This window comes from Plantactinospora sonchi (assembly GCF_036422035.1).
Taxonomy (GTDB): domain Bacteria; phylum Actinomycetota; class Actinomycetes; order Mycobacteriales; family Micromonosporaceae; genus Plantactinospora; species Plantactinospora sonchi.
In genome coordinates this window covers 516,527-572,248 of sequence record NZ_JAZGQK010000006.1, presented here as the reverse complement: position 1 = coordinate 572,248, position 55,722 = coordinate 516,527, and the positions used below count along the sequence as shown (strand labels likewise).

56 protein-coding genes, 4 tRNA genes, 1 pseudogene and 1 riboswitch (2 of these 62 only partly in view) are annotated in these 55,722 nt (G+C 71.2%); of the genes and pseudogenes, 32 read left to right on the top strand and 29 right to left on the bottom strand.

The window, feature by feature from the left end; translation table 11 throughout:
* Positions 1–342, top strand: partial view of a YdeI/OmpD-associated family protein gene (locus V1633_RS09065; protein WP_331213727.1) — the 3' portion only. Its footprint begins 279 nt before the window's first position; only the last 342 of its 621 coding nucleotides appear in the window; its start codon lies off the left edge, out of view; it ends in the stop codon at positions 340–342.
* 65 nt (positions 343–407) lie between these two features.
* On the opposite strand, the gene V1633_RS09060 is transcribed toward V1633_RS09065, so the two are convergent.
* From V1633_RS09060 to V1633_RS09045, 4 genes are all read right to left on the bottom strand, one after another.
* Entirely contained in the window at positions 408–1,691 is a 1,284-nt protein-coding gene (locus V1633_RS09060; RefSeq protein WP_331213726.1) for an FAD-dependent oxidoreductase, read from the bottom strand.
* Positions 1,688–2,239, bottom strand: coding sequence for a TetR/AcrR family transcriptional regulator (locus V1633_RS09055; RefSeq protein WP_331213725.1), 552 nt, complete (start codon positions 2,237–2,239; stop codon positions 1,688–1,690). The genes V1633_RS09060 and V1633_RS09055 overlap by 4 nt, the downstream gene beginning before the upstream one ends.
* A 254-nt stretch (positions 2,240–2,493) precedes the next feature.
* Positions 2,494–2,566: transfer RNA gene (locus V1633_RS09050), tRNA-Arg, on the bottom strand.
* A 35-nt stretch (positions 2,567–2,601) separates the two neighbouring features.
* A tRNA-Ser gene (locus V1633_RS09045) sits at positions 2,602–2,692 on the bottom strand.
* 574 nt (positions 2,693–3,266) lie between these two features.
* On the opposite strand from V1633_RS09045, the gene V1633_RS09040 reads away from it, so the two are divergent.
* Complete coding sequence (locus V1633_RS09040; protein ID WP_331213724.1) at positions 3,267–4,304, top strand: hypothetical protein; 1,038 nt, start codon at positions 3,267–3,269, stop codon at positions 4,302–4,304.
* Positions 4,305–4,438: 134 nt separating this feature from the next.
* Here V1633_RS09040 and V1633_RS09035 read toward each other — a convergent pair whose 3' ends face one another.
* A complete protein-coding gene (locus tag V1633_RS09035; RefSeq protein ID WP_331213723.1) occupies positions 4,439–5,299 on the bottom strand; it encodes a CPBP family intramembrane glutamic endopeptidase in 861 nt (286 codons plus the stop codon).
* Positions 5,300–5,446: 147 nt separating this feature from the next.
* Between V1633_RS09035 and V1633_RS09030 the strand changes: the two genes are divergently transcribed.
* The gene (locus V1633_RS09030) at positions 5,447–6,562 is read left to right on the top strand and encodes a globin domain-containing protein (RefSeq protein ID WP_331213722.1); all 1,116 of its coding nucleotides are present in this window, start codon (positions 5,447–5,449) and stop codon (positions 6,560–6,562) included.
* A gap of 100 nt (positions 6,563–6,662) precedes the next feature.
* On the opposite strand, the gene V1633_RS09025 is transcribed toward V1633_RS09030, so the two are convergent.
* The gene (locus V1633_RS09025; RefSeq protein ID WP_331213721.1) at positions 6,663–8,189 is read right to left on the bottom strand and encodes a peptide deformylase; all 1,527 of its coding nucleotides are present in this window, start codon (positions 8,187–8,189) and stop codon (positions 6,663–6,665) included.
* 412 nt (positions 8,190–8,601) lie between these two features.
* Between V1633_RS09025 and V1633_RS09020 the strand changes: the two genes are divergently transcribed.
* Positions 8,602–9,381 carry an IucA/IucC family C-terminal-domain containing protein gene (locus V1633_RS09020; RefSeq protein ID WP_331213829.1) on the top strand — a complete coding sequence of 260 codons (780 nt, stop codon included), beginning with the start codon at positions 8,602–8,604 and terminating at the stop codon, positions 9,379–9,381.
* Between the two features lie 241 nt (positions 9,382–9,622).
* Positions 9,623–10,333, top strand: coding sequence for a class I SAM-dependent methyltransferase (locus V1633_RS09015; RefSeq protein WP_331213720.1), 711 nt, complete (start codon positions 9,623–9,625; stop codon positions 10,331–10,333).
* 69 nt (positions 10,334–10,402) lie between these two features.
* Here V1633_RS09015 and V1633_RS09010 read toward each other — a convergent pair whose 3' ends face one another.
* From V1633_RS09010 to V1633_RS09000, 3 genes are all read right to left on the bottom strand, one after another.
* The gene (locus V1633_RS09010; protein ID WP_331213719.1) at positions 10,403–10,945 is read right to left on the bottom strand and encodes a YbhB/YbcL family Raf kinase inhibitor-like protein; all 543 of its coding nucleotides are present in this window, start codon (positions 10,943–10,945) and stop codon (positions 10,403–10,405) included.
* Positions 10,946–11,062: 117 nt separating this feature from the next.
* Positions 11,063–11,401 carry a hypothetical protein gene (locus V1633_RS09005; RefSeq protein ID WP_331213718.1) on the bottom strand — a complete coding sequence of 113 codons (339 nt, stop codon included), beginning with the start codon at positions 11,399–11,401 and terminating at the stop codon, positions 11,063–11,065.
* 213 nt (positions 11,402–11,614) lie between these two features.
* A tRNA-Ser gene (locus tag V1633_RS09000) sits at positions 11,615–11,703 on the bottom strand.
* Between the two features lie 181 nt (positions 11,704–11,884).
* Here V1633_RS09000 and V1633_RS08995 point away from each other — a divergent pair.
* The gene (locus V1633_RS08995; RefSeq protein ID WP_331213717.1) at positions 11,885–12,862 is read left to right on the top strand and encodes an NAD(P)H-quinone oxidoreductase; all 978 of its coding nucleotides are present in this window, start codon (positions 11,885–11,887) and stop codon (positions 12,860–12,862) included.
* On the opposite strand, the gene soxR is transcribed toward V1633_RS08995, so the two are convergent.
* On the bottom strand, positions 12,829–13,314 hold the full coding sequence (gene soxR, locus V1633_RS08990; protein ID WP_331213716.1) for a redox-sensitive transcriptional activator SoxR: 486 nt from the start codon (positions 13,312–13,314) through the stop codon (positions 12,829–12,831). The genes V1633_RS08995 and soxR overlap by 34 nt on opposite strands.
* Positions 13,315–13,391: 77 nt before the next feature.
* On the opposite strand from soxR, the gene V1633_RS08985 reads away from it, so the two are divergent.
* Together V1633_RS08985 and V1633_RS08980 are read left to right on the top strand one after the other, a co-directional pair.
* Complete coding sequence (locus tag V1633_RS08985; RefSeq protein ID WP_331213715.1) at positions 13,392–14,090, top strand: transketolase; 699 nt, start codon at positions 13,392–13,394, stop codon at positions 14,088–14,090.
* A gap of 1 nt (position 14,091) precedes the next feature.
* Entirely contained in the window at positions 14,092–14,991 is a 900-nt protein-coding gene (locus V1633_RS08980) for a transketolase family protein (RefSeq protein WP_331213714.1), read from the top strand.
* Positions 14,992–15,040: 49 nt separating this feature from the next.
* Here V1633_RS08980 and V1633_RS08975 read toward each other — a convergent pair whose 3' ends face one another.
* From V1633_RS08975 to V1633_RS08965, 3 genes and pseudogenes are all read right to left on the bottom strand, one after another.
* Positions 15,041–15,745, bottom strand: coding sequence for a glycosyltransferase family 2 protein (locus tag V1633_RS08975; RefSeq protein ID WP_331213713.1), 705 nt, complete (start codon positions 15,743–15,745; stop codon positions 15,041–15,043).
* Positions 15,746–16,143: 398 nt separating this feature from the next.
* Positions 16,144–16,555: pseudogene (locus V1633_RS08970) on the bottom strand (hypothetical protein); the annotation flags it as partial.
* A gap of 58 nt (positions 16,556–16,613) precedes the next feature.
* Positions 16,614–17,810, bottom strand: a complete 1,197-nt coding sequence (locus V1633_RS08965; RefSeq protein WP_331213712.1) for a thiolase family protein — start codon at positions 17,808–17,810, stop codon at positions 16,614–16,616.
* A 140-nt stretch (positions 17,811–17,950) separates the two neighbouring features.
* Between V1633_RS08965 and V1633_RS08960 the strand changes: the two genes are divergently transcribed.
* Positions 17,951–18,400 carry a PH domain-containing protein gene (locus V1633_RS08960; protein WP_331213828.1) on the top strand — a complete coding sequence of 150 codons (450 nt, stop codon included), beginning with the start codon at positions 17,951–17,953 and terminating at the stop codon, positions 18,398–18,400.
* Between the two features lie 105 nt (positions 18,401–18,505).
* On the opposite strand, the gene V1633_RS08955 is transcribed toward V1633_RS08960, so the two are convergent.
* Both V1633_RS08955 and V1633_RS08950 read right to left on the bottom strand, forming a co-directional pair.
* Complete coding sequence (locus V1633_RS08955; RefSeq protein ID WP_331213711.1) at positions 18,506–19,420, bottom strand: rhomboid family intramembrane serine protease; 915 nt, start codon at positions 19,418–19,420, stop codon at positions 18,506–18,508.
* A gap of 180 nt (positions 19,421–19,600) precedes the next feature.
* Entirely contained in the window at positions 19,601–20,131 is a 531-nt protein-coding gene (locus tag V1633_RS08950; protein WP_331213710.1) for a peptidylprolyl isomerase, read from the bottom strand.
* Between the two features lie 504 nt (positions 20,132–20,635).
* On the opposite strand from V1633_RS08950, the gene V1633_RS08945 reads away from it, so the two are divergent.
* On the top strand, positions 20,636–21,025 hold the full coding sequence (locus tag V1633_RS08945) for a hypothetical protein (protein ID WP_331213709.1): 390 nt from the start codon (positions 20,636–20,638) through the stop codon (positions 21,023–21,025).
* Between the two features lie 101 nt (positions 21,026–21,126).
* On the opposite strand, the gene corA is transcribed toward V1633_RS08945, so the two are convergent.
* The gene (gene corA / locus V1633_RS08940; protein ID WP_331213708.1) at positions 21,127–22,278 is read right to left on the bottom strand and encodes a magnesium/cobalt transporter CorA; all 1,152 of its coding nucleotides are present in this window, start codon (positions 22,276–22,278) and stop codon (positions 21,127–21,129) included.
* Positions 22,279–22,670: 392 nt separating this feature from the next.
* Positions 22,671–23,765 carry an aminotransferase-like domain-containing protein gene (locus tag V1633_RS08935; protein ID WP_331213707.1) on the bottom strand — a complete coding sequence of 365 codons (1,095 nt, stop codon included), beginning with the start codon at positions 23,763–23,765 and terminating at the stop codon, positions 22,671–22,673.
* A gap of 182 nt (positions 23,766–23,947) precedes the next feature.
* Here V1633_RS08935 and V1633_RS08930 point away from each other — a divergent pair, with 182 nt between their 5' ends.
* From V1633_RS08930 to V1633_RS08910, 5 genes are all read left to right on the top strand, one after another.
* Positions 23,948–24,403: an NUDIX hydrolase gene (locus tag V1633_RS08930; RefSeq protein WP_331213706.1), complete on the top strand. Its 456-nt coding sequence runs from the start codon at positions 23,948–23,950 to the stop codon at positions 24,401–24,403.
* Positions 24,400–25,341 carry a hypothetical protein gene (locus V1633_RS08925; RefSeq protein WP_331213705.1) on the top strand — a complete coding sequence of 314 codons (942 nt, stop codon included), beginning with the start codon at positions 24,400–24,402 and terminating at the stop codon, positions 25,339–25,341. The genes V1633_RS08930 and V1633_RS08925 overlap by 4 nt, the downstream gene beginning before the upstream one ends.
* Before the next feature lie 145 nt (positions 25,342–25,486).
* Entirely contained in the window at positions 25,487–26,218 is a 732-nt protein-coding gene (locus V1633_RS08920; protein ID WP_331213827.1) for a phosphocholine cytidylyltransferase family protein, read from the top strand.
* Positions 26,206–27,273 carry an iron-containing alcohol dehydrogenase family protein gene (locus V1633_RS08915; protein ID WP_331213704.1) on the top strand — a complete coding sequence of 356 codons (1,068 nt, stop codon included), beginning with the start codon at positions 26,206–26,208 and terminating at the stop codon, positions 27,271–27,273. Before V1633_RS08920 ends, V1633_RS08915 begins: the two co-directional genes overlap by 13 nt.
* A complete protein-coding gene (locus tag V1633_RS08910) occupies positions 27,257–27,982 on the top strand; it encodes a CDP-alcohol phosphatidyltransferase family protein (protein WP_331213826.1) in 726 nt (241 codons plus the stop codon). Before V1633_RS08915 ends, V1633_RS08910 begins: the two co-directional genes overlap by 17 nt.
* 107 nt (positions 27,983–28,089) lie before the next feature.
* Here V1633_RS08910 and V1633_RS08905 read toward each other — a convergent pair whose 3' ends face one another.
* Positions 28,090–29,280, bottom strand: coding sequence for a glycosyltransferase (locus V1633_RS08905; protein ID WP_331213703.1), 1,191 nt, complete (start codon positions 29,278–29,280; stop codon positions 28,090–28,092).
* An 89-nt stretch (positions 29,281–29,369) separates the two neighbouring features.
* On the opposite strand from V1633_RS08905, the gene V1633_RS08900 reads away from it, so the two are divergent.
* From V1633_RS08900 to V1633_RS08885, 4 genes are all read left to right on the top strand, one after another.
* The gene (locus tag V1633_RS08900; protein WP_331213702.1) at positions 29,370–30,242 is read left to right on the top strand and encodes an Fpg/Nei family DNA glycosylase; all 873 of its coding nucleotides are present in this window, start codon (positions 29,370–29,372) and stop codon (positions 30,240–30,242) included.
* 383 nt (positions 30,243–30,625) lie between these two features.
* A complete protein-coding gene (locus V1633_RS08895) occupies positions 30,626–32,137 on the top strand; it encodes a sugar transferase (RefSeq protein WP_331213825.1) in 1,512 nt (503 codons plus the stop codon).
* A gap of 73 nt (positions 32,138–32,210) precedes the next feature.
* A complete protein-coding gene (locus V1633_RS08890; RefSeq protein ID WP_331213701.1) occupies positions 32,211–33,428 on the top strand; it encodes a sensor histidine kinase in 1,218 nt (405 codons plus the stop codon).
* Positions 33,429–33,618: 190 nt separating this feature from the next.
* Positions 33,619–34,374: a LytR/AlgR family response regulator transcription factor gene (locus V1633_RS08885; RefSeq protein WP_331213700.1), complete on the top strand. Its 756-nt coding sequence runs from the start codon at positions 33,619–33,621 to the stop codon at positions 34,372–34,374.
* Positions 34,375–34,511: 137 nt separating this feature from the next.
* Here the strand turns inward: V1633_RS08885 and V1633_RS08880 are convergent, their stop codons facing one another.
* On the bottom strand, positions 34,512–35,561 hold the full coding sequence (locus tag V1633_RS08880) for an aldo/keto reductase (RefSeq protein ID WP_331213699.1): 1,050 nt from the start codon (positions 35,559–35,561) through the stop codon (positions 34,512–34,514).
* Between the two features lie 131 nt (positions 35,562–35,692).
* Here V1633_RS08880 and V1633_RS08875 point away from each other — a divergent pair, with 131 nt between their 5' ends.
* The gene (locus V1633_RS08875) at positions 35,693–36,103 is read left to right on the top strand and encodes a MerR family transcriptional regulator (protein ID WP_331213698.1); all 411 of its coding nucleotides are present in this window, start codon (positions 35,693–35,695) and stop codon (positions 36,101–36,103) included.
* Positions 36,104–36,122: 19 nt separating this feature from the next.
* Here the strand turns inward: V1633_RS08875 and V1633_RS08870 are convergent, their stop codons facing one another.
* On the bottom strand, positions 36,123–36,620 hold the full coding sequence (locus tag V1633_RS08870) for an ArsI/CadI family heavy metal resistance metalloenzyme (protein WP_331213697.1): 498 nt from the start codon (positions 36,618–36,620) through the stop codon (positions 36,123–36,125).
* 269 nt (positions 36,621–36,889) lie between these two features.
* Here V1633_RS08870 and V1633_RS08865 point away from each other — a divergent pair, with 269 nt between their 5' ends.
* The 9 genes from V1633_RS08865 (at position 36,890) to V1633_RS08825 (ending at position 44,256) form a co-directional block, all read left to right on the top strand.
* Positions 36,890–37,681, top strand: coding sequence for an aminoglycoside N(3)-acetyltransferase (locus V1633_RS08865; RefSeq protein WP_331213696.1), 792 nt, complete (start codon positions 36,890–36,892; stop codon positions 37,679–37,681).
* A 124-nt stretch (positions 37,682–37,805) separates the two neighbouring features.
* Positions 37,806–38,393, top strand: coding sequence for a GNAT family N-acetyltransferase (locus V1633_RS08860; protein WP_331213695.1), 588 nt, complete (start codon positions 37,806–37,808; stop codon positions 38,391–38,393).
* A 37-nt stretch (positions 38,394–38,430) separates the two neighbouring features.
* The gene (locus V1633_RS08855; protein ID WP_331213694.1) at positions 38,431–38,994 is read left to right on the top strand and encodes a hypothetical protein; all 564 of its coding nucleotides are present in this window, start codon (positions 38,431–38,433) and stop codon (positions 38,992–38,994) included.
* A 293-nt stretch (positions 38,995–39,287) separates the two neighbouring features.
* Positions 39,288–39,830, top strand: a complete 543-nt coding sequence (locus V1633_RS08850) for an SRPBCC family protein (protein ID WP_331213693.1) — start codon at positions 39,288–39,290, stop codon at positions 39,828–39,830.
* Positions 39,827–41,002 (top strand): zinc-dependent alcohol dehydrogenase, encoded by a 1,176-nt coding sequence (locus V1633_RS08845; protein WP_331213692.1) that lies wholly within the window; start codon positions 39,827–39,829, stop codon positions 41,000–41,002. The genes V1633_RS08850 and V1633_RS08845 overlap by 4 nt, the downstream gene beginning before the upstream one ends.
* A 257-nt stretch (positions 41,003–41,259) precedes the next feature.
* A complete protein-coding gene (locus tag V1633_RS08840; protein WP_331213691.1) occupies positions 41,260–41,568 on the top strand; it encodes a putative quinol monooxygenase in 309 nt (102 codons plus the stop codon).
* A 108-nt stretch (positions 41,569–41,676) separates the two neighbouring features.
* Positions 41,677–42,702 carry an alpha/beta hydrolase gene (locus tag V1633_RS08835; protein ID WP_331213690.1) on the top strand — a complete coding sequence of 342 codons (1,026 nt, stop codon included), beginning with the start codon at positions 41,677–41,679 and terminating at the stop codon, positions 42,700–42,702.
* Positions 42,703–42,977: 275 nt separating this feature from the next.
* Positions 42,978–43,574: a maleylpyruvate isomerase N-terminal domain-containing protein gene (locus tag V1633_RS08830; RefSeq protein ID WP_331213689.1), complete on the top strand. Its 597-nt coding sequence runs from the start codon at positions 42,978–42,980 to the stop codon at positions 43,572–43,574.
* A gap of 220 nt (positions 43,575–43,794) precedes the next feature.
* A complete protein-coding gene (locus tag V1633_RS08825; protein ID WP_331213688.1) occupies positions 43,795–44,256 on the top strand; it encodes a tetratricopeptide repeat protein in 462 nt (153 codons plus the stop codon).
* 177 nt (positions 44,257–44,433) lie between these two features.
* Here the strand turns inward: V1633_RS08825 and V1633_RS08820 are convergent, their stop codons facing one another.
* The gene (locus tag V1633_RS08820) at positions 44,434–44,826 is read right to left on the bottom strand and encodes a hypothetical protein (protein WP_331213687.1); all 393 of its coding nucleotides are present in this window, start codon (positions 44,824–44,826) and stop codon (positions 44,434–44,436) included.
* A gap of 811 nt (positions 44,827–45,637) precedes the next feature.
* Positions 45,638–45,711: transfer RNA gene (locus tag V1633_RS08815), tRNA-Gly, on the bottom strand.
* Between the two features lie 217 nt (positions 45,712–45,928).
* On the opposite strand from V1633_RS08815, the gene V1633_RS08810 reads away from it, so the two are divergent.
* Positions 45,929–46,951 carry a zinc metalloprotease gene (locus V1633_RS08810; protein WP_407951983.1) on the top strand — a complete coding sequence of 341 codons (1,023 nt, stop codon included), beginning with the start codon at positions 45,929–45,931 and terminating at the stop codon, positions 46,949–46,951.
* Positions 46,952–46,984: 33 nt separating this feature from the next.
* On the opposite strand, the gene V1633_RS08805 is transcribed toward V1633_RS08810, so the two are convergent.
* Complete coding sequence (locus tag V1633_RS08805) at positions 46,985–47,554, bottom strand: pyridoxamine 5'-phosphate oxidase family protein (protein ID WP_331213685.1); 570 nt, start codon at positions 47,552–47,554, stop codon at positions 46,985–46,987.
* Positions 47,555–47,665: 111 nt separating this feature from the next.
* Here V1633_RS08805 and dcd point away from each other — a divergent pair, with 111 nt between their 5' ends.
* Positions 47,666–48,244, top strand: a complete 579-nt coding sequence (gene dcd, locus V1633_RS08800) for a dCTP deaminase (protein ID WP_331213684.1) — start codon at positions 47,666–47,668, stop codon at positions 48,242–48,244.
* 197 nt (positions 48,245–48,441) lie between these two features.
* Here the strand turns inward: dcd and V1633_RS08795 are convergent, their stop codons facing one another.
* The 4 genes from V1633_RS08795 to V1633_RS08780 form a co-directional block, all read right to left on the bottom strand.
* Positions 48,442–49,407 (bottom strand): C40 family peptidase, encoded by a 966-nt coding sequence (locus V1633_RS08795; protein ID WP_331213683.1) that lies wholly within the window; start codon positions 49,405–49,407, stop codon positions 48,442–48,444.
* Positions 49,408–49,493: 86 nt separating this feature from the next.
* Positions 49,494–49,642: riboswitch (cyclic di-AMP (ydaO/yuaA leader) on the bottom strand.
* A 250-nt stretch (positions 49,643–49,892) separates the two neighbouring features.
* Positions 49,893–50,993, bottom strand: a complete 1,101-nt coding sequence (locus V1633_RS08790) for a hemolysin family protein (RefSeq protein WP_331213682.1) — start codon at positions 50,991–50,993, stop codon at positions 49,893–49,895.
* Positions 50,990–52,399 (bottom strand): hemolysin family protein, encoded by a 1,410-nt coding sequence (locus V1633_RS08785; RefSeq protein WP_331213824.1) that lies wholly within the window; start codon positions 52,397–52,399, stop codon positions 50,990–50,992. Before V1633_RS08785 ends, V1633_RS08790 begins: the two co-directional genes overlap by 4 nt.
* 268 nt (positions 52,400–52,667) lie before the next feature.
* Positions 52,668–53,441: a hypothetical protein gene (locus V1633_RS08780; protein ID WP_331213681.1), complete on the bottom strand. Its 774-nt coding sequence runs from the start codon at positions 53,439–53,441 to the stop codon at positions 52,668–52,670.
* Between the two features lie 252 nt (positions 53,442–53,693).
* Here V1633_RS08780 and V1633_RS08775 point away from each other — a divergent pair, with 252 nt between their 5' ends.
* Positions 53,694–54,323, top strand: coding sequence for a DedA family protein (locus V1633_RS08775; RefSeq protein WP_407951994.1), 630 nt, complete (start codon positions 53,694–53,696; stop codon positions 54,321–54,323).
* A gap of 31 nt (positions 54,324–54,354) precedes the next feature.
* Here V1633_RS08775 and V1633_RS08770 read toward each other — a convergent pair whose 3' ends face one another.
* Together V1633_RS08770 and V1633_RS08765 are read right to left on the bottom strand one after the other, a co-directional pair.
* Positions 54,355–54,999, bottom strand: coding sequence for a response regulator transcription factor (locus V1633_RS08770; protein ID WP_331213680.1), 645 nt, complete (start codon positions 54,997–54,999; stop codon positions 54,355–54,357).
* A protein-coding gene (locus tag V1633_RS08765) for a sensor histidine kinase (protein WP_331213679.1) crosses the window boundary here: on the bottom strand, positions 54,990–55,722 show its 3' portion. Its footprint extends 488 nt past the window's final position; 733 of the gene's 1,221 nt are visible here — the last part of the coding sequence; its start codon lies beyond the right edge, outside the window; the stop codon is at positions 54,990–54,992. Before V1633_RS08765 ends, V1633_RS08770 begins: the two co-directional genes overlap by 10 nt.

Genomic DNA, 55,722 nt, shown 5'->3' with positions numbered 1-55,722 from the left:
GCCCGGCTGGAGGAGCAGGGGCGGATGCTGCCCCCGGGCCGCGCTGCCATAGAGGCCGCGAAGGCGGACGGGCGGTGGGCAGCCGCCTACGCTCCGCCGTCGGAAGCCGAGGTGCCGGCCGACCTCCTCGCCGCCATCGCCGCCGACCCCGCCGCCCAGGCCATGTTCGACGTACTCACCAGCACCAACCGGTTCGCTCTCATCCATCGCGTCAATGCCGTGAAACGGGCGGAGACCCGTGAGCGGAAGATCCGCGAGTTCGTCGCCATGCTGGCCCGCCACGAGACGCTCTATCCGCAGAAGCGGCTCCCGGTCCCCGCCGAACCTGAGGATCGCCCGTAGCGCTGACACACCTGGGTACCGTTCGCTTCGCGGCCGTTTCCGCCGGATCGACGGCGAGCGGTCGCCTACGGTGTGTGGATCGGAGCGGTGATCTCCCATTCGCGCGGGGCGCTGACCTTCGCCCAGCTGTCGCCGAACGTCTTTCGGCGGAGCGGCGCCGAGAGGTTGCAGAACCGGAACCACGTGCGGCTGAGGAACATGTCGACCGGGCTGCTTGTCAGTCCCTGTCGCAGGGTCTCCATGGCCACGTCGACGGCCTCGAAGCCGTACTCGCGCATCTCGGCCTCGTAGGCGCCGATCGCGTCGAGTAGGGGCAGCTGGCCCCGGGCGACCTGCGACAGTTGGCGGGTGAGGAGGGCGGCGTCGCGCAGGGCGGTGTTGGCGCCGTTGCCGCCGGTCGGGGGCATGCCGTGCATCGCGTCGCCGAGAACGGTGACCCGGGAGGGTGACCAGGGAGCCGGCCGGTCGGACGCCCGGAACGGGAACGCGCTCACGTCGTCGGGTGGGCACCGGTCGACGAGCTGGCGTAGTGCCGGATGCCAGTCGGTGACGAGGTTGGCGATGTGGGCCTTGAGTTGGACGCCGTCGAGGCGTTCCGGATGTGCGGGGAGCTGGTCGTCGCGGGCGACAAACGCGCACAGGAGATAGTCGTCCCCGGCCGGCTGTTGACGTTCGAACGCCGAGGTGAACAGGAAGTACGGTGCAGCCGCCATGATCAGGTTCATGCCCTGACCGAGCCGGCTGGGCAGCCAGGTCCGGGTGTCATGGTCGAGCGGCAACTTGAGTCCGACACCGAGCGCGTGGGTGTCGCGGCGGGTGGCGGCGGGCAGGTATTGGGCGCGCAGGCGGGAGTTGATCCCGTCGGCGCCGACAAGGACGTCGCCCGTTACCGAGGTGCCGTCGGCGAAGTGGGCGGTGGGGCGGCCGTCGGCGGCGTGCTCGTAGCGGTCGAAGGTCTTGCCGTAGTGGACGGTGTCGCCGAGCCCGTCGAGGAGGATGCCGCGCAACGTGTGGCGGTCGACGGGGTAGGACCGTTCGGCGGGGTCGGGAACATCCGGGTACATGATCGTGTCCTCGACGACCACCAGCTCGCGGAGGTCGCTCTGGAGGAAGCCGAAGCCGCCACCAGGGCGGCCCGCGGTGTCCAGGAACGCCTGCCACTGCCGGTCGGGCAGGCAGGCACGCAACGACCGGCTGCCTGCCGGGTTGATCGCGAGCCGGTAGCGGTCCAGGCGGTCGTCGCGATGCGCGTCGCGCTCGTACACCGCGGCCTCGACCCCGTGTCCGCGCAGGCCGTGTGCGAGCGCGAGACCGCCGATGCCGCCACCGATGATGACTACGTTGATCATTCTGGGGCTCCCCGTGAGTAGAGGTCGCACAGCTGCTTGACGACGACCTCGGCCGTGTCCGGACGTAGGCGTAGGCCCTTGAGGGTGGCGATCACCAGCTCCACACTGGCGTCGACGTCGACCGACCAGGTCCCGCGTTCGATGCCTTCCTCGAAGAGCGCCACGAGTGCGGCTCGCCAGCCCTGCTCGTCCTGTCTGATGTTGGCCGCCATCGTCGCGTCGCGGCGGGCACGCAGATCAAGCTCGTCGAGCACGATGAAGAGTTCAGGCCGTTCCACGATCGCCGTGGCGACCGCACCCAGGTGGCGACGCAACCGCCTGGCGGGTTCCAGGTCGGCCTGCATGGTCCCCTCGAGCTGGCTGGTGACGTGCTCGAGCACCGCGGCGATCAGGTCCTCCTTGGTCCGGAAGTAGTGGTGCAGCGTGGAGTGGTCGATGCCGGCGGCGGCAGCGATGGGCCGCAACCGGAAACCCTCGAAACCCTGGTCGGCGATCGCCGCGAACGCCGCACGGATCAGTGCCTGTCGACGGTCGACCTGCTCAGCCATTCCACACCTCAAAGCTTCAACCAACTGGTTGGTGGACGGTAGCACATCGACAGAAGATCGATCAACCAACTGGTTGGTAGGGCGATTTCCAGCGCACACGACGTTCAGCGAGGGCTCGCCCAACCGGCTGGATCGCGCGCCCCGGTCGCTGTCGACGAGCGCGCACCGAGCACCCAACCGTCCACAGGGGACGGGACGGGAAAACGAAAGGCGCCTGACCCATGTTGCCACGGGTCAGGCGCCTAACGATCTTGTGCGCCCGAAGGGATTCGAACCCCTAACCTTCTGATCCGTAGTCAGATGCTCTATCCGTTGAGCTACGGGCGCAGGTGCCGAGTCAGTCTACACACCCCATCTCAGCGCGGAGACTCCGGGATTCGAACCCGGGAGGGGCTTTAAGACCCCAACCGCATTAGCAGTGCGGCGCCATAGACCAGACTAGGCGAAGTCTCCCCGTGGCCAGCAGACCACGTTGACCGAGGATACAGGGCAGGCGGCCACCGGAGCAAAACGGCTTTTCCGGAGCGGTCCTGGCCGGCCAGCGGACCTCGAAGGTGACGGCCCCCACCGGCACGTCGGCAATCTCCGTCGATTCCCGCCGGGTGCGCGGGGCGCAGCGCGACTAGGCTCGGTTGACATGGAGGAACAGCCGCCCGCCGAGTCTCCACGCCGCCGTTCCCAGCCGCAGTCGCCACGTCGTTCCGAGGCGACCCGGGCTGCCTTCGCCCCGCCCGCCGAGCCGGATCAGGAGCAGGTCCCCGCGCCCGCGCCCCGGCCCCGGAGCCGGAAGGCGGCGCCGGCCGTACTCTTCAAACCGCCGACCGACCCGGAGCCGCCGACCGACCGGGAACAACCCCCGGCCGCCGGGCGGGAAGAGCCGGCAGCGCCGGCAGAGCAGCCAGCCCCGGCACCGACTTCTCCCAACGGGCCGCCCCCCGGACCGGCGGACGGCGCGAAAGCCGGACAACCGGAATCCTCCGCTCCGGACGGGCCGCCGGCCGACCCGACGACCGCACCGGGCAGTTCCGTGCCCCGGAAGAGGGCAAAAAAGGCGGCCAGCAAGGCGGCGAAGAAGGCGGCCGGAACAGTGGTCGACGCGTCCGGAACGGAGACCACCTCGGCGCGGACAACCACCGCGGCCGGGCTCACCGCCGGCAGCACCGCCAAGAAGGCCACAGCCGCCAGGAAAGCCACAGCCGCCAAGAAGGCCACAGCTGTCAAAAGAACCACAGGGACCACAGCGACCACCGCCGCCGCCACGGGGGCGACGGTCGCCGCGACCGGGGACTCGCCCGGGACGTCCGACGCCGCCGGCAAGGCCCCGGCCAGGAAGATCACCGTCCCGGGACAGCCCGTGCCGGCCGCCGAGGTGGTGCTCGAGGCGGAAACGTCCGGGCGTACACCGGGATCCGGTCCCCGGCCGTCGGCGGCGCGCTGGATCATCGACCACCCCGGGTACGCGCCCGAACTGCTCGCCCTGGCCGCCGTGCAGGCGCTCGGGCCGGAGGCGGCCGCCTGGGCGGCGCGGCTCCGGACGGCCTACCCGACCGCGACCCCGGCCGGGCTGGCTCGGCTGGCCACCCGGCGGTACGTCCGGATCTCCGGCATCGGGGCCGCCCTCTCCATCGGCACCGGGGTCCTCGCCCCGGTCGCCGAGCTGGCCACGCTCGTCTGGTCCCAGGCCGAACTGGCGCTCCGGCTCGCCGCCGCGTACGGTCTCGACCCGACCGAGCCCGAGCGTGCCGCCGACCTGCTGGTGCTGACCCGGATCCATCCGGATCACCAGAGCGCCCGGGCCGCCCTGGCCGCCGCCGAAGGGGTGGTCAACGGCGACGGCCCGGACTGGGACAGCGAGCCGGCCGACCGAATCACCCAGGCCGCATGGCGGCTCGGCGCGCCGACGCTGGCCCGTACCACGGGGTGGCTGGCGCTGCGGTTGACCACCCGGCTGCTGCCCGGGGCGACGGTGCTGGCCGCCGGCCTGGCCGGCGCGTCCGCCACCGAACGGCTCGCCGCCCGGGCCACCACCCTCTACCGGTCCGCCGCCGGAAGGCCGTCGGCCTGACAGCCCGCCGCCCGGGCAGTGGGTCCTGTACCGGGCGGGGCCCAGGGGGCTGACCCGGTCGCCGCGACGCCGGACCGTGCCGGGTCACCCGGGGCACCCCCACGCCCACTCTGCTCTTCGCGCACCCCTCCGGCTCAGAGCCAGTCGAACCAGTCGCGGGGCAGCAGCGCGTAGCCGACGAAGGCGACCACGTCGAGCAGGGTGTGCGCCACGACCAGCGGCAGCACCCGCCGGGTACGCAGGAAGAACAGCGCGAAGATCACGCCCATCACCACGTTGCCGAGGAACGCGCCGAAGCCCTGGTAGAGGTGGTACGAGCCGCGCAGCAGGGCGCTGGTCGCGATCACCGCGCCGATCCGCCACCCCATCCGCCGCAGTCGGGTCATCAGGTAGCCGACCACGACGACCTCTTCGAGGATCGCGTTCTGGGCCGCGGAGAGGATCAGCACCGGGACCGTCCACCAGGTCGGCGGCAGGCTCGCCGGCACCACGCTGGCGTTGATGCCGAGCTGGGCCGCCACCCAGAACAGGCCGAGCCCGGGCAGGCCGATCACGGCGGCCAGCCCCGCTCCCCAGGCGAGGTCGTGACCGGGGCGACGGGCGTCCAGCCCGAGCGCCGCCCGCGCCCCGACGGGTTCGGGCTGGTCGGCGACCGGGTTGGCGAGGACGTCGGCCAGGCCGGGTACCCGTTCCGGGTCGAGCAGCCCGGCCCGGTCCAGGAGCCGGTCCCGGTTCAACAGGTGTACGGCGAGCAGCACCGGCACCAGCGCGAAGAAGATGCCCAGCAGCTGGTAGGTGAGGTCGAGCCAGGGGCGGGGCGACTGGGAGGCGTTCAGGGTCGCGGTCTGCTGGGACAGCGGCCGGTCGGCGGTCAGCCGGGCGATGATCGTCACCGCCGAGTAGATCGCGGACTGTCCCAGCGACACACCGAGGACCAGTAGCACCTCGGTACCCAGAACCCGGCGGGTGAGTGGCCGGGCGAGATCAACCGTCACCCGACAACTGTGCCCGATCGCCCCGGCGACCGGGGTCCGCCGACCGGTTCGCCACCCCGGTACGACCCGATCGCACACTCTGTGCGACCTGAATCAACGCTGAGTGTTCATTCTTGTTCGCGCAGGGCCCTCGACCGGGAAGGCGTCATGGACAACCTCGCGCAGCTGTTGAAGGAGAGCTGGACCCTCGTCGAGGGGCAGCGGGACAAGCTCGCCGGATACTTCTACGCCCGGTTGTTCCTGTCCGACCCCGCACTGCGCGCCCTGTTCCCGATCCAGATGGACGGGCAGCGGGACCGGCTGCTGGAGGCGATCGTGACCGCCGTCCAGACGATCGACGATCCGGAGAACTTCGACGAGTACCTCCGCGCGCTGGGTCGGGACCACCGGAAGTACCACGTCCGGTCCACGCACTACGACACCATGGGGGCCGCGCTGCTGGACGCGCTCCGGCAGGCCACCGGCGACCAGTGGACCGTCGAGTACGACCAGGCGTGGCGGGACGCGTACCGGGCGATCGCGGAGAAGATGCAGGCCGGGGCCGCCGCCGACGGCAATCCGCCGTTCTGGCACGCCGAGGTGATCGGCCACGAGCGCCGGGGCAGCGACATCGCCGTACTGACCTGCCGACCGTTGACGGAACCGCTGCCGTACCGGGCCGGCCAGTACGTCAGCGTCGAGGTGCCGCTGCACCGGCCGAGGATGTGGCGGACGTACTCGGTCGCGAACGCGCCCCGCGAGGACAACACCCTGGAGTTCCACGTCCGGGCGGTCGGCGCCGGTTGGGTCTCCAGCGCGCTGGTCCGCCGGGTCAAGGTGGGTGACCTGCTGCGGCTGGCCGCCCCGATGGGTTCGATGACGCTGGACCCGCACTCGACCCGGGATCTGCTCTGCGTGGCCGGCGGCGTCGGGCTGGCCCCGATCAAGGCGCTCGCCGAGGAGCTGGCCGGCCACAACCGCACCCGGTGGATGCACGTCTTCGCCGGTGCGACCACCCGTGACGAGCTGTACGGCCTCGCCGAACTGTACGAGCTGGCGGCGAACCACCCCTGGCTGTCGATCATCCCGGCCTGCAGTGCCGATCCGGGGTTCGTCGGCGAGCAGGGCGAGGTCGCCGAGGTCTTCGCCCGGTACGGCCCGTGGACCACCCACGACTGTTACGTCTCCGGTTCGGCGACGCTGGTCCGCGCCGCGCTCCGGACGCTCGCCGCCGACGACGTACCGCCGGAGAACATCCGGTACGACGCCTTCGGCGACCTCTAGACCCCCCTCTCCCCCCAAGCCGGGTCTCGTGCCCTGCCGGCAGGGCACGAGACCCGGCTCCCCCTCGTTGTGGGACCGGGTCTCTGTCGGGACGGGACGCTCAGTAGCGCCAGGGGTTGCCGGTGTCCCGGTATTCCTCGATCGGCACCAGCGGCACGTCGGGGTCCATCCGATCGACGTAGAGCCGCCCTTCGAGGTGGTCGACCTCGTGCGCGACCAGCCGCGCCATGGCGAGCTCGAACGAGGTGATCACCCGGGCGCCGTCCCAGCGGGCGTGTTCGACGTCGAGCCGCAGCGGCCGGGAGACCAGGCCGCGGAGGTCGAACAGGGAGAGGCAGCCCTCGTACTGCTCGTCGGTCTCCAACGCGGCGTCGACCACCCGCGGGTTGAGCAGTACCACCGGTTCGGCCTCCCGGTCCGGCGGCCGGACCAGGGCGGCGGCCCAGGGCAGCCCGAGCTGCGGCGCGGCGAGCCCGACCCCCTTGTTGAACGGGTGCAGCTCGTCGAGCCGTTCCAGGGCGGCGCGGAGCCGGGCGACCACGTCCCGGGCGTTGACCTCGTCGCGGGGCAGGTCGAACTGCCGGGCCGGCTGCCGGAGCAGGTCGGCACCGAGCTGCACGATGCCGGCCGCGCGCATCCGGTCGCTGGCCCGGGTCGGCGGTTCGGCGGGCGCCGGGGCCGGGGGTGCCGGCTGGGCACGGTACCGCCACTCGAGCCGGTAGCGGGCGTTCAGCGGCGGCTCGTCGGTGGACCACTCGAACAGCGCCCGGCCGTCGTCGTCGTGACGGACCAGCGGGGTACGCAGTGGTCCCTCCTCGGCCGACAGCGAGATCTCCACCCCCCAGACCTGGGGGTCGAACTCCAGCGGCAGGTCGAGTCGGAGGGCGAGCCGCCGGGTGGGCAGCCGTACCGCCCGCTGGAACCACTGGCCCCACTTGTCCTGGCTGACCCGGTAGGAGTACTCGGTGGTGACCCGTTCGCCGGGGTAGAGCGGGAACCGGCCGTCGCCGTTCTCGAAGAGCAGCCAGACTTCCTTGAACGCGTCCCGGTCGTGCTTCTTGCGCCACTCCATCGGCTCGCGGGTGCCCTGGTCGTCGCAGAACGCCTGCAGGTCCAGTTCGGCGAAGGTGAGCGGATTCTCCCGGTGGTGCCGGTTGGACCGGGCCGGGTCGTTGGGGTACCGGTCGACGGCGATCCGGACCAGGTAGCGGGTCACCGGCTCGGTGCCGGCGTTGTAGAGCGCCCGTCGGATCACGCAGCGGTACGCGTCGTCGTGGAAGGCGAGGGTGGCGGTCTCCTGCTCCACTATCAGTCCGGTGCCGGGCGGCATCCACTGCTCGGGTACCGGCGGGTCCCGGTGGGCGACGGCGGTGGTCCGGGCCTGGCGGAGTTCGTCGTACTCCTGGAAGCGCTGCCAGATCGCGCCGGACGCACCGAGCACCGCCTCCGCCCGCCTGGCGAAGTCCTCGGTGGGGCGGTGGCGGCGGCCCTCGACGTGGCTGACGTACGACGGGTCGAAGCCCATTCGGGCCGCGAGCTGTTTTTTTGTCATGCCCCGCTCGACCCGTCGGCGGGACAGCTCGGCCGCGAACGAGTCGGCAGCCCGTTCGATAGGCGAGGTCGTCATCACATTCCTCTGGCCGGGAATCTCAGTCTGCCGGCCAAGCCGCCCAGTCTGACAGAACTGCCGCTTTCGCGACAATGGCTTGACATTTCGGCCAGCGTCTTTGATCCTGCCCGATCCGTCGGCCGGCGTCGGCCCGACCCGCCGAGCCCGCCCGGGGTCCGCAACGGGGGCGCGCGTCCCGGAGTCGGTTAGCCGACCCGGGGACGGGGAAGTTGTCGGAAGCTCCGCGTGATCGCCTTAACTCTGGTTAGCCTAGCCTTAGTAAGCTAGGGTGACGATCAGTTAGTCAAGCGGAGGGTGGACATCGCGTGACACTGCTGGCATCAGGGCAGACCAGGCCGGTCACGGCCAGGGTGGCCACCGCGCGGCGTTACTCCACCCCGCGACGCATTGGCGACTCCGCGTGACCGTCATGATCGGCGACCGGGCCGCCGCACCGCTCGCTCCGGTGACCGCCACGCTGCGCGCGACCTTCGGCACCGACGACCTTCCCGGGCTCGCCAGCGGCCTGCTCGTCACCGACGAGTTGGGCTGGGTTCCGGCCACCGAGCTGGTCGACGGCACCCGGCTGCCCGAGGTGCTCGCCGCCGCCCGGCAGCGCTGGAACGCCGCCCCGCACGCCGCCGCCGCGCTGACCTGGAAGGGCTACGCCTACTGGCTCTCCCTGCCGGTGGTGCTGGGCTGGGCCTCCGCCCGGCGGGTTCCGCTGCTGCGCCCGGAGGACGTACTGGTCCACCTTGAGGCGCACCGGCCGCTGCTCAAGATCGGGCTGCGTCGTACCACCACCATCGCGGTGCTGCCGTCGGACCCGCTGGCCCTGACCGACCTTCCCGAGATCCGGGTCGTGGCGGACGAGGCCGAGCTGCTGGACGTACTGCGCGGCTCTCTGCTCGACGCGCACCTGGCCCCGATGCTGGACGCCCTGCACGGCCAGGTCCGGGTCGGCGCCCGTACGCTGCTCGGCTCGGTCGCCTCCGGGGTGGCGCACGGCGTGCTGCGCGCCGCCGACTCACTGCCCGGCGGCTCGGCGGAGACGATCGGCACCCTGCTGGAGACGCTCGGCGTGGCGGACCTGATCGACCTGGTCCCCGGCCCGGCCGGGGAACTGACCGTGCAGCGCAAGACCTGCTGTCTGGCGTTCACCCTGCCGCAGCCGAAGGTCTGCACCGGATGCTGCCTACGCTCCGCCTGAGCGGCCGCGACGGGATTGACCGACGAACCGACACCTGGTCGTAATCGGGTCGATACGACCTGCGAGGGCGCTCGGGATATGGTCGGGCTGGTCTGGTAACAAAACACCCCCGAACTGGTCACAACCGAAGTGCAAGTCATGAGTTCGGCTCGCACGAGTGCCCCAATTTCCCTACGGTCGTCGTAGATGGTTCACTCTGTCGGTCCAGTGCAGGTCGAGTCAGAGCGTGAGGAATCGACGCATGGCAGAAATAACTGGAGATCAGCGGGTTCAGGAAGAGGTGCTCGAGGGCCTCGCCACCGCCGTCAACCACCGGCGCTGGTTCGTGGAGCTGGCCCTGCCGTACCTCGGCGACAACCCGATCGAGATCGGCAGTGGCCTGGGCGACTACGCCATCGAGTGGGCCCCCTTCCTGCAACGGTTCACCGCCACCGAGGCGGACCCGGACCGGCTGATCGCCCTGAAGGAGCGGCTCTCCGGCGACCCGAACATCGAGGTCCGGCAGATGCTGCTGCCCACCAACGAGCAGGGTGACTACAGCGCCGCGGTCTCCTACAACGTGTTGGAGCACATCGAGGACCACGTCGGCGCGCTGCAAAGCATGCGCGGCCTGGTCCGCCCGGGCGGGGCGATCGTGCTGATCGTGCCGGCCTTCGAGTTCGCGATGGGCCCGGCCGACATCGCCACCGGGCACGTCCGGCGCTACACCAAGAAGACCATGCGGGCCGCGCTGGAGGAGGCGGGGCTGCAGGTCGAGACCCTGCACTACGCCAACGCACTCGGCCTGATCGGCTACTACATGGCGACCAACGTCTTCCGGCTGATGCCGAAGGAAGGCCCGATGGTCAAGGTGTACGACACCCTCGTGCTGCCGGTGACGAAGGCCGCCGAGCGGGTGGTCCGTCCGCCGTTCGGCCAGTCGGTCTTCGCCGTCGCCCGGGTCCCCGCCTGACCGTTCGCGGGGCCACGGGCCGGCATCGACCGGGGTCATCCCGGAAACAGATGCCGGCCCGGTTCACCGTCAGCCCTTGACCTGGTACGTCGGGCGGATCACCGCCCGCGCCAGGGTGTGGAACGTCAGGTTGAAGCCGACGTACGCCGGGCTGGCGTCCGGTGTGAGGTCGAGCTGCTCGACGTCCAGGGCGTGCACCGCGAAGACGTACCGGTGTGGACGGTCCCCGGCCGGCGGCGCCGAACCGCCGTAGGACTGCTCGCCGTAGTCGTTGCGGACGCTGAACGCACCCGGGACACCGGCCGACGAGTCGCTTCCCGCTCCCCTCGGCAGCTCGGTCACCCCGGCCGGGACGTTGACCAGCACCCAGTGCCAGAACCCGCTGCCGGTCGGCGCGTCCGGGTCGTAGCAGGTCACCGTGAAGCTGCGGGTCTCCGCGGGAAAGCCCGACCAGGCGAGCTGCGGGGACCGGTTCTCCCCGCCCACACTGGTGTGCCCGAACTCCACCGGCATCTGCTCGCCGTCCCGGACGTCCGCGCTGGTCAGCGTGAACTCCGGAACCGCCGGCAGCACCGCGTACGGGTCGGGTGGAATCGGTCGGTCAAGGGTCATCGAAGGAGGTCCTTTCCGCGCAACAGGTGGCCCCACCGAAGCGGCGGTGCCGTGTCCCTTTCTACCCGCTGACAGGGACGTCACCCGCCGGACCTCACCCGGGAGTTCCCTGCCACGTCAGCGGCCGGGGCACCGCCCGGTTCCCTCCCGGGGCCGTCCCTCGGGCACGTCGTCGCCCCACGCGCCCGTACCCGGTGCGGTGTCGGCGGTACGCCGCAGTTCGGCGACGGTGACCCCGGGTGGCGGTACGGCGGCCCGGCGGTGGATCTCGACCACCAGCGGTGGCTCCGGACGTTCCACCCGGGCCAGGTAGCCGAGCGCGACGGCGAGCGCCTCGCAGTGCAGTACGCCGCAGAGCGGGCAGATGCCCTCGTGGTCCGGGGTGTGCTCGGCGACGATCCGGCGAGCCACCAGGATCAGTCGGTTCCGCACCTGCACCGGGGACAGCAGCTCCATGCTCGCCCTCGCTCCACTTGTCCGCCCACCCCGGGGCGTGCCGTTCGGCCGCGACACCAGCCGAACCGGCATCTACGCAGAATAATCAGCTGACTACTTTGGGTAGGTTAGTGGACCGCACCGCATCCCCGTCAACCGGTTGTACGACAGTTCCCACGGAACGGATCGGGCCGACATGGGCGGCCGTCGCGGGGAGATCCCCGTTGGTGAATGCGGAGGGCGTGGGATTCGAACCCACGAAGAGGATCGCTCCCCTTACCGGTTTTCAAGACCAGCGCCATCGGCCACTAGGCGAGCCCTCCCGGGCCACGGTCGCCGGCGATACGGCGGTCGCGGCCGTGCCTAGTCTGCCACGAGCGTCCACCGGGTGGGCGTACCCGGTCTCCGGAAGTCACCCGGGCCCTACCGGGCGGGCCCGGCCGTGACACCGCCGCAACCGATCCGGGGGGCGCGCCACGACAGAGATCCGGTAAGACTGTAGGGATGAAGGCGATCACCATCCCCGAGCCCGGTGGACCCGACGCGCTCGTCTGGGCCGAGGTACCCGATCCAACCCCGGGGCCGGGCGAGGTGGTGATAGACGTCCGGGCCAGTGCGGTCAACCGGGCCGACCTGCTGCAACGGCAGGGCTACTACCCGCCGCCGGCCGGCGCGCCGCCGTACCCGGGTCTGGAGTGCGCCGGGGTGGTCAGCGCGCTCGGACCCGAGGTGACCGGCTGGGAGCTGGGCCAGCCGGTCTGTGCCCTGCTCAGCGGCGGCGGCTACGCCGAGCGGGTGGCGGTCCCCGCCGGGCAGCTGCTACCGGTGCCGGAGACCGTCGAGCTGGCCGACTCGGCCGCGCTCCCGGAGGTCGCCTGCACGGTCTGGTCGAACGTCGTGCAGCTCGCCCGGCTCGGCATCGGCGAGACGCTGCTGGTGCACGGCGGCGGCAGCGGCATCGGCACCTTCGCGATCCAGCTCGGCACCGCGCTCGGCGCGACCGTGCTGGTCACCGCCCGGTCCAACAAGCACGAACGGCTGCGGGAACTGGGCGCCGCGCTGGCGGTCGACTACACCACCGAGGACTTCGTCGAGGCCACGAAACAGGCCACCGAGGGCCGGGGCGCCGACGTCATCCTGGACATCATGGGCGGGTCGTACCTCGGGCGGAACGTCACGGCGCTGGCCACCGGCGGCCGGATCGTGGTGATCGGACTGCAGGGCGGCCGCAAGGGCGAGCTCAACCTCGCCGAGCTGCTGGCCAAGCGGGGTTCGGTGGCCGCCACCGCGCTGCGCGCCCGACCGACGGCGGAGAAGGCGGCGATTGTCCGGGGGGTACGCGAGGAGGTCTGGCCGCTGATCGAGTCGGGCGCGATCCGGCCGATCGTCCACCACCGGCTGCCGATGAGCGAGGCCGCCGAGGCGCACCGGCTCGTCGACTCCAGCGATCACTTCGGCAAGGTGCTGCTCACCGTCGACTGATCCGTCACCGGCTGCCGGGGCAGCAACCGGCGCGGGCCGGGCCCGTCCGCCGCCAGGGCGTCCTCCGGGTTGTAGATGGCACAGCTGCGCAGCGACAGGCAGCCGCAGCCGATGCAGCCGCTCAACCGGTCGCGTAGCCCGGTGAGCAGCGCGATCTGCGCGTCCAGCCGGCCGCGCCAGCGCGTGGAGAGCCGCGCCCAGTCGGCCTTGGTCGGGGTACGCGACTCGGGCAGCGTCGCCAACGCCGTCCGAATCTCCTCCAGCGACACCCCGACCTGCTGGGCGATCCGGATGAACGACACCCGACGGATCTCGGCCCGGTCGAACCGGCGCTGGTTGCCGCCGGTCCGGCCGGCCCGGATCAGCCCGAGCCGCTCGTAGTAGCGCAACGCCGACGTCGCCACCCCGGAGCGGGCCGCCAGCTCCCCGATGGTCAGCGTCTCCTGTGGCACGCCGGACCTCCCATCTGTCGAAACTCCCTGTCTCCGGGCCTTGAGTTGAAGCGCACTTCAACTTGCAGGGTAGAGACATGACGACACCGACCTCCACCCCGACCCGGCCGCCACTCGGGCCGCTGCTGCGCCGGCTCACCGGTGACGAGAAACACGCACCGAGCGCGCACTCCACCCTGGACGTGCTCTGGGTGCTCTACGACCGCGTGCTCCGGGTCAGCCCGGACACCGTCGACGCCCCCGACCGGGACCGTTTCCTGCTCTCCAAGGGACACGGACCGGCCGCCTACTACGCCGTACTCGCCGCCAAGGGGTTCATCCCGGAGGACTGGCTCGACGACCTGGCCGGCCCGGAGAGCCGGCTCGGCCACCACCCCGACCGGCTGCTGGTACCCGGCGTCGAGATCGGGACCGGTTCACTCGGCCACGGGCTCGGACTGGCCGTCGGCACCGCCCTCGGGCTGCGGGCCCAGGGCCTGACCGGACCCCGGGTGTACGTCCTGCTCGGCGACGCCGAACTCGACGAGGGTGCCAACCACGAGGCGATCGCGTACGCCGGCGCGACCGGGCTCGACCCGCTGACCGCGATCGTGGTCGACAACCAGTCCGCCAGCCACGGCTGGCCCGGTGGGATCGCCAGCCGGTTCACCGTGAACGGCTGGACCGCCTCGACCGTCGACGGCCGGGACCACCACGCCCTGGAGGACGCGCTGACCACCCGACACCCCGGCCGGCCGCACGTTGTCGTGGCCGTCGTCGCACCGAAGGAGCACTGAGATGCGGGACGCCTTCGTCCAGACCACCGTCGACCTGCTGGAGAACGATCCGCGTACCGCCCTGGTGCTCGCCGACATCTCCGCCGACCGGTTCGTCGACGCCGCCCGGCGTCACCCGGACCGGGTGCTCAACGTCGGGATCCGCGAGCAGCTCATGGTCGGGGTCGCCGGTGGGCTGGCGCTGACCGGGATGCGCCCGATCGTGCACTCGTACGCCACGTTCGCCGTCGACCGGACCTACGAGCAGCTCAAACTCGACCTCGACCACCAGGGGGTGGGCGCGATCGTGGTCACCGTCGGCGCCTCGTACGACGGGGCGGAGATGGGGCGTACCCACCTGTCCCCGGCCGACGTGGCCCTGATCGACACGCTCACCGGCTGGACGGTGCACGTACCCGGTCATCCGGCCGAGGTGCCCGCGCTGCTCCGGGCCGCGGCCCAGCACGACGGGCCGGTCTACCTGCGGCTCTCCACCCAGGTCAACGACCTGCCCCGGCCGGATGCCGGACAGTTGGCCGTGGTGCACCGGGGCAGTCCGGTGGCGCCGGTGGTGGTCGCGGTCGGCCCGATGCTGCATCCGGTGCTCCAGGCGGTCACCGGGCTGGACGTCACGGTGACGTACACCCACACGCCGCGTCCGTTCGACGTCGGCGGCCTGCGGGAACTGCTCCCGGCCCCGGACGGTGCCGTCGCCCCGGCGGTGGTGCTGGTCGAGCCCTACCTGGCCGGTACGTCGAGCGCGGTGCTCAGCGAGGGGCTGTCGGACGTACCGCACCGGCTGCTGGCCCTCGGCGTCGGCCGCGCCGACCTGCACCGGTACGGCAGCCCGGCGGACCACGCCCGGTGGCACGGCCTGGACCCGGCGGGGCTGCGCCGTTCGGTCAGCGCCTTCCTCGGTTGACCGGCCGGTCGACCGCCGACGCGATGGAACGGGCGGCGGGCGGAGGTGCTCAGCGCCGGTTGGCGTGCTCCCGGCGGCGGGTGCGTTCCCGTCCCAGGATCCAGAGCGCCTCGACGCCGTCCTTCCAGGTGATCTTCTTGCCCTCTTCGCGCCCCCGGGCCCGGTAGCTGATCGGCACCTCGTACGGCCGGATCCGCCGGCGGAGCAGCTTGCCGGTCACCTCCGCCTCCATGCCGAAGCCCCGGGAGCGGACGTCCAGCGAGCGGTAGAGCGCCACCGGCAGCAGCTTGAAGCAGGTCTCCAGGTCGCCGATGTAGGAGTTGAACAGCACGTTCGCGGCGGTGGTGACGGCCTTGTTGCCCATCACGTACCAGAAGCTGTAGGCGCTGTGGCTGCCGAACGTCCGATTGCCGTAGACGACCGTCGCCCGCCCGTCCAGTACCGGGGCGAGCAGCTTGGGAATGTCCTGCGGGTCGTACTCCAGGTCGGCGTCGAGGATGACCATGTACTCACCCTCGGCGTTGTCGACGGCGGTCTTGATCGCCGCGCCCTTTCCCGCGTTGCGCGGGTGGGTGATCACCCGGACCCGGGAGTCGTCTGCCCGGCCGAGGATCTCTCCGGTACCATCGCGGCTACCGTCGTCGACGATGACAAGTTCGATCTCGCACGGGTAGTCGACCGCGAGAGCCTGCTTGAGGGCGTCCGCGATGCGTTCTTCCTCGTTGTAGACCGGCATGAGGATCGAGAGCTTCACGGGGATCTCCACGGTGCTGACGACGAATCGGGCCCTAGCCTAGCCTGATCGGCAGCCTTCACAATGCCTGGTGCCGAGCACGAGCGCAGGTGGGGGTCCTTCCGACGATCGTCGCCGGCCACGCGCCGTCCCGCAACGCCCCTCCGGTGACCTGGCACTTCCGACGTGTCGCGGGCCGCCCGGGGAGGACCGGGAGGGTCAACCGGCGAGTGCGGGGCGGAACTTCGGAACCCGGCCCGATCGGGTCGGCAGACCGCCGGGAGCGGGTCGCCGGGGCGGTACGGCCCGGACGCCACGGCCAGCCGGTGCGGTCACCGGTACGGGCGGTACGACGTCCACCGGGACGGGCGGTACGACGACCGGAGTGACCGTACGGAATGCCCGTGTTGTCATCTTCGCCCGAAACAGGTGATTGAACAGCGCGTCGAGCTGCCACATCTGACTGGGCCGGTCCGCCCGGATCAGGAACCGTTCCCGTACGCCGTCCACCGCGGTCGCGGCCAGTTCGACCGCCGACGTACGGGGATCCGGGGTCCAGGCGACGTTGCTGAGGTGCCGCAGTTCGGTGTTGAGGTGCAGCCGCAGCCGCTGCAGCACCCGGCTCTGCTCGGTCACCACCAGCCGGCGGTTGGTGAGCAGCAGCAGGTAGTTGTGTGTCGGCTGCTCGGGGCGGACACACCGGGCCACCAGCACGGCGGCGTCCCCGGCCTGCACGCAACTGCGCAGCACCGGCAGGTGCCGACTCGCGGTCGGGCTGGTCACCCCGGTCTCGGCGGCGGCCGGCAGGAACGTACGGACGAACACATCCATGCCCGTTTCAACGACACGCCGCCGGGGATGACGCGGCAGGACATGGACAAGAATGAGTTTATAGAAGTTCCACGATGGTGGCGTTCGCCATTCCGCCGCCCTCGCACATGGTCTGCAGGCCGTACCGGATGCCGTTGTCCCGCATGTGCTGCAGCATCGTGGTCATGATCCGGGCACCGGATCCGCCGAGCGGATGGCCGAGCGCGATGGCACCACCGCGCGGGTTGAGCCGGGCCGGATCCGCCTCCGTTTCGGCCAGCCAGGCCAGCGGCACCGGGGCGAACGCCTCGTTGACCTCGTACACCCCGATCTCCTCGATGCCGAGCCCGGCGCGGCGCAACGCCTTCGCGGTGGCCGGCATCGGCGCGGTGAGCATCAGCACCGGGTCGGCGGCGGCGACCACGGCGGTGTGGATCCGGGCCAGCGGCCGCAGACCGTGCCGCCCGGCCCACTCCGAACTGGTCACCGCGAGCGCGGCGGCGCCGTCGGAGATCTGCGAGGCGGAGCCGGCGGTGACCGACCCGTCCGCCCGGAACGGGGTGGGCAGTTCGGCCAGCCGGGCCAACGTCGTGTCCCGGCGGATGCCCTCGTCAGCGACCACCTTGGACCCGTCGGGTACGTCCACCGGGGTGATCTCGGGATCGAACGCACCGGCGTCCTGGGCGGCGGCCGCCTTTTCGTGGCTGGCCAACGCGAACTCGTCGAGCTGACGCCGGCTCAGTCCCCACTGCCGGGCGATCAGCTCGGCGCCGACCCCCTGGTTGAACGGCACCGGCTCGTCGGCGGCGAAGCCCTCCCGGTCGCGGTAACGGTTCCGGACCTGGTCGCCGTAGGGCAGCCCGACCAGCGTCGGGTCGGCGGCCGAAGGCGCGATGCTGCTGCCCATCGGCACCCGGGTCATCGACTCCACCCCGCCGGCGACCACCAGGTCCGCCTGGCCGGCCAGGACCGCCGCGGCGGCGAAGTGCAACGCCTGCTGGCTGGACCCGCACTGCCGGTCGAGCGTGGTGCCGGGCACCGACTCCGGCCAGCCCGCCGCGAGTACGGCGTTACGCCCGACGTTCCAGGCCTGCTCGCCGACCTGGGAGACACAGCCCCAGATCACGTCGTCCACGTCGCCCGGCTCCAGCCCGGTCCGCTCGGCGAGGGCGCGCAGCACCTGCGCCGACAGGTCGACCGGATGCACTCCGGAGAGGGCTCCCCGGCGCCGCCCGACCGGGGTCCGTACCGCACCGACGATGACCGCGTCCGCCATGTCTACTCCCCAGTAACTTGGCTGTCCCGATCGTACCCGTCCGCAGCGCCCGATCCCGCCCCGCGTGTTCCTGGCATCCTGGAGCCGTGCCTGCCGACCGCCACGACGAGCCGAACGTGAATCGCGACGCGCCAGACGACATGACCCCACGATGGCGGGTCCGACCGACCCTGCCGGTGGTGAAGTTCGGCGGCGCGGCGCTCCTCCTCGGACTCGGCACGTTCCTCGCCGCCAACGACAACGACCCGGTGCAACTCGGCATCGCGGTCCTCGCGGCCGCCGGCCTGCTGCTCTGGGGGATACGGGACCTGGCGGCACCGGTCCGACTCGCCGTCGACCCCGCCGGCATCACCGTGATCAGCGGGTACGCCGGCCGGCGGCACCTGCCGTGGACGGAGATCGAGCGGATCCGCGTCGACACCCGGACCCGCCTCGGACTGCGTACCGAGACGTTGGAGATCGACACCGGCGAGTCGCTGCACCTGCTCGGCCGCAACGACCTCGGCACGGAGCCGGCGGAGGTCGCCGACGTGCTGCACCGCTTCCGGGCGACGTACTCGACCGGCGTCACCGGCGAACCGCCCCGCTGAACGCCCGCGCCGGGCACCGGAGCACTGGACGCCCGCGCCGGGGCGCCGGAGCGCCCGGCGTACCGGAAGGGTCCGGAGTGTGCCGTGGCGCCGCCGGCCGGCCGGTCAGGCGAGCAGCGCGGCGGTCTGCATCAGGGTCAGCCCGGCCAGTACCAGCCCGATCACCACGCCACCGCCGGCCTGGAACAGGGTGCGTCGTACCCGTGGCGCGTAGGCCAGCACAAACGCCATCGCCGCCCCGGTCACCAGACCACCGAGATGCCCGGCGATGGAGATGCCCGGTACGGCGAAGGTGAAGACCAGGTTGACCACCAGGATCGGGATCACCGACGAGGTGTCCCGGCCCAGCCGACGCATGATCACGAAGAGCGCGGCGAAGAGTCCGAAGATCGCGGTCGAGGCGCCCACGGTCTGTGCCGTCGGATCGCTGAACAGGTACGCCGCGACGTTGCCACCGACCCCGGCGATCAGATAGAGCGCCAGGAACCGCAGCGGGCCGAGAGTCGCCTCCAGGCTCCGGCCCAGCACCCAGAGCGCCCACATGTTCAGGACCACGTGCAGGATCCCGTAGTGCAGGAACATCGCGGTGAAGAGCCGGTAGTACTCTCCGGCCGCGATCCCCTCCTGCGGACCGAGCGGGCCGAACGGGGCCCACAGACCGAGCACCGCCCCCCACCCGGTGAGCGGGGTCGACCCGCCGAGCAGGCCGCCGAGCCCGGCCCCGGCGACCGAGTCGCCGCCCCGGGCCGAGTAGATCGAGAGCAGCATCAACGCGACGTTGATACCGATGAGCACCTTGGTCACGTAGCCCTGGCGACCGGCGGCACCGCCTCCGAAGACGGTACGCACCGGCCGCTGGCTACGGCGACCCTCGGTCACACACTCCGGGCACTGGTGCCCGACCGAGGCCTCCCGCATGCAGTCCGGGCAGATCGGCCGCTCACACCGCGTACACCGGACGTACGTCTCCCGGGACGGGTGGCGGTAGCAGACCGGCGTGGTCGGCGGCGACTCGCTCATGCCGTCGCTCCGCTACGCTCCGCGCCGTCATGAGCCTGCTCCCAGAGCTTGCTGATTCGCTCGCTACGCTCGCTCATGCCGTCGCTCCGCTACGCTCCGCGCCGTCATGAGCCTGCTCCCAGAGCTTGCTGATTCGCTCGCTGCGCTCGCTCATGGAGGCAAAGGTACCTGGGATCGACGTCAGACGTCCTTGCGCTCAATCTCGACGCGCTCGATGACCACGTCCTGGATCGGGCGGTCCATCGCCCCGGTCGGAGTCTTCGAGATCGCCTCGACGACCTTCGCGGACTCCTCGTCGGCGACCTGGCCGAAGATGGTGTGCCGGTTGTTCAGGTGCGGGGTCGGCCCGACGGTGATGAAGAACTGCGAGCCGTTGGTGCCGGGGCCGGCGTTCGCCATCGCCAGCAGGTACGGACGGTCGAACCGCAGGTCCGGGTGGAACTCGTCGGCGAAGGTGTAACCCGGGCCACCGGTGCCGGTGCCGGTCGGGTCACCCATCTGGATCATGAACCCGCTGATCACCCGGTGCGAGATGGTGCCGTCGTAGTACGGCCCGCTGCCCGGCTGCCGGGTACGCGGGTCGGTGTACGGACGGGTCCCCTCGGCGAGTTCGACGAAGTTGCTGACGGTCTTCGGCGCGTGGTTCGGGAAGAGTTCCAGCCGGATCGCGCCGGCGTTGGTGTGCAGGGTCGCGTAGACGGCCTCGGCCACGAATGCTCCTTGTTCGATGTGTTCGATGTGTTCGCCGATCCGGCCGGGCCGGCCGGTCGGACCTCCCCGCCGGCACCCTGGTCGGGCCGGCGTACGGGCTGGTGGTTCCATGCGGATCCTCCCATGTGCCCGTTCTGCAGGTGCGGGCGCATCCGAGGGTGCAGGATGACGGAGGAACAACACCCAAGGAGGTGGGGACCGGTGTTCGGATTCGGGGGGCGCACTTCCCACAGGCAGCTCGTCAGGGACGAGCTGGGCGAGAGTCTCGATCATCTGGTGCGGGCGGCCAACCATGCCGCGTCGGGGGTCGGGGCGACGGTAGGGCCGCGGGCGTACGCCGCCCGGGACTACCTCTCGCCGACGGCGACCAGGGTACGGCGGACCGCGTCGGACGGTTGGGAATCGGCGGTTACCAGGGTCGCACCGTTGGCTGTGGCCGCCGCCGCTGGTGCCCGTCAGGCCGGCTCGGTTGCCCTTGAGGCGAGGTCGAAGAGAGTGAAAGCGATGCGGAAGAAGAAGTCGGTGCTGCGCCGACGCTGGCCGATGCTGACCGGGCTGCTGGTCGCGGGGGCGGTAGCCGGCGCGGTGGGGGCGGTGGCGATGCGCCGCCGGGAGCAGCAGCCGTGGGACGAGTACGACCCGGCCACGGCGTTGGACACCGTACGCGGGGACGCGGCGACGATCATGGGCAGCTCGGCGGGCGGCGCGGTACGGGAACCGGCCTCGCCGAAGTCCTCGCCGATGGAGAAGATGAAGGACCGCGCCGGCGCGGTCACGGAGAAGATCAGCGCCAGTACGGCGATGACCGACGGCGCCAAGAAGGCCGGGACCAAGAGCGAGCAGAAGTCGGACAACCTGCTCGGCAGTGCGCCGTCCCGCAACAGCAGCAGTTGATCGCGGGAACCGCGGCCCGGCCGGCACCGGGCGGACGAGACGACCGCGGCGCGGGGTGACGAGACACCGACCCCGCGCCGCGGCGTCGCGGCGTCGCGGGGTCAGAGCCAGCGGTTGCGCCGGAACCAGCGGTAGAGGCCGATCGAGATCGCCAGCATCAGGGTGAACACGACCGGATAGCCGTACTTCCACCTGGTCTCCGGCATGAAGTCGAAGTTCATCCCGTAGATCCCGGCGATCGCGGTCCAGACCGCGGCGATGGCGGCCCAGGCGGCGATCTTGCGCATGTCGTTGTTCTGGTCGACGGTCACCTGGGCCAGCCGGGCCTGCAGGATCGAGTTCAGCAGGTCGTCGTAGGAGTTGACCTGTTCGACCGTCCGGGTCAGGTGGTCCTGCACGTCCCGGAAGTACCGCCGGATCTCCTTCGGCACCTCCCGGTTCAGCTGCCCGGTGAGTGTCATCAGCGGACGTTGCAACGGAACGACGGCGCGCTTGAACTCGACCAGTTCCCGCTTCATCTGGTAGATCCGCTGGATCCGGCCGTGCGCCTGCCGGGCGAAGACCTCACTCTCCAGCACGTCCAGGTCGTCGCCGACCTGCTCGGTCACCTCCAGGTAGATGTCCACCACCCGGTCCATGACCGCGTACGCCACCGCCCACGGGCCCTGGCGGAGGATCTCCTGCCGGGATTCGAGGTCGGACCGGACCGGGGCGAGTCGGCAGGCGTCGCCGTGCCGGACGCTGATCACGAAGTCCGGGCCGATGAAGAGCATCACCTGGCCGGTCTCGATCACGTCGGTGTTCTCGGTCAGCTCACCGTGCCGGACATAGCGGACGGTACGCAGCACCAGGAAGGTGACCTCACCGAACCGTTCGAGTTTGGGGCGCTGCTCGGCCTTGACCGCGTCCTCGACCGCCAACTCGTGCAGCCCGTACGTCTCGGCGATGCCGGCCATCTCGGCCAGGCTCGGCTCGTGCAGCCCCACCCAGACGAAGGCGCCGGGCTGCTGCCGGGCGGCTTCCAGCGCGTCGGCGTGGTTCCAGTCCCCGGTCTGCCGGACCCCGTCGACGTAGAGGCCGCAGTCGACCACGCCACCGTGCCCGGGGCGGTCCTGCCGCACCGGGGCCCGCTGGGCGGTCACCTCGGTGTTGAGCATCCGGCTCACCGCCCGGACCGGCGCGGTCCAGGCGCGGGATCTCGACCGGCCGCGTCCGTTGGCTGGCGCCTGATCGTGATCGACTCGATCCGACATGGTCACCGCCCCCCTCCGACCGCAGTTCGGTGCGCGTTGCAGCGTACGCCGCCGAAGCGAACGGACCGAAACGTCGCGGGGTCGGCGCCGGGTGGACCGTCCACGTCGGGGGGGTGAGGTGCGGACGGCCCACCCGGCACCTTGGGGGGCGGGGGTATTGTCTCCGGGCGCTTCTCCCGACCGGTCGATCCGCTGACCCGCCGGCCCGGGACACACCCGTCGGCGCCAGCTGTCGACCTTGACGCGAGTAGCGCTCGCAGCATTGTGAGCCGCTTACCCACCCGTAGGGAACCCCGGAACGCCAGCTGGGCACTTTTGTCGACTATCCGACAGAAGTGCCCAGCTGCGTCGCTCGTCCGCTATGCGTCGGCCAGCCCGTCCGGCCTCGCCAGCTAGCCGCGTACCGCCCGGACGGCGTCGGCGAGTCGACGGACACCCTCGTCGATCTGCTCCGGCGTCACCGCCGAGTACGCCAGCCGCAGCGAGTGCTCGCCACCCTCGGGCAGGAAGTCACTGCCCTTCACCACCGTCACGCCCCGCTCCGTCGCCGCCGGCACCAGCTCGTCCGCGTGCACGTCCTCCGGCAGTTCGATCCAGAGGAAGTAGCCGCCGTTCGGTTCGGTGAACCGGACGTCCGGGATGTACTGCCGGAGCGCCGTGGCCAACGCGGTGGCCCGCTCGCCGAGCGCGCCGCTGACCTTGCGGATCGAACGGTCGACGTCCCCGGAGACGCAGAACTGGTGCACGATCGCCTGCGCCACCATGCCCGGCGAGATGTAGAGGTTGGTCGCCTGCTTCGCGATGTCGGCGATCAGGCCGGCCGGCCCGACCAGGTAGCCGACCCGTACCCCGGGGCAGATCGTCTTGGTGAAGCTGGAGGCGTGCACGACGTTGTCCCCGTCGTCCAGGGTCAACATCGAGGGCAGCGACTCGCCCCGGAACCGGACGTCCGCGTACGGGTCGTCCTCGAAGATCGTGAAGTTGTACTCCGCGGCCAGGTCGATCAGTGCCCGCCGCTTCTCCAGCGAGAGGGTGACCCCGGCCGGGTTCTGGAAGTTCGGGATGATGTGCGCCAGCTTCGGGCGGAGCCCGGAGCCCAGCAGGTTGGCCAGCTCCGTGGTGTCGATGCCGTCCGGTTCGATGGTGACCGCGTGCACCTTGCTCCCCATCCGCTGCAGGTTGAGCAGCGTCCGGTCGTAGGTCGGCCGTTCCACCACCACCGCGTCACCGGGCGAGACGAGGTGCTGGAACAGGAACGCGTCGGCCTGCAGCGAGCCGTTGGTGACCAGCACCTGGTCGACGTCGACCCCGTGCTTCTCAGCGATCCACCTGCGCAGGGGCGGATACCCGACGGAGGTGCCGTACCCGGTGATGCCGGCCGGGTCGGCGTCGAAGGCTCGTCCGGCGGCCGCCTTGAGCCCGTCGATGTCGACAATGTCCAGCGACGGCGCACCACGGGCGAACGAGATCAGCTGCTCGACAGTCATGACTACCCAGCGTACGGCCGCCGTCGGCGTCCGGGGCGCAGGCATGGCAATGTCCGAATCCTGAGCAGCCGCCGCGCGGCGCCCTCGTCGAACCGAGCCGGTCCGGCACGGTCCGACCCGCCGCGACCGGCCGGTAACCGGCGGCCCGGCGGCGGCCCGGCGACGGGAACTAATCTCGACGGGTGCCCACCGAGTCCGAGCCCCTGCGCTGCGCCGGAGCGCTCGTCGTCGACGACGACGGGCGGATCTTCTTCCAGCGGCGGTCCCCCCACCGGAAGCTCTTCCCCAACACCTGGGACATCGTCGGCGGCCACCTCGAACCAGGCGAGACCGTCGAGGAGGCGCTGTTGCGCGAGGTGACCGAGGAGACCGGCTGGCACGTGTCGCTGGTGCTCGGTCTGGTCGGCGAGTACACCTACACCGGCACCGACGGCATCGACCGGATCGAGACCGACTTTCTCGTCCGGGTCGACGGCGACCTGTCCCGGCCCCGGCTCGAAGCCGGCAAGCACACCGAGTTCCGTTGGCTCACCGAGGCGGAGACCGGGGTCCTCGACGAGCACCGGGAGCCCGGCGACGGAGTGATCCGGGAGATCGCCGAGGACGGCTTCCGCGCCCTGCGTCTGCTCGGCCTGTGAACCCGTACCCCGGGTCTGAGCGGGCGGTGGGTCCGCACGCCGTCTCCGACCGGCACGTACCGGTGCCCGTTCCGGTGCCGGTGCAGGAGGGCGTCCCGCTCGCGCCGCACCAGGCGGCCGGGCTGGTCTGGCCGGCCGTCGACCGGGTCTTCCGGTCCGGGATGGCCGCCGCCGGCGACCGGGGCGGGGCGGAGCTGCGCCAACGCTACGGCGGTCCGTCGGCGATCGGTTTCCTGGTCGACTTCCGGACCCGGCTGGCCGCCCCCGGCGGATTCATCAGCGGCCGGCAACTGGCCGCCCTGACCCGGTACGCCGACCAGGCCGAATGCCAGCGTTACCTGGACAAACAGGTCGCACACGGCATGATCCACCGCCAGGACGACGGGATCTGCGCCACCGACCGGGGCCGGGCGTACCTGACCGAGTTGTACGAGTTGCACGCCCGGGTGACCGAGGAGATCTGGAGCGAACACACCGAGCGGGTGCAGCGCCTGGTCGGCGTCCTCGGTCGACTGCTCGCCGCCGCGCTCGACGGACCGCCGCCGGGTGCCGCCACCCCGCCGGCGCCCTCCGGTCACCTGCCACCGCCGGTGATCCGGCAACCGGGCGTCGCCCCGGCGCCCCGGCGACCGGGTGGGCCGGAGCACCGTGACGGCGCCTTCGACGCCATGGCACCGCCGTACGAACCGGACGGCACCCCACCCGGGTTACTGCTGCTCAACCGGCTCGGCACGCTCCGCTACCACCGGGCCGACGCGCACGCCGCGGCCTGGCAGGCGGCCGGGCACACCGCCCGGAGCATCGTCGCGCTCGCCCCCGGGCCGGAGCGGCTCGCGATCGAGTTGGAGACCGACCGGCGGGCGGCCGGCCCGTACGCCGTACTCACCCCGCCGGAGCGCCTGCAACTCCTCGCCGACCTGGCCGCGCTGCCCGGCTGAGCCCGCCCGACCAGCCGGGACGTTCGGTACCTCCATCGACGTCCGTACCGACCTGGGTTGGTTCCGCGTTTGCCGGGAATTCGTTCTCCCGTCACACGGCGCTATCCTCCCTGCGGTGGCGGCTGTCGTGAGGAGGATCGACGGAATGATCGGTTTGGTGCTCGCCGCGGGCGCCGGGCGCAGGCTGCGCCCGTACACGGACAGCCTTCCCAAGGCACTCGTTCCCGTCGACGGCGAGACGACGATCCTCGACATCGCGCTGCGCAACCTCGCCGAGGTCGGGTTGACCGACGTCACCGTGGTGGTCGGCTACGCCGCCGAGGCCGTCCGGGCCCGGCAGGCCGCCCTGCAGGACCGGTACGGGGTGAAACTCACCCTGGTCCAGAACGACCGGGCCGAGGAGTGGAACAACGCGTACTCGCTCTGGCTGGCCCGGGAACACTTCGCCCAGGGCGCGCTGCTGGTCAACGGCGACACGGTGCACCCGGTCAGCGTGGAGCGGACCCTGCTCGCCCAGCGTGGCCCCGGCATCCTGCTCGCCGTCGACACCCTGAAGAAGCTGGCCGACGAGGAGATGAAGACCGTCTTCGACGGCCGTGGCCAGCTCACCCGGATCACCAAGGAGATGGAGCCGGCCGAGGCGTACGGGGAGTACATCGGCGCGACCCTGATCGAACCGCACGTCGCCGCCGACCTCGCCGACGCGTTGGAGACAACGTGGCGGCGCGACCCCAACCTCTACTACGAGGACGGCTACCAGGAGTACGCCGACCGGGGCGGCGAGGTCCGGGCGGCGCCGATCGGCGACGTCTCCTGGGTCGAGGTCGACAACCACGACGACCTGGCCCGAGCCCGGGAGATCGCATGCCTCTACTGACCCGTACGGTCAACACCCCGCTCGCCATCGACGTACGCCGAGGGGCGGTCGCGGACCTCGGGCCGCTGCTCGCCGACCGGCGGATCTCGGCCGGCGGCGAGGTGGCGGTGGTGGTCGGCCCCGGGCAGGGCGAACGGATCGCCGAGCTGTGCCGGCCGGGGCTGGGCAAGGCCGAGGTCTTCACCGTCGCCGGCGGCACCCTCGACGCCGCGTTGGAACTCGGCGAACGGCTGCGTCGCCGCAACTACGACGCGGTGGTCGGGATCGGCGGCGGCAAGACCATCGACACCGCCAAGTACGCCGCCTCCCGGTACGCCCTGCCGATGGTGAGCGTGGCGACCAGCCTGGCCAACGACGGGATCGCCTCCCCGGTCGCCTCGCTGGACCACGAGGGCGGCAAGGGCTCGTACGGCGTACAGATCCCGATCGCCGTCGTGGTCGACCTCGACTTCGTGGAGAACGGCCCGGACCGGCAGACCCAGGCCGGGATCGGTGACGCGCTCAGCAACCTGAGCGCGGTCGCGGACTGGGAACTCGCCCACCGGGTACGCGCCGAGCCGATCGACGGGCTCGCCGTGACGCTGGCCCGGACCGGGGCGGAGGCACTGGTCAACCACCCCGGCAAGATCACCGACGACGCCTTCCTCACCACCCTCGCCGAGGCGCTGATCCTGGGTGGACTGGCGATGTCGGTCAGCGGGTCGAGCCGGCCGGCCAGCGGCGGCTGCCACGAGATCTCACACGCCCTCGACGAGCTCCACCCGGGCGCCGGTTCGCACGGCGAGCAGGTCGGGCTCGGCGCGCTCTTCTGCACGTACCTCCGGGGTGACCTCGAACGGTTCGCCCAGCTGGCCTCCTGCCTGCACCGGCACGGGCTGGCCACCACCCCCGCCGACCTGGGACTGTCCGACGAGGACTTCGTCGCGGCGGTGCACCACGCACCGTGCACCCGGCCGGGCCGGTACACGATTCTTGAACACCTCGACCTCCCCCGGGACGTGATTGGTGAACGGCTGGCAAACTACGTCGATGCAATCCGTGAACACCTCGGCTGAGCCCACGTTGACGCCGTCGCCGACCGCCGCCGACTTCTACCGGGTCAACCGGGGCGGTGGGCTGTTCAGCGAGGCGCTCAGCCAGCGGCTCGGTGCCGGCCTGTCCGTGGCCGCGCACCGGCTGGGGCTGCCACCGACCGCGCTCACCATCGCCAACCTGCTGCTCGGGCTGGCGGTCTCGGCGACCGTGGTGGCGCTGGCCGACCGGGTCGCGGCCGGGTCGGTACCGGCCTGGCCGGTCGGGTTGCTGGCGCTCGTCGGCTGGCAGTTGGCGTACGCCCTGGACTGCGCGGACGGGCAGCTCGCCCGGGTCACCGGGCAGGGCAGCGCGGCGGGCGCCCGGGTGGACGTACTCTGCGACGTGGCGGCACAGATCGCCCTGGTCACCGCCCTGTCGGCGACCGCGCTGGCGCAGCGCCCGTCGACTCCGATCTGGCTGATCGCCGCGTTCGCCGGCACCTGGATGGTCAACCTGGTGACCTCGGTGATGCAGGCCGGGCCGAACGCGGCCAGCATGGTCACCTCGACCTCGCTGCCGGTCCGGCTGGTCAAGCTGATCCGGGACTACGGTGCGGTGATCTTCGTGGCCGGGCTGGTGCTGGCCCTGCTGCCGTCCTGGACGATCTGGCTGATCGCCGCGTTCACCATCGTCAACGGCGGCTTCCTGGTGGCCAGCATCACCTTCTCGGCCCGCGCCTCACTGCGCTGACGCCGTCGACGCCGCCGCACTGTGCTGAGCTGGCCGCGCGCCCGGCTGCGCTGAGGTGTTAGGAAGGGCCCCCTCCTATACAAGAAGCGATAGGAAGGGGCCCTTCCTTACATCTTGGCGTAGATGTCGAGGAGTTGGCCGGTGACCACGTCGGGGTGGAAGGTGCGCTGGTAGCGGGCCCGGGCGTGCGGGGCGAGACTGGCGGCGGCGGCCCGGGCGGTGGGCAGGGCGGCGGCCAGGGCGGCCGGGTCGGCCGGGACGAGCCAGCCGGCCTCGCCGGTGGAGAGGGCCGACCCGGCCGCGACGGCGGGCTCGTCGGCGCCGATCAGGTACGGGATGCCGCCGAGCGCCGTGCCGAGCACCGGGCGACCGGCGGCGAGCGCCTCGATCACCACCGTCGGCAGTACGTCGTGCCAGGTCGGCACGGTGAGCACCACGGCGGCGGAACGCAGCGCGGCAGCCACCCCGGCCCGGTCGAGCGGGCCGAGAAACTCGACGTCGGCGCGTTGCGCGGCGGCCTCCTCGGCCAGCGGGCGCAGCTCGCCGTCGCCGGCGATGCGCAGCGGACCGAGCGCGCCGTCCGGGTGCCGGCGCCAGGCGTCGAGCAGCAGCCCGACCCCCTTCTCCGGGGAGAGCCGGCCGAAGAAGAGGAAGCCGTCACCGAGCGGCGGCGGTGGTCCGGGGTCCGGAATCGCGTTCGGCTTGACCACGATCCGGTCGTCCGGGATGCCGTAGTCGCGCAGGTGGTTGGCGATGCCGGAGGTGAGCGCGATGTAGCGGTCCACCGAGCGCCAGGTCGGCCGGTGTACGGCGAGGGTGGTCGCCATCAACGCGCTCTGCGCCCGGGACCCCCGGTAGCAGCGGTGCACGATCGCCGGCACGCCCAGCGCCCGGCCCCGGCAGTCCTGGCAGATCCGGCCGTCCCGGAAGTAGAGCCCGGAGGAACAGACCTGGCGGTAGTTGTGCACCGTCTGCACCACCGGCACCCGGTGCTTGTGCGCGGTCCGGACCACCCACGGCGAGAGCAGCGGGTACGGGTTGTGCAGGTGCAGCACGTCCGGCCGGTGCTCGGTGATCAGCCGGCTCAGCTCCTGCTGCGCCCGGGGTGCGTAGATCGGCGAGAGCGGCAGCAGCGCCTTGTCGGTGCCGGAGAACCGGGCGATCTCGTCGGAGGAGCGCAGGAAGGGCAGTACCTCCACCCCGGCCGCTTCGAGCTGGCCGATCTCCTGGTCGACGATGGTGTTCTCACCGGACGGCTGTGCCTCCCGGTACCGGTTGTGCGCAACGATCACCCGCACGCCGATTCGCCCCTTATCCGCGGCCTGGCCGCACCAGTTGCGGGCGCGTGTGGGTCGCGTCCGCGGGATTGAACGCTACCTTTTATCTCGTGCCTGAGTTACCGGAGGTGGAGGCCCTCGCCGGCTACCTGCGCGAGCGGGCGGTCGGGCATCGGGTCGACCGGATCGAGGTCGCCGCGATCAGCGCCCTGAAGACGTACGACCCGCCGCCGTCGGCCGCGGCGGGGCGGTCCGTCGTGGGCGCCGGCCGGCACGGCAAGTTCCTGGACGTGATCCTCGGGGACGGGGACGGGGACCGGCTGCATCTGGTGGTGCACCTGGCCCGGGCGGGTTGGCTGCACTACCGGGAGTCGTTCAACTCGGCGACGCCGCTGAAACCGGGCAAGGGCCCGATCGCGCTGCGGGTACGCCTCGACGACGGGTCCGGTTTCGACCTGACCGAGGCCGGTACGCAGAAGAAGCTCGCCGCGTACCTGGTGACCGATCCGGAACAGGTGCCCGGGGTCGGTCGCCTCGGGCCGGACGTGCTCGCCGTCGACCCGGCGACCTTCGCCGAGCGGCTGCGTGGCCGCAAGGGGCAGGTGAAGGGGGTACTGACCGACCAGGAGGTGCTGGCCGGGGTCGGCAACGCGTACTCGGACGAGATCCTGCACGCGGCGAAGCTGTCACCGTTCGCGTTGACCAACCGGCTCACCGACGAGCAGTTGGCGGTGCTGCACAGCGCGACCCGGGAGGTGCTCGGCGACGCGGTGACCCGGTCGATGGGGCAGCGGGCGGCGGAGCTGAAGGGGGAGAAGCGGGCCGGGCTGCGGGTGCACAACCGGACCGGGCTGCCCTGTCCGGTCTGCGGCGACACCATCCGTGAGGTGTCGTTCGCCGACTCCAGCCTGCAGTACTGCCCGACCTGTCAGACCGGGGGCAAACCGCTGGCCGACCGACGGCTGTCCCGGCTCGTCCGCTGACGTCGCGGGCGGGCACCGGACGGCGTCCTGGCCGGTGAGCGATTCTGCTTGTACGTTGAGTAGTCCCGGCCCGTAACCGGGGTCAAAAACGCCCAGCTGGCGATGAACCGGCCACCTCCGGGCTCTACCGTCACGCCTGTCCATCGGTATAGTGGCCCGGTCTGCGACTCCGCTTTCGAGGCGGCCGGCTCTCGTTGCTGGCGGAGCGGGCGGCGTACTGTCCCTCGGGTCGGCGTCCCCGTGGGGCCTGCATGGGAGAGACTGTGACAGTGGGCGACCCGAGCCCTTATGGCGAATGGGCGGCACGTGTCATGCGGGAGGACGTGGGTGAGGTGACGACAAGCCTCCAGCGCCCGATAAGCGGCACGGGCCAGCCCAATACGCTGCGGCACGTCGACAGCTTCGAGATCCAGCCGCCGACCGCTCCGCAGCCCAACGGTGTGCCGCGTTCCGCGTGGGCGCGGGCCCGACGCCGGGTGTCCCGCTGGCACCGCCCGTACGTCGCGGTGCTGCTGCTGCTCGACTTCGGGGCGACGGTGCTGGCCAGCTGGATCGCGATCCAGTGGTTCGACCAGGCGGCGGCCGGCTTCCGGGACGCGGACAAGGACCCCACCTGGTTCCACACCGTCTCGTACCTGCTGCTTCCGCTCGGCTGGCTGGTCATCCTCTGGGCCAACGGCGCGTACGACCGGCGCTATCTGGGGCTCGGCACCGACGAGTTCAAACGGGTGACCCGGGCCGCGGTGGCGGTCGCGGCGAGTGTCTCCTTCCTCGCCTTCGCCACCAAGACCGACCTGTCCCGGTACACCGTCGGCACCGCACTGCTCGGCACGCTGCTGTTGATCCTGCTCGCCCGTTACCTGGCCCGGATGGTGCTGCACACGGTCCGCCGGCACGGCGGCACGGCCACCCAGCGGATGGTGCTGGTCGGCACGCTGCCGGAGGCGATGGAGGTCTACACGGCGGTCAGCCGCAGCCCGTCCGCCGGGCTCGTCCCGGTGGCGATCCACCTGACCGACGGCTACGCGGCCGCCCGGGGCATCCAGACCCCGATCCCGGTGTACGCCGGCCGCGACATCCTGTCGCTGGTCCGCGAGGTCGGCGCCGACACGATCGCGGTCTGCGGCTCGGCCAGCACCGAGCCCGGTGAACTGCGCCGGATCGCCTGGCAGTTGGAGGGCTCCGGGGTCGACCTGATCGTGGCGCCGCAGCTCACCGACATCGCCGGTCCCCGGGTGCACATCCGGCCGATCGAGGGCCTGCCGCTGCTGCACGTCGAGGAGCCGACCCTCTCCGGCCCGGCGCTGCTGGCCAAGAACCTGCTGGACCGGTGTGCGGCCGGGTTCGGACTGCTGCTGCTCCTTCCGCTGTTCATCGCGATCGCCCTGGCGATCCGGATCTCCGATCCGGGGCCGGTCTTCTTCCGGCAGCCCCGGGTCGGCCACGAGGGTCGGACGTTCCGGGTCTGGAAGTTCCGGACCATGTACGTCGACGCGGAGCAGCGGCTCGCCAGTCTGGTCGACCAGAACGAGACCGACGGCATGCTGTTCAAGATCAAGAATGATCCCCGGGTCTTCGCCGCCGGACGGTTCCTCCGGGCCAGTTCCCTGGACGAGCTGCCGCAGCTGATCAACGTGCTCTGGGGCGAGATGTCCCTGGTCGGCCCACGGCCGCTGCCCGCCGACGACGGCGACTTCCTCGGCGACGTACGGCGCCGGCTGCTGGTCCGCCCCGGCATCACCGGCCTCTGGCAGGTCTCCGGCCGCTCCGACCTCTCCTGGGACGAGGCGGTCCGGCTCGACCTCTACTACGTCGACAACTGGTCGCTGGCGTACGACCTGAGCATCCTCTGGCGCACCATCGGGGTCGTACTGGCCCGCAAGGGCGCGTACTGATCCGATCGGCCGCGCCGCAACCGCCGACGGATCGGGGGTTGGCGAACCGGTCGGGAACGGTCAGGATCTCTGCGTGGGGCCGAACCTGTCCACGGCGGTCGCCGTCGTAGCGATGATCAGCGCACTGGGCGCCGCGCTCTTCGCTGTCGTCCGACTACTCGCCCGACGGGGCATCGCCACCGCCACCCAGCGCGCCACCTACGAGGTCCTGCACACCGCCGGTCTGGCCGCCGAGCCACTCCGGACCGGACTGACCCCGACCAGCGCGGCGAAGGCGGTACGTCATCTGCGTACCCTGGTCGGCTCCGCCGGGCTGGCGCTGGCGGACCGCGACCGGATCCTGGCGCTCGACGGCCGGGGTGGGCACCACGGCGAGCAGTTGCGGGCCGCCGCGGCGCAGACGATCGACACCCGCCGCTCGACCGTGCTCGGCGAGGCCGAGCTGCGCTGCGACCGGGTCGACTGCCCGGTCCGGGGTGCGGTGGTGGCGCCGCTGACCGGGCCGGACGGCCGGGCCGCCGGTGCGATGGTGGCGATCGCCGACGACCAGCCGGCACCCGGCCTGGTCCAAGCCGCGCTGGAGACCGCACACTGGGCCGGCACCCAGCTCGCCCTCGCCGAACTGGACTCGTCCCGGGAACGGCTGGCCCGGGCCGAGGTACGCGCGCTGCGCGCCCAGATCAGTCCGCACTTCATCTACAACGCGCTGACCGCGATCGGCTCGTTCGTCCGGACCGACCCGGAACGGGCCCGTGAACTGATCCTGGAGTTCGCCGAGTTCACCCGTTACTCGTTCCGGGCGCACGGGGAGTTCACCACCCTCGCCGAGGAGTTGCGCTCGATCGACCGCTACCTGACCATCGAACGGGCCCGGTTCGGCGACCGGTTGCAGGTACGGCTGCAGATCGCTCCCGAGGTGCTGCCGGTCAGTCTGCCGTTCCTCTGCCTGCAGCCGCTGGTCGAGAACGCCGTCCGGCACGGACTGTCCCGCAAACCGGGGGTGGGAATGCTCAGCATCGAGGCACGGGACGCCGGGGCGGAGTGCCACATCATGGTCGAGGACGACGGCGTCGGGATGGATCCCGCCGTGCTCGCCGCCGGGGTGGCCGAGGCCGCCGCCGACACCAGCGACGACTCCGGCCAGCACGTCGGGCTCTCCAACGTGGACGAGCGGCTCCGGTCGGTCTTCGGCGACCAGTTCGGGCTGGTCGTGGAGACCGGCCTCGGCTCCGGCACCAGGGTGAGCATGCGGGTGCCGAAGTTCCACCGCCATGTCCGGGCGAGCGCATGACCGCAGAGAGTTTCCAGCGCCTGAGCGCGAGGAGCGAGCGGAGCGAGCCCCGCAGTCGCGAACGAGAGGTCGGCACCCTGAGCGCGAGGAGCGAGCGGAGCGAGCCCCGCAGTCGCGAACGAGAGGTCGGCACCCTGAGCGCGAGGAGCGAGCGGAGCGAGCCCCGCAGTCGCGAACGAGAGGTCGGCACATGACCGGTTTCCTGCGGGTGCTGGCGGTGGACGACGAACCGCCGGCACTCGACGAGTTGGCGTACCACCTGCGGGCCGATCCGCGGGTGTCCCGGCTGCACACCGCCTCCGACGCCACCGAGGCGCTCCGGCTGCTCCGCGACGCCGACGTCGACGTGGTCTTCCTCGACATCCGGATGCCGGGACTCGACGGCATGGAGTTGGCCCGGGTACTGCGCCGGTTCGCCCGGCCACCGGCGATCGTCTTCGTCACCGCGTACGACGACGGGGCGGTCGACGCCTTCGACCTGGGCGCCACCGACTACGTACGCAAGCCGGTGCGGGCCGAGCGGCTCGCCGAGTCGCTGCGCCGGGTGGTCGGTGCCCGGGTCGTACCGACCCACCCGGCGGCGTTGGCCCGTGCCGAGCCGGACCCGACGATCCCGGTCGAGCTGGCCGGCACGACCCGGATGCTGCCCCGCTCGGCGGTGCGCTGGGTGGAGGCGCAGGGCGACTATGCCCGGCTGCACACCGCCGACGGCTCCCACCTGGTCCGGGTGCCGCTGGCCACCCTCGCCGAGCGCTGGGCCGACGCGGGCTTCGTCCGGATCCACCGGTCGTACCTGGTCCAGCTCCGGCTCATCGCCGAACTGCGGCTGACCAACTCCGGATACGTCGTGGTGATCGACGAAACCGAGTTGCCGGTCAGCCGGCGGCACACCCGGGAGCTGAAGGACAAGCTGGTCCGGGCCGCGAAACAGGACTGGAACCGCTGACCAGAGCTGCCCACCGGCGAGGAAGGGGCCTTGTCGCCGCCCGCTTCCCGCGGCGGCAGGGGGCTGCCACGCCACGCCCGCCAGACCGGTTGGTCTTCGCCGGCCAGCCCGATTCCGCCCCGGCCGGCTCCGCCGGCTCAGGCGGCGGCCCGGTCCGGCAGTGCGCGACGCCGCCGGTTCGGGTCGGCCAGCACCGGCGGTCGCCAGGCACCGTCCACCTGGTAGACGTCGGTGCCGGGCGGCACGATCTCGTCGATGCGGTCGAGTGTCGCGTCGTCCAGGGTGAGCGACGCACCGGCGAGCAGGTCGTCGAGCTGCTCCATCGTCCGGGGTCCGATGATCACCGAGCTGACGGCGGGGTGCGCCACGGCGAAGGCCACCGCGAGCTGGGGCAGCGTGCAGCCGAGTCCGGTGGCGAGGTCCACCAGTTGTTCGACGATCTCCAACTTGGCGGCGTTCACCGGCAGCGACGGGTCGAAACGGGCCGGCGCCAGCTGGGGACGCCCGCTGGACAGGTCGACCGGCTGGCCCTTCCGGTACCGGCCGGAAAGGAATCCCCAGGCCAGCGGACTCCAGGTCAGCACACCCATGCCGTACCGCTGGCAGACCGGCAGCACGGAGGTCTCGACGCCCCGGGCCAGGATGGAGTACGGCGGCTGCTCGGTCCGGAACCGTCCGAGGCCGCGCCGCTCGGCCACGTGGTGCGCCTCGACGATCTCCTCCGGTGGGAACGTCGAGCAGCCGAATGCGCGGATCTTGCCCTGGGTCACCAGGTCGTTCAGTACCCAGAGGGTCTCCTCGACGTCGGTGTTGTGGTCCGGGCGGTGCACCTGGTAGAGGTCGATCCGGTCGGTGCCCAGGCGGCGCAGGCTCTCCTCGACCGCGGTGACGATCCAGCGTCGGGAGTTGCCCCGCCGGTTGCGACCCTCGCCCATCGGAAAGTGGACCTTGGTGGCCAGCACCACGTCGTCCCGCCGCCCCCGCAGCGCCTTGCCGACGATCTCCTCGGACTCGCCCGCGGAGTACATGTCGGCGGTGTCGACAACGTTGATGCCCTGGTCGAGGGCGGCATGGACGATGCGTACGCAGTCGTCATGGTCCGGGTTGCCGATCGCACCGAACATCATGGTGCCGAGGCAGTAGCTGCTCACCTCGATACCGGTGCCGCCGAGAATGCGGTAACGCACGGTCGTGCTCCTTCTGTCCGTGGTCCGGACCACGGTCGGCGTCGTCGGCACCGATCGGCGTGGCCGGGCTGGCTGGTGGCCGTACCGTACGAGCTGGAGTCGACTCTAGGTCAAGCCGCTACGCTGGGAAGATGGCCGACTCGACAGGCACGCTGACGATCAGCGAGGTGGCGCACCGGACCGGCCTGAGCGTGCACGCGCTGCGCTTCTACGAGCGCGAGGGTGTCCTGGCCGATCCGGTCCGCCGGGACGCCGCCGGCCGGCGCCGCTACTCGGAAGCGGACGTGGGCTGGCTGACGGTCTGCATCGTGCTGCGTGAGTCCGGCATGCCGCTGCCGGAGATCCGCCGCTACACCGAACTGGTCCGGCAGGGTGGCGGTACCGAGGCCGAACGACTCGCCCTGATGCGGGTGCACCGCGAGCGGGTGCTCCAGCAGATCGCCCAGCTCACCCGCTCCCTCGACCTGATCAACTACAAGGTCGGGGTGTACGAGGACGCGGTCGGGACGACCGCGTCCTCGCCGACCGTCGCGACCGGCTGATCCACGCGGCGGCCCACCGTCAGGAGCAGCAGCCTCCGGCGGTCCCGGATCCCACCGTGACGGCCTGCTTCCCGCCGAGGTCGGTGACCTCGCCGCACGCGCAGGTGTCGTCGGCGCCGGGCTGGGCCTCGGCGGACCTGCCGTACTGGTCCGAGTCACCCTTGACCACGTACACCTCCCACGGTTCGTCGCCGGGCCCGCGTACCCAGACCTTGTCCTGCAGGGCGTAGCAGCAGGTGGTGTCGTTCTCGGTCAGGGTGATCAGCCCGGCCTCGGTGAGCCGTTCGGTGGCGGCGTCGACCTCCTCGCGGTCGAAGACCTCGACGCCGAGGTGGTCCAGCACCGTGGGCTGATCGGGGGCACCTTCGAGCAGGACGAGCTTGAGCGGCGGCTGTTCGATGGCGAAGTTGGCGTACCCCGGTCGGCGCTTGGCCGGCTCGGTCCCGAACAGTTTCGAGTAGAACGCCACGGAGCCCTCCAGGTCGGAGACGCGCAGCGCGAGTTGGACGCGGGACATCGGTCTACCTCCGTTTGGTTGTGGTCGGCGGACGATGGGCACGCCCGTCAGCGCGGACGCCGGCGCACGTGGTGGGCCGGCCATCGCCCCGTCCCTGTCTAGATGGTTTTCGAAGCAGCTCCCACTGTCGCATCCTGTTTTGACGTCTGTCAAGGTAGATGTATATCGAAACAAGAGCCGCCGATGCCGGACCTCCCGCGACGGCATGCCGCACTCCGCCGGACACCGGAGACCGGAGAGCCGGCCAGGCCGCGCCTACACTGCGCGGCATGACCCAACCGGCCCCGCACACCGTCCGGTCTCTCGCCTCCGAACTGCGCGCACTCGGCGTCGCCCCGGGTGACGTACTGCTGCTGCACTCGTCGTACCGGAGTCTCGGGTTCGTGGCCGGCGGCGTCCAGGCGGTGGTCCAGGCGTTCCTCGACACGCTCGGTCCCGAGGGGACACTGGTCGTACCGACGCACACGTCCGACAACACGGACCCGGCCGGCTGGCAGCATCCGCCGGTCCCGGAGTCGTGGTGGCCGGTGATCCGTGCGCAGTCCCCCGGCTTCGACCCCGCGCGTACGCCGCCGAGCCGCTGGATGGGTGTCATCCCCAACGTGGTCCGCACCTGGCCGGGTGCGTTGCGCAGTTCCCACCCGCAGGTCTCGTTCGCCGCGCTGGGCGCGCGGGCGGCGGAGATCCTGGCCGGGCACCGGCTCGACGACGCGCTGGGCGAGACCTCCCCGCTCGGCGCGGTCTACCGGCTCGACGGCAGGGTGCTGCTGCTCGGCTGCGACCACGGCTCGAACACCTCGCTGCACCTGGCGGAGTACCGGCAGGAGTCGCCGGTCCGGGCCACCACCGGCTCCTCCGTGGTGGGACCGGACGGCACCAGCCGGTGGACTGAATGGGTCGACGTGGATGCGGACGAGAGCGACCTCGCACGGCTCGGCACGGATTTCGAGGCGACCGGCGGTGTGACGGTCGGACCGGTCGGCAACGCCGACGCCCGGCTGATGCCGCAGCGGGAACTGGTGGACTTCGCCACCTCCTGGATGGCCGCCAACCGCACGTGACGGGCCGGACCCGGCAACACCTCCCGCCCGGGACTCCGGCGGCCGCGCAGCGCGATGGCCTCCCCGACCGCGAGCTGAAAAGATCAACCGCAGTTCGTGTCGGCTGACGATGACGGGGAGCCCGATGTACGCGACACCACTCGGCGACGACGAGGCCGAACTGCGCCCGCTCGAACCGTGGCAGGCGGACGAGTTCCTAGCCCACATCGACCGGGGACGCGACCACATCGGACAGTACGTCCCCCTGCCCGACCGGGTCTCGGACCTGGAATCGAGCCGCTCGTTCCTCCAGGCGTACGCCGACAGGGCCGCCGCCGACACCGGCCGGATCTGGGGTATCTGGGCCGACGACACCCTGGTCGGCGGGGTGCTCTTCCGGACCCTGGACGTGACCACCGGGTGCGCCGAGGCGGGCTGCTGGCTGGAACCGTCGGCGGTGGGGCGGGGTCTGGTCACCCGCGCGGTAGGCGTCATCATCGACTGGGCGGTCGGGACCCGCGGCATCCACCGGATCGAGTGGCGGGTCGCCTCGGAGAACAAGCCCAGCATCGCGGTGGCCCGACGCCTCGGGATGACCAGGGACGGCGTGCTCCGGGAAGCTGTTCCGTACCGTGGGGCGCGGCAGGACATCGAGCTGTGGTCGGTGCTCGCCCCCGAGTGGCGGGCAGTCCGGCAGGCGAACTCGGAAACGCCTCACCAGCCCGCCGGCTGATGCCGCGACGGATCGTCGGACGTGTCAGACTCCCCCGATGGTCGAGGACGGTGACGAGGACGCCCTGAAGCCCGCCGAACTGGTGCCGATCGAGGGCGGCACATGGAGCGGACTGCTGTTCGACAATCCACGAATCGGGTTGGCGCCCGCGCTGACCTGGAGCTTCCGGTTCCCGTTCCAGGAGGTCTCCCGGGACTACGGGGACAGCCCGATTTTCGTGGACGTCGACTGGTTGCCGCTGCCCGGAGCCGACTGGCCCGCCATGGCAGGACACGTCGTACGGGATGTCGGCGAATTCGCCGAATCGAGCGTCTACTTCTTCCAACACCGCCGGTACGACACGTTCGACCTGGAGATCGTCGCGCAGGACGGGCCCCGGCTCCACGTCCGGACCACCCTCTCCGGCGACCTGGACGAACTGGGCATCGACCCGGTCACCGCCGACGCCTGGCTGGACTTCACCGGCATCGTCGTCTCACTCAGCGACACGACGCCCGACGCGTCGGCGCTCGCCCGGCTCCGAGCCTTCACCGCGACCGACGGCTTGTCGTACTCGCCGGGGCACATCGAATCCTCGTACCGTTTCACGCCGACCGGCTGACGCTTGTCGAACTGCTTTCTCCATCGGCCGGGAAACCCGGCGAAACCTACTGGACAGGCGCCGTCCACAGTGCCGCGACGCCGGGTGACAGCAGTCGGTGCCCTGGTCGGGACGCATGTCCCGACCAGGGCACCGTCGTAGAAACAGGTCCGCTCCGACCAACTCGGCGCCGAGACGGCGATCGATGACGATTCCGGGTGTAAAACCCACGCTCCGAGGTACCTACCCCATGTCGCGACGGATGCCGTCGCGGCGCCCAGCACGGGGGCAGTGGCGAGAGGCGGAGGAGACCGATGGAACTGACAGCCACGACGACCATCCGGAAACCACGATCGGAGATCTACGCGCACTGGCGGCGCCTCGACACGCTGCCGGCGTTCATGGCCCACGTCGAGGAGATCCACGTCAGGGACGATCGGACCAGCCACTGGCGGGCGACCGCGCCGTTCGACCGGACCGTGGCGTGGGACGCGGAAATCACCGAGGACGTACCGAACGAGCGGATCGCCTGGCGTTCCGTCGGCGACGCCGACGTACCGAACACCGGCAACGTGGTGTTCTCGCCCGGCCCGGACGGTCAGAGCACGGAGGTCCACGTACAGCTCAGCTACGACATCCCCGGCGGTGAACTCGGCCGGGCGGTGGCCCGCTACTTCGGCGAGGAGCCGCACCAGCAGCTCGACGACGACCTCCGACGGTTGAAGCAGGTGTTGGAGACCGGTGAGATCGTCCGGTCGGACGGGGCGCCCTGGGGCAAGCACGCCCGGCGGGAGTTTCCGCAGCGCCCGGCCCAGCCGATGTCGGCCGAGGAACTACGGAAGGGAGCCGGATCGTGAAAGCGAACGTCTGGGCCGGCCGCAACAAGGTCGAGGTACGCGACGTACCGGACCCCCGCATCCTGAACAGCCGGGACGCCATCGTCCGGATCACCTCGACCGCTATCTGCGGCTCCGACCTGCACCTCGTCGACGGGTACGTGCCGAGCATGCAGGACGGCGACGTTCTCGGCCACGAGTTCATGGGAGAGGTCGTCGAGGTCGGCTCCGGGGTGCCCCGGGACCGGCTACGGGTCGGCGACCGGGTGGTCGTACCGTTCCCGATCGCCTGCGGTGCCTGTGCCGCCTGTGTGGCCGAGATGTACTCCTGTTGCGAGAACAGCAACCCGAACGCCGGAGCCGCGGAGAAGATCTTCGGCCACCCGGTCGGCGGGATCTACGGCTACTCCCATCTCACCGGAGGCTACGCCGGTGGGCAGGCCCAGTACGCCCGCGTCCCGTTCGCCGACGTCAACCCGCTGAAGATCGAGTCGGATCTCAGCGACGAGCAGGTGCTGTTCCTCTCCGACATCCTGCCCACCGGCTACATGGGCGCCGAGATGTGCGACATCCAACCCAGCGACACCGTCGCGGTCTGGGGCGCCGGCCCGGTCGGACAGTTCGCGTTGGACAGCGCCCGACTCCTGGGCGCGAAACAGGTCATCGCCATCTGCCCGGCGCCCTACCGGCTGCGGATGGCCGAGCAGGCCGGCTTCCTGACCGTCAACTCGGACGAGGTGGACGTCCGGTCCCGGCTGCTGGAACTCACCGGTGGTCGGGGTCCGGACAAGTGCATCGACGCAGTCGGCTCGGAGGCGACCCACGGCAGCGCTCCGATCCGGGCGTACGACCGGGTCAAGCAGGCGGTACGCGCGGAGAGCGACCGGCCGCACGCGCTCCGGCAGGCGATCATGTCCTGCCGCAGCGGCGGCGTGGTCTCGGTGATCGGTGTGTACTCGGGGCTCATCGACAAATTCCCCGCCGGTGCCTGGATGAACCGGTCGCTGACGCTGCGCGCCGGCCAGTGCCACGTGCAGCGCTACATGCGGCCGCTGCTCCGTCGCATCGAGGAGCGGCAGCTGGACCCGACGAGGATCATCACCCACACGATGCCGCTGGACGAGGCGCCGCGTGGCTTCGACATCTTCAAGAACAAGCAGGACGAGTGCGAGAAGGTCGTCCTCAAGGTCTGACGGACACCGGCCAGGTCGGGGGCGGCGTCGACGTCGGCGCCGCCCTCGACCGTGTCCGGCCTTCTGCCGGCGGGCCAGCCACCCGTCGCGGGCACCGCCCGCCCGACCCGACCGTGCTGCTCGTTACTCGCGATGTCGGTAGGATCAGGCAAGGGATAGAGAGCATCGCCATAACGTTTTCCCTGCTCAGACTGTTTTGATTGGTCTGTCGACATCCACGGACACATAAGCAGTCCGACAATGAGCAGGAGTGCCCCATGAAGATCGGCCACGGCTTCCACGCCACCATGACCGCGCGGCCCGGAGAGGGTGACGCGTTGGTCGAACTGCTGCTCGACGCGCCGGTGACGTCCCATCAGGACTGCCTGGTCTTCCTGGTCGGCCGCTCGGCCAGCAACAGCGACATCGTCCACGTCACGGAGGGCTGGACCAGCCGGGAGGCGCACAGCGACTTCTTCGCGAGTGCGGCGGCACAGGCGTACACCGCGCGGTTCGCACCGCTGCTCGCCCACGACCCCCGGTACGCCGACGAGGTCCCCGTCGGCGGCAAGGTCGCCCTCGGCTGACCCCGGCGCCGACGGTCGCCCGGCCCACCGTTCAGCCGGCGGACCCGGCTGATCCCCTCCCTCCCTCCCCGGTCCTTCGGACCGGAACCCCGAACAAAAGGACGCCACGTGACCCCGGTACGCCCCGACACCGACCGCGAGCTGCGCGCACTTCTCGCCGAACTGCCGCCGACACCCCCGCTCAGCCCCGAGATCCTCGCGCAACTGCGCCAACTCCCGCCGACGCCGGTCGAAACCCTCCTGCAGGGTCGCGCGGTCGACCGACGCGAGGTCACCGTCCCCAGCCCGGACGGCACGCGGATCCCACTCTCGATCCTCAGTCCCGCCGGAGCCGACCCGGCCACGCCGGCACCCTGCGTCTACTGGATCCACGGCGGGGGCATGATCATGGGAGACCGCTTCTCGAACATCGACATCCCGCTGGAGTGGCTCGACCTGTTCGGCGCCGTCGTGATCTCGGTCGACTACCGACTGGCACCGGAGGCCACCGGCACGACCCTGGTCGACGACTGCTACCAGGGACTGCTCTGGGCCGTTGGGCACGCCGACGAACTGGGCATCGATCCCGCCCGCGTCGTCGTCGCGGGCATCAGCGCCGGAGGGGGCCTCGCTGCCGGGGTCACCCTGATGGCTCGGGACCGAGCCACGCCCGCGATCGCCGCCCAGCTGCTGATCTGCCCCATGCTCGACCACCGCAACATCACCACGTCGAGCCGGCAGTACTCCGGCGCGCCCGGAGTCTGGACCCGTGAGATGAACGAGTACGGCTGGCGCGCGGTGCTCGGCGACCTCGCCGACGCCTACGTGCCCGGCCACGTCTCGCCCGCCGTCGCCGACGACCTCTCCGGTCTGCCGACCACCTACGTCGACGCCGGCTCCGCCGAGGTCTTCCGGGACGAGGACGTCAACTACGCCAGCAGGATCTGGGCGGCCGGCGGCCAGGCCGAACTGCACATCTGGGCGGGCGGCTTCCACGGCTTCGACGCGCTGTATCCGCAGGTACGGGTCTCGGCCGCCGCGCGAAGGACCCGCAACGACTGGCTCGCCCGGCTCCTCCTCCCGGCCGGCGCCCCGGTCGCACCGAACCTGTCGCCGACGGTGCCGGACCAGCCTCCGCAGGTGTCGACCCGCTGATTGACCAGGCCCGAGGCAGGCCGGCGGCACCCGGATCTTCCAGGCCCGCCTCCGGACCGGTCCTGGCACCGGGGCCTCGGCGCGTCCGGCGGCGTCACGGCCGTCGCGCCGCCCGGGACAGCAGGGCCACCCACACCTGGCGCTGATCCGGTACCCGGCTCGTGCCCGCGTTGCCGGACACCGGTGAATACCATGAGGCCCGGTGACGCCGGGCACCCTCGACAGTGGATCGACGGGTCCGTCGGCACCGTCCCGCACACGCCCGGAAAGGCAAAATGACAGTCACTGCCGACGATCTCGATCTGGCGCTCGCCAGCATGACCGGTACGCTCGCCTCCGCCGTCGACCAGGACTGGTCCACTCGGGCGGGTTCCCTGGAGTGGGACTGCTGGCACACCGCCGAGCACGTGGGCGACGTGCTGATGTCCTACGCGGCCCAACTCGTCGCCCGACCGACCACCCGCTATGTCCGTTTCCTGGCGAACGCCGACGCGGACGCCACCCCGGCCGAGGTGCTGGAGTTCGCCCACACCGGCGGTGGCATCCTCGTCGCGGCCGTACGCACCACCCCGTCCCAGGTACGCGCCTACCACCCGACCGGGATGGCCGACGCCGCCGGCTTCGCCGCGATGGGGTGTGTCGAGGTACTCGTGCACGGTCAGGACATCGCCGAGGGCCTCGGTGTGGAACTCGACGCACCACGTGAGGTCTGCGCCCGGGTGCTCGCCCGACTGTTCCCGGACACCCCGGCCGAACTCCTCGACCTGGACCCGTGGACGGTGCTGCGCTGGGCCGCCGGGCGTCTCGACCTGGTTGGACAGCCCCGTCGGGAAAAGTGGCGATGGCATGGTGCGCCCATCGGGGAGAGCTGACCCGGCACCGATCCCGACGACCGTGCCCGGCCGGGCCATCCGCCAGCCACCGGGCCACCGGGCCACCGGGCCACCGGAGGAGCCCACCTGCACCTCGGTATGCCCTCCTGCGACGGGGGACGCCTGAAACGCGAGTCGTGGCATGCATCGTGCTCTGCCGATTTCGAGGCGGAGTACGATGCGTGCCATCGTCCCGAGATGAGCCGCGCCGGAGCAGCCGATGACCGTCGACGCAACGATGGCCCGCATCAACCAAGGGGTGCAGTTGCACCACCATCAGGGCCAGCGTGAGGCTGCTCGCGACCTGTTCGCCCAGATCTGGGATGAGATCGACGGTGAGCGCGGCGATCCTCTGCACGTTTGCGTCCTCGCGCACGCGATGGCCGACGTGCAGGACGACGTACACCAGGAGTTGGTCTGGGATCAGCGGGCGTTGGCCGCGGCCGACCTGCTCACCGATGCCCGGATCGCCCAGGCCGGGGTGCCGATGACGGTGGCCGGTCTGTATCCGTCGCTGCACCTCAACCTGGCGGACTGCTACCGCAAGCTCGGCGACCTCGACCGTGCGCGCGAGCACCTCCAGGTTGCGGAGGCGGGGATGGGCGCGCTTGGCGATGACGAGTACGGGCAGCTGATCAAGGGTGGCCTGGATCGGCTGACGCAGCTGTTGACCCCCAGGTAGGCGCCAGAATCGGCACCGAGGTTGGGTACAGCCGCCTCGGGATCGGCGTGTACCAGCAGGCGTGGCCGTCCGTCGCCGTGAGTCGTCCTGCCCGTGGCGAGGCTGCCGACGGGAATTGGACGGAGGAGGGTCCGGTACGCGTGCCGCCCGGTCGGTGCGGTCTCGGCCGGCCTGGAGTTACCCCGGCTTGTGGCCCGTGGATGGCCTGGCACCTTCGTGCTTCTCGTCGGCCGGCCGTAGGTGCTCCCACTGCGGGTCGTAGCAGACAAGCCCATGCTCGGCGGCCAACCTGGCGGCCTCGGCTGACAGCTCCCTCGATCTCCCGTAGGGCATCGTCAGATAGATCATCGGTCCGGACGCGTCGTCGAGCAGGGAGCCCCACTCAGACGTTGCGCCGCCGGTCATCTCGGCCCAGCGCTCGGTCAGCGCCACGGCGTAGACCCGGATGCGTGGGGTCGGGGGAAACTCCTCGTCCTCCATGAACTCCTGGTAGAGCCGCTCGTAGACAACGCCGCCGTCGACATCGTCAGCCGGAGGGGTGCCTTCCCACACCGCAAGGTCGTAGCTCATGCCGGCAGTGTGCCGCCCTGTACCGACATCACGTCCGCCGAGGGTCCAGACGAACCGGAGAGCACAGGTAGGGCACGCGACGCGGCTGGGTACGGCGGAAAGGCCGAGCAGGCGGCGACCCCGTGAAACGGCGGGAAAAGCCAGTCCCGGGGTCGGACCGGCGCCAGCCGGAGGCCCAACACGACGGCGGCCAGCCACGCGGCTTCCGTAACGCCTCGGTCCGCACAGCACCCCGACCCGTCGAAGGAGGCGAGCCGACAGTGAACGGCCTGTGCGAACATGGTCAGCATGCCGATTCCACGAAAGGGCTATGCCGCGTAGGCGCCCGGCGCAGCTCCGCGCTGACTCAACCTACCGACGGCCACTCGACGGGACCACCTCCGTCATCCCAGGACTCTCACGTCGGGGCCTGATGGCCGTCGCCTATCTCGAGCGAGCCCGCTTGTGGGACCGGGCCGTCTCTGATGCACTCAAGGACTGGTCCTGGTTTGTCCGCCACCCCGGACGGCGCTTGTGGGACCCGAATGCTGGCTGCGGAATCATGCAGTGCTGCCCCAATCCGCCGGAAGTTCGTTGGATTCTTGACGTCGCGATCGCCGCACTGCCCAGGGAGGACGCCCGTCGCCTCCGAAAACAGGTCGCCGCCCTCGATGACCTGTGGTGATGGTTCCTACGAGGTAGGTCGCGGTGGAGGCGGCTACCGGCAGGATCGGCGCCCTCCCGCCCCGGCGCCGCAGACGTCCGGGCGCAGTGATCCACCAAAGCGAAGGCCCAGGATCGGAGATTGCTCTCTGACCTGGGCCTCAGCTTGTGGAGCGGGTGACGGGAATCGAACCCGCACTGTCAGCTTGGGAAGCTGATGTTCTGCCATTGAACTACACCCGCGAGCGGCCCCCACTGTACCTGGTTGGCGGCGTTCGCGCACTCACCGGGCCCCGTACCGGCGTGGCCGCGCACAGGCTGTCCGTCCGGGCCAGATCCACCAAAACCACGCCGGAACTGGTCGTTTGTAATGGTCAGTCGCCCGGGTAACGTCCGCCCCACTTGCAACAGTGGCTCTCAGTTGCCATTCAGCCACTGTGCGGAAGCAAAGGGTGAGGCAATGGCGTTGCACACACATCGACGGTCGGTACGCCAATTCGGCGTGACGACCGCTGCGCTCGTACTCCTGCTCGGTTCGACGGTGGTGCCGGTGGCGCCCGCAGTCGCGTCCGGCCGTGCCGGTGGTACGCCGGACGGTGGTCTCGCGGACGGCACCAGCGGCTCGGACTGCGTCGTCCCGGGCAGTGGCCATTCCACCGCGAAGGCCCGTCCCGGCGGCCCGTACGCGGTCGAGCCGAACGTGCTCACTCCGGCGGAGGCGGCCGAGCGGGACCGGGAGCTGGACTCGACCTACGCCGAGCGGGTCGGGGTTGCCCCGCCAGCCCTGAACCGGACCATGCGGACCACTGTCGACGTGGTCTTCCACGTGGTCACGAAGGACCGGAGCCGCGCCGGGGGCAACATTCCGCAGTCGATGATCGAGGCACAGATCAAGGTCATGAACGACTCCTTCGCGGGTCGGACCGGCGGAGCCTGGACACCGTTCCGGTTCCGGCTGAAGAAAGTGAACCGGGTGGTCAACCCGGCCTGGTATCCGATCGTCTCGGAGAGCCCGGCCGAGGTGCAGATGAAGCGCGCGTTGCGGGTCGGCGGCAAGGAGACGCTGAACATCTACACCGGGCTGCTCGCCGACGAACTGCTCGGCTGGGCGACCTTCCCGGAGCGGAAGCTGGACCCGTACGACGGGGTGGTGATTCTCGCCGAGTCGCTGCCCGGCGGGCAGGAGAAGCCGTACCACGAGGGGGACACCGCCACCCACGAGGTGGGGCACTGGCTGAACCTCTACCACACCTTCCAGCAGGGCTGTGCGGGCGAGGGCGACCACGTCGACGACACCCCGGCGGAGGCGGAGCCGGGTTTCGGCTGCCCGGTAGGGCGGGACAGCTGCCCGATGCGGCGGGGCCGCGATCCGGTCCACAACTTCATGGACTACTCGGTCGACTCCTGCATGCGGGAGTTCACCGTCGGGCAGATGTTCCGGATGCTGAAGGCGTGGATGGCGTTCCGCGAGCCGCAGCGCTGACCGCCGATCCGGACCCCCGCCGGCACGGCCACGTCAGGCCGCGGGCAGCGCTTCCTCCTCGGCCAGGACCCGGCGACGGCCACGCCGCCGGGAACCGACACCGCCCCGGGTGCTGACCCCGGTGGCGCCGGACGGATCCAGCCAGACCTGGACCGCCGGCCGCGCCGCGTCGTCACCGGCGAGCGGGGTGGCGCCGTTGCTGCCGTGCCGGGCCAGCATCGCCACGTCGACGGTGAACTCGAAGAGCCGCCAGTCGACCTGCGGTGCCGCCCGCAGGTTGCTGGCGAGCCGCTCGACCCGGGCCTGGTCGGTCACCCGCCGGGCCCGGCCGGCGACGTACGCCTCGTCGTCACTGTCCTCCGGAGGGAACGAGTGCAACGCGTACCGACCGTCGCGTTCGAGGTCGCGACGTTTCGGTGAGTCGACGACAAAGCAGAACAGCCCGTCGTCGGTGATGACCGGAGAGACCGGGTGCACGCGCGGCCCACCGTCGGCGCGCACGGTCGCCAGATAGCCGAGACCCGGCCCGTACTGCTGGAGGAGGGCGCGGATCGCGCCGGCGAGGTTGGGCTCGTCAGCGGCGAATTCGGACCAGGATGCCATGCGTACATTCTATCGAACACATGTTCGATCACCTACCCGACCCGCCGGCTCCGACCGCCATCCGGGACGGCCGCGACGCTGGTCCGCACACTGACTCGCTAAGGTGGCACGGTGCTGCTCTCCGACCACGACCTGGTGATCGAGATCAAGGCGGGCGCTCTCGCGCTGGAGCCCTTCGAACCGGCGCTGGTGCAACCCTCCAGCATCGACGTACGGCTCGACCGGCTGTTCCGGGTCTTCAACAACCACCTGTACACCCACATCGACCCGGCGGTGCAGCAGGACGACCTGACCTCACTGGTCGACGTGCCGGACGGTGAGCCGTTTGTCCTGCACCCCGGCGAGTTCGTGCTCGCCTCCACCCTTGAGGTGATCTCCCTCGGCGACCAGCTCGCCGGCCGACTCGAAGGCAAGTCCAGCCTGGGACGGCTGGGCCTGCTCACCCACTCCACCGCCGGTTTCATCGACCCCGGCTTCTCCGGCCACGTCACGCTGGAACTCTCGAACGTGGCGAACCTGCCGATCCGGCTCTGGCCCGGGATGAAGATCGGGCAGCTCTGCATCTTCCGGCTCTCGTCGCCGTCCGAGCACCCGTACGGCTCGGCCGTCTACGGGTCGCGCTACCAGGGTCAGCGTGGCCCGACCCCGAGCCGCTCCTGGCAGAACTGGCGCACCTGGTCGACCCGCTGAACCAGTCGCCGAGCCTTGACCCGCTGAACCACGGGTGGACCGGCTGAGCCACGCGGACACTGGTCGCCGGGAAAGAACAGCGGTAACCGGGTGGGACGACAACAGGCCCCGGTCGCATCGCGCGACCGGGGCCTGCCGTCGTGCCGTCGTCCACGGCCCCGACCCGAGGTGTACCCGGGCCGGAGCCGTGGCCAGCGTCAGGGCCGACCGAAGCCGGCTATGCTGCCGACACTGTCCATTCTCGCCATTCTGACCGGCTCGCCGGCCGTGGAGGCGTGCACGATCCAGCCGTCGCCGACGTACATCCCGACGTGGCTGATCGGAGAGAAGTAGAAGACCAGGTCCCCGGGCTTCAGTTGGGAGCGGGTGACCCGGTCGGTGATGCTGTACTGCCGGGCGGCGTTGTGCGGCAGGGAGACCCCGGCCTGGGCCCACGACCGCAGGGTCAGCCCGGAACAGTCGTACGAGCCCGGTCCCTCGGCGCCCCAGACGTACGGCTTGCCGATCTGTGCGCAGGCGTACTTGACCGCCGTACCCTGGTCACCACCGGGGTAGGTCGCCGGGCAGGGGGCGGGCCGCAGCGGGCCGCCGGCACCCTTGCCGTACGCCTCGATCCGCATCCGCTGCAGCTTGTCGATCTCGGCGTCGATTTCCTTCTTCTTCTTCGCCTGCTCGGCCTCGGTCTTGGTCAGTTCGATGACCAGGGCGTCCAGCGGCGCCTTCTGCTCGGCGTACTTGTTCTTGAGGTCGACGACCGTCTGCACCTCGCGCTGCTCGCGGCGGGCGAACTGGTCGAGCACCGAGAGCTGACCGACGAGCGCGCTCGGGGTCTTGTTGCTGAGCAGGGCGTTCATCATCGACGCGCGGTCGCCCTTGTACGCCTGTACGGCGAACTCGCTGACCCGGTCCATCGCCGTGTCGATCTGCTTCTGCAGCGGGGCGATCTTCTCCTGCAGCGCCTTGGCCTGCTTCTTCTTCTTCGCCAGATCCTCACGGGTGGCGTTGTGCTTCTCGATCAGTGGCTCGAGCTCGCGCCAGTTCTTGTCGATCTGGCTCTCGATCTCGGAGACCGACGGCTCGGCGAGGGCGGGCGTCATGCCGACGAACAGCACGGCGACGCTGGCGATCGCGGCGAGCGTGGTGGTGAGGATGGACCGTCGCAAGCGGGTCTTCGCCGTCCGGGCGCCGGTTGACACCGGGCGCGGGGACGACGACCGCGGGGCGGGGGCTGCCACCGGGGTCCGTACTCCTTCTTCCTCAAGTCCGCCTACCGGGTTAGCTGACGGGTTCGGGCGGGAAGAGATTCGCCCTACCGCTGACGCGCGGATTCACCCCATGGTGCCCGGGTCCCCGGCTCGTATGAGTCGTTGGTTTTCGACGATTCGGCGGTGTCGAGACGTGGTCGCCGGACTGGCGGCCTGCCACCGCCTCGACGGTCCCCAACACTAGAGAAGCCTGTTATCCAAACGCAACCCGTCCTTACCGCTAATTCGTACCGCATCGGGCCGGTCGCGCACCGTGTGGAGTGGATCGACAATTCACCGCGCCGCCGGACCGGCGAGATGATTCGTTACCCGAAGACCAGTCGCGTTGACATCTGTAGATGGATTTCCTGCGTGACGCGCTGCCGGGGCGTGCCCGGAGCTGCTCACGAGGTGGTCGCCGCCTCCTGGTCGGAGGGTGCGTCACGGTCCGGAGGCGTCCCCTGGTCGGGAGGCGGTGACACCCTCGTGGCCGTTTCGGCCGGCGCGTCCACCACCGCGGTCAGTACGTCGTCGAGGGTGACCACGCCGAGCGGTGTGCGACCGTCGCTGACCAGCACCATGTGCCGCCGCTCCCGGCGCATCGACAACAGCAGGTCGGCCAGGGTCCGGTCCGGGGGCACCACGGCCAACGGCCGGATCAGTTCGGCCGGCACCGGGGCCCGGCGCGTCGCGCCGGCGTACCCGAGCATGTCCTTCACGTGCACGAAGCCCAGCACCCGCCGGCCGGCCCGCTCGACCACCGGAAACCGGGACCGGCCGGTCCGGGTGGCCAGCACCTCCAGTGAGGCCGGCGAGACGTCCTCGGCGACCGTGGTGACCTCGGCCCACGGCCGCAACGCGTCGGCGGCGGTACGCCGGTGCAGCGCCAGTGCCCCGGTGATCCGGGCGTGCTCCTCCGAGCCGAGCAGTCCCTCGGTACGCGCCTGCGAGACCAGCCCGGCGAGTTCCTCGGCGGTGAAGACCGTCTTCACCGCGTCGGCCGCCTCGATCCGCCAGAGCCGCAGGATCCGTGCCGAGATCCACTTCATGGTCAGCAGCAGCGGCTTGGTCGCCAGGCAGAACGCCAGCATCGCCGGCCCCAGCCAGAGCGCCGACGGCTCCGGCCCGGCCAGGGTGATGTTCTTCGGCACCATCTCGCCGACCACCGTGTGCAGGAAGACGACCAGCGCCAGGGCGAGCACGAACGCGACCGGATGCACCGCCCGGTCCGGCATCCCGAGCGTGTGGAACGGCTCCTCCAGCAGGTGGGCCAGGGCCGGCTCGGCGATCGCACCCAACCCGAGCGAACAGATGGTGATACCGAGCTGGGCGCCGGCGATCATCAGTGGGATCTGGTTCATCGCCGACAACGCCCAGCGGGCCCGCTTGGATTGGGTCGCGAGCGGCTCGATCACGGTACGCCTGGACGCGATCAGGGCGAACTCACTGCCCACGAAGAAGGCGTTGCCGAGCAGCAGCGCCGTGGTGATAAGCAGGTTGATCATCGCTCGTCCGGATCCTCCGGGCGGACCACCCGGACCTGCTCGATCCGGTGCCGCACCACCTCGACGACCGTGAACTCGAAGCCGGACTCCGTCACCGTCTCACCGGCGACCGGGATGTGCCCGAGCCGGGCGAGCAGAAAGCCGGCCAGTGTCTCGTACGGGCCCTCGGGCAGTCGGAAGCCGGTCCGCTCGGCCAGCTCGTCCGCGCGCAGCACCCCGTCGACCAGTACCGCCCGCTCTCCGCCCGGCGCGGTCAGCTCGATTTCCCCGGCGGCCGTCGCATCCGGCCCGCCGGCCCCCCGGACGGCGCCGCCGCTGCGGTCACCGGCGACGCCCCCGACGTCGTCGCCGGGTCGGGACGGCCTCGGTACGGCGACCGGGTCGACGGCGTCGAACTCGTCGGCGATCTCCCCGACCAGCTCCTCCACCAGGTCCTCGACGGTCACCACCCCGTCGGTGCCGCCGTACTCGTCGACCACGATCGCCAGGTCGGCACCGGCCGCCCGGAGTGCGGCGAGGACCCCGTCGAGATCGAGGCTCTCCGGCACGTACACCGGTTCCCGGGCGACCGCGGCCACCGTCGTGGTCGCCCGCCGGTCCGGCGGTACGCCGAGCGCGTCGACCACCCCGGCCACCCCGGTCACCAGGTCGAGGGTCTCCTCGTAGACCGGGAACCGGGTCCGGCCGGACCGCCGGGCCAGCGCGAGCAGCTCGGCGACCGAGGCGGTGGCCCGCAGCGCGACCACGTCGACCCGGGGCGTCATCGCCTCGGCGGCCCGCTTGTCACCGAACCGGATCGTCCGCTGCAACAGCATCGCGGTCTCCCGGGGCAGCGCACCGGCCTGCGCCGAGATCGCCGCCAGCAGACCCAGCTCCTCCGGCGACCGGGCGCTGGCCAGCTCCTCCTGCGGCTCGACCCCGAGCCGGCGGACCAGCCAGTTGGCCGAGTTGTTCAACCCCCGGATCAGCCAGCCGAAGGTACGGGAGAAGGCCCGCATCGGCGCGGCGGTGGCCAGCGCCACCGGCATCGGCCGGGCCAGGGCGGCGTTCTTCGGCACCAGTTCGCCGAAGAGCATCGAGAGCAGGGTGGCCAGGGCGAGCGCCAGCAGCGGGGTCACCCGGTCGGTGTGCTCCCCGGCGAGCGGCCGCAGCGCCGGGGTGAAGAGTTCGGCCAGCGCCGGCTCGGCGAGATAGCCGGTGAGCAGGGCCGTGATGGTGATGCCGAGCTGCGCGCCGGAAAGCTGGAAGGAGAGTTCCCGCAGCGCCTTGCGGACCGTGCCGGCCCGCCGGTCGCCGCCGGTCACCCGCCGGTCGAGTTCAGCCCGGTCGACGGTGACCAGCGCGAACTCGGCCGCGACAAAAAACGCGTTTCCGCCGGTCAGCAGGACGAAGCCGAGCAGCGGCAGCAGCGTGGTCAGGAGTAGGGCGTCGATGGTCGGTTCACCTCTGCCGGAATTGCGGCCCGCCCGCGGTTATGAGCACACTACCGGCCCGCCCGGCCTCCGACCGGCCCGCCCACGCACCGACGCTCGACCCGCCCGGAGACCGACGCTCGACCCGCCCACGCACCGACCTGTCGGCTCACTGCCGGCCGGCGTCACCCGGCGGGCGGGTCGTCCCCCGTCCGGCGTCGTGCCGGCGCGGCGGCGGGCGGTGCGCCCCGGTGAGCGCCCGTCAACGCCGGTAGCAGCGCCAACCGTGGGCGTCCCCCGGATCGGGGTTGTCCGGGAAGGCGCCGTCGCCGTACGCGTCCCGGCAGGCGAGGTCCAGGTCGACGGTGCGGGACGACAGGAGGATGCGGTCGCACTCCCAACCGCCGTCGCCGCGTGGGTCCGCCCAACTCGTACCCCCGACGTGCCGGTCGCAGTACCCGTCGATCATCCGCGCCAGCGCGTCCCGGCCGTCGGGACCGAGCAGCACCGGCTGTGGCGGAGCCGCCGGTGGTGGCGGCACAACCGGCGCACCCGTCGTACCGCCGGGGGCCGGCGTCGGCGTACCGGCCGGTCCGGTCGGTCGACGGGGGCTGGTCGACGGTGTGGGTGTCGCCCGGTCCCCCGGGGCGGACGCCGTCGGGGTCGGACTCGGCGACGGGTCCGGCGTACCGCTCGGCGCCACCCCGCTCGGCGTGGCCACCGGTACGGCCGGTGGCGGCTGCGGCGCCGAGGACGGCGTCGAGCCCCGGCTGCCGTGCACCGGTACGCCGACCTGCGGTTCAGGCTCACCCCAGATGAGCGGACGTACCGCGGTCGGCCCGAACGACGCGGCGGCGACCAGCACTCCGACGCCGAGCCCGAGTACCGAGAGCAGCCGGATCCGGCCACCGCCCCGCTCCCGGCCCGTCGCGCCGCGCCGACCACCGGCGATCTGTCCGGCCGCCCCCTGGGCGCGTCCAGCGCGGTGCCGACCTGTCGAATCCGCCGCCGTTGCTTCCGGTGCGTTTCCCGTCACCCGCCGCCAGCCTCCTCACACTTCGGGCCGTTCGAGTCCGTGGCCCCCCGGTTGACGCCGGCCCATCGGCCGCCGTCAGCGCCTGCAACGTCAACAGGTACGGCGCGACGCCGACTCCGGTTCACCACGGTGCGTGACCGTGGTGGCCGAGACCGCGTCGGGTGCCGATCCCCAGGTTTTGATCAGGTGACGACGACTAGCGTCGAAATCGTGATCAGTGCCCTGGATTCGCTCGCCGACGAGCCCGCACCGCTGACCGGAATCGCCGGCTGGGCCACCGACCTGATGGATACGCTCGGTGCACCCGGAGCGGGTCTGGCGGTCGCGCTGGAGAATCTCTTCCCGCCGCTGCCGAGCGAGATCATCTTGCCACTCGCCGGTTTCGCCGCGAGTCAGGGCGACATGAATCTCGCCTCGGCGATCTTCTGGACCACCCTGGGCTCGGTGGTCGGCGCGGTCGCGCTCTACTACATCGGCGCGCTGCTCGGCCGCGACCGTACCCGCGCCCTGATCGCCCGGCTGCCGCTGGTCAAGCTCAGCGACGTGGACCGGACCGAGGCGTGGTTCATCCGGCACGGCAAGAGCACGGTGTTCTTCGGCCGGATGATCCCGATCTTCCGCAGTCTGATCTCGATTCCGGCCGGGATCGAACGGATGCCGCTCGGCACGTTCCTGATCTGCACGGCCCTGGGCAGCCTGATCTGGAACACCGTCTTCGTACTCGCCGGCTACCTGCTCGGCGAGAACTGGCACCTGGTCGAGGGGTACGCCGGCATCCTGCAGAACGTGGTGATCGTGGCGGTCGTGCTCGGCATCGCCTGGTTCGTGATCTCCCGACTGGTCCGGCGCAACCGCCCACCCCGGGGTCAGCACCGAGGCTGACCCGACCGGCCGCACCAGCCCCGGACCGCCCTCAGCCGCCGAGGTAACGCAGGACGGCGAGTACCCGCCGGCTGTAGCCGGTCACGTGCGACAGGTCGAGTTTGTCGAAGATCGCGTTCACGTGTTTCTCCACCGCGCTCTGCGAGACGTGCAACTGCTCGGCGATGGTCGCGTTCGTGTGCCCCTGCGCCATGTGGTCGAGAACCGTGCGCTCGCGGGCGGTGAGTCGGCTCAGCGGGTCGGTGTGGCTGGTCCGGGCCAGCAGTTGCCGCACCACCTCCGGGTCGAACGCGGCCCCGCCGGAGCCCACCCGGAGCAGCGCGTCCAGGAACTCGCCGACCTGGGCCACCCGGTCCTTCAGCAGGTAGCCGACCCCGCCACCGGCGTCGGTCAGCAGATCCACGGCGTAACGCTTCTCGACGTACTGGGAGAGGACCAGGACCCCGACGGCAGGCCAGCGGCGGCGGATCTCCAGCGCGGCGCGCAGTCCTTCGTCGGTGTGCGTCGGCGGCATCCGTACGTCGGCCACCACCACCTCCGGCGGGTCGGCGGCGACGGCCGCGAGTAGCGCGCCCGCGTCACCCACGGCGGCCGTGACCTGATGTCCCTCCTCCGCCAGCAGCCGGACCAGTCCCTCGCGGAGCAGGATCGAGTCCTCGGCCAGGATCACCCGCACGGCAACTCCGCCCGGATCCGGGTCGGCCCGCCGACCGGGCTCGTCACCTCGAACCGGCCGTCCACGGCGGCCACCCGTCGGGCCAGCCCGGAGAGTCCGCCACCGTCCGGATCGGCACCGCCGACACCATCGTCAGTGATCATGACCGTCAACCTTCCCTCCCCGTCGTGGACCACGACGTCGACCCGGCCGGCCCGGGAGTGCCGGGCGGCGTTTGTCACCGCCTCGGAAACCACGAAGTACGCGGCCGTCTCGACCGTCCGGGGCGGCCGGACGGTGAGCCTGCAGTCGACCCGTACCGGCAGCCCGGCGGCCTCGGCGACCCGGGCCAGCGCGTCGGCGAGCCCCAGGTTGTCCAGCGCGGTGGGATGCACCCGCCAGGCCACCTCGCGCAACTCGTCCAGGGCCCGTCCGGTCTCCTCGTGCGCCTGCCGGAGCAACTCCGCCGCCTTCGCCGGGTCAGTGCTGCGCCGGGCCCGCCCGACCAGCAGACCGAGCGCCACCAGCCGCTGCTGTACGCCGTCGTGCAGGTCCCGCTCGATCCGCCGCCGTTCCGCGTCCACCGCCGCGACGATCCCGGCCCGGCTGCTGGCCAGCTCGGTGATCCGCCGTTCCAGCACCTCCCGGCTACTCGGGCCGAGGAACCGCCGGGCCAGCCGACGGTCCAGCGCGACGGCACCGAGGCCGCCCTGCACCACCAGGAAGAGACCGAGCAGTGCGAGG

What these genes read in the sequence shown, in the direction of transcription:
- V1633_RS08980 (WP_331213714.1), top strand. Translation starts at nt 14,092, where the DNA reads ATGCGGGACGCCTTCGTCCAGACCACCGTCGACCTGCTGGAGAACGAT.
- V1633_RS09030 (WP_331213722.1), top strand. Translation starts at nt 5,447, where the DNA reads ATGGACAACCTCGCGCAGCTGTTGAAGGAGAGCTGGACCCTCGTCGAG.
- V1633_RS08860 (WP_331213695.1), top strand. Translation starts at nt 37,806, where the DNA reads ATGTACGCGACACCACTCGGCGACGACGAGGCCGAACTGCGCCCGCTC.
- V1633_RS08885 (WP_331213700.1), top strand. Translation starts at nt 33,619, where the DNA reads ATGACCGGTTTCCTGCGGGTGCTGGCGGTGGACGACGAACCGCCGGCA.
- V1633_RS08825 (WP_331213688.1), top strand. Translation starts at nt 43,795, where the DNA reads ATGACCGTCGACGCAACGATGGCCCGCATCAACCAAGGGGTGCAGTTG.
- V1633_RS08850 (WP_331213693.1), top strand. Translation starts at nt 39,288, where the DNA reads ATGGAACTGACAGCCACGACGACCATCCGGAAACCACGATCGGAGATC.
- V1633_RS08810 (WP_407951983.1), top strand. Translation starts at nt 45,929, where the DNA reads ATGGCGTTGCACACACATCGACGGTCGGTACGCCAATTCGGCGTGACG.
- V1633_RS08840 (WP_331213691.1), top strand. Translation starts at nt 41,260, where the DNA reads ATGAAGATCGGCCACGGCTTCCACGCCACCATGACCGCGCGGCCCGGA.
- V1633_RS08820 (WP_331213687.1), bottom strand. Translation starts at nt 44,826, where the DNA reads ATGAGCTACGACCTTGCGGTGTGGGAAGGCACCCCTCCGGCTGACGAT.
- V1633_RS09060 (WP_331213726.1), bottom strand. Translation starts at nt 1,691, where the DNA reads ATGATCAACGTAGTCATCATCGGTGGCGGCATCGGCGGTCTCGCGCTC.
- V1633_RS09025 (WP_331213721.1), bottom strand. Translation starts at nt 8,189, where the DNA reads ATGACGACCTCGCCTATCGAACGGGCTGCCGACTCGTTCGCGGCCGAG.
- V1633_RS09020 (WP_331213829.1), top strand. Translation starts at nt 8,602, where the DNA reads ATGATCGGCGACCGGGCCGCCGCACCGCTCGCTCCGGTGACCGCCACG.
- V1633_RS09010 (WP_331213719.1), bottom strand. Translation starts at nt 10,945, where the DNA reads ATGACCCTTGACCGACCGATTCCACCCGACCCGTACGCGGTGCTGCCG.
- V1633_RS08865 (WP_331213696.1), top strand. Translation starts at nt 36,890, where the DNA reads ATGACCCAACCGGCCCCGCACACCGTCCGGTCTCTCGCCTCCGAACTG.
- V1633_RS08790 (WP_331213682.1), bottom strand. Translation starts at nt 50,993, where the DNA reads ATGATCAACCTGCTTATCACCACGGCGCTGCTGCTCGGCAACGCCTTC.
- V1633_RS08870 (WP_331213697.1), bottom strand. Translation starts at nt 36,620, where the DNA reads ATGTCCCGCGTCCAACTCGCGCTGCGCGTCTCCGACCTGGAGGGCTCC.
- V1633_RS08830 (WP_331213689.1), top strand. Translation starts at nt 42,978, where the DNA reads ATGACAGTCACTGCCGACGATCTCGATCTGGCGCTCGCCAGCATGACC.
- V1633_RS08875 (WP_331213698.1), top strand. Translation starts at nt 35,693, where the DNA reads ATGGCCGACTCGACAGGCACGCTGACGATCAGCGAGGTGGCGCACCGG.
- V1633_RS08985 (WP_331213715.1), top strand. Translation starts at nt 13,392, where the DNA reads ATGACGACACCGACCTCCACCCCGACCCGGCCGCCACTCGGGCCGCTG.
- V1633_RS08915 (WP_331213704.1), top strand. Translation starts at nt 26,206, where the DNA reads ATGCCTCTACTGACCCGTACGGTCAACACCCCGCTCGCCATCGACGTA.
- V1633_RS08955 (WP_331213711.1), bottom strand. Translation starts at nt 19,420, where the DNA reads ATGAGCGAGTCGCCGCCGACCACGCCGGTCTGCTACCGCCACCCGTCC.
- V1633_RS08855 (WP_331213694.1), top strand. Translation starts at nt 38,431, where the DNA reads ATGGTCGAGGACGGTGACGAGGACGCCCTGAAGCCCGCCGAACTGGTG.
- V1633_RS09015 (WP_331213720.1), top strand. Translation starts at nt 9,623, where the DNA reads ATGGCAGAAATAACTGGAGATCAGCGGGTTCAGGAAGAGGTGCTCGAG.
- V1633_RS08945 (WP_331213709.1), top strand. Translation starts at nt 20,636, where the DNA reads ATGCGGAAGAAGAAGTCGGTGCTGCGCCGACGCTGGCCGATGCTGACC.
- V1633_RS09055 (WP_331213725.1), bottom strand. Translation starts at nt 2,239, where the DNA reads ATGGCTGAGCAGGTCGACCGTCGACAGGCACTGATCCGTGCGGCGTTC.
- V1633_RS08995 (WP_331213717.1), top strand. Translation starts at nt 11,885, where the DNA reads ATGAAGGCGATCACCATCCCCGAGCCCGGTGGACCCGACGCGCTCGTC.
- V1633_RS09005 (WP_331213718.1), bottom strand. Translation starts at nt 11,401, where the DNA reads ATGGAGCTGCTGTCCCCGGTGCAGGTGCGGAACCGACTGATCCTGGTG.
- V1633_RS08965 (WP_331213712.1), bottom strand. Translation starts at nt 17,810, where the DNA reads ATGGCGGACGCGGTCATCGTCGGTGCGGTACGGACCCCGGTCGGGCGG.
- corA (WP_331213708.1), bottom strand. Translation starts at nt 22,278, where the DNA reads ATGTCGGATCGAGTCGATCACGATCAGGCGCCAGCCAACGGACGCGGC.
- V1633_RS08920 (WP_331213827.1), top strand. Translation starts at nt 25,487, where the DNA reads ATGATCGGTTTGGTGCTCGCCGCGGGCGCCGGGCGCAGGCTGCGCCCG.
- V1633_RS08935 (WP_331213707.1), bottom strand. Translation starts at nt 23,765, where the DNA reads ATGACTGTCGAGCAGCTGATCTCGTTCGCCCGTGGTGCGCCGTCGCTG.
- V1633_RS08805 (WP_331213685.1), bottom strand. Translation starts at nt 47,554, where the DNA reads ATGGCATCCTGGTCCGAATTCGCCGCTGACGAGCCCAACCTCGCCGGC.
- V1633_RS08960 (WP_331213828.1), top strand. Translation starts at nt 17,951, where the DNA reads ATGACCCCACGATGGCGGGTCCGACCGACCCTGCCGGTGGTGAAGTTC.